Below are 57,671 nucleotides of genomic sequence, written 5' to 3'. Positions count from 1 at the left end.
AATTTGTCGATACGTCTGATGAATGGATTAAAACCCGAACCGGCATTGAATCCCGGCATATTAGCCACGTTAATACATCTGACTTAGCCAGAGTTGCTGGCGCCCGAGCCCTGGCTTCCGCTGGGCTTGAAGCCAATGAGCTGGATCTGATCATTATTGCAACCTGCTCTCCCGATACGCTGATCCCTAATATTGCCTCGAAGGTTCAACTGGAGCTAGGCGCCGACAAAGCTGCTGCTTTTGACATGAATGCGGCATGTACTGGTTTTCTATATGGCCTGGAAACAGCAACCCGTATGATTCAAGCTGGCAATTACCGACATGCTCTTGTTATCGGTGCAGAGCGGCTGTCATGGTATTTAGATTGGAGCCAGCGAGATACCGCGGTTTTGTTCGGAGATGGTGCAGGTGCCGTTGTACTTAGCCGCTCAGAGCAACAATGTGGACTGCTTGATGCGCAGCTTGGCTGCGATCCTGAAGGTCGAGATGTACTGGCAATTCCGGATTTTGGAACCAGAATGGATAGGTTCAATCCCGACTCGGGTTACTTTCGCTTTGATTTCGTAGGACGAGATATTTTCCGCCGTGCCGTACGGGGCATGGGTGCTGCAGCAAAAATGGTTCTAGATCGTGCGGAACTCAATAGCGATGAGATTGATGTCGTTATTCCGCACCAAGCCAACAAACGTATTATCGAGGCACTGTGTGCTCATGCTGATATCCCTCTGGACAAGGCCTTTATCAATATCGATAAATACGGTAATACATCGGCAGCAACCGTTCCTATTGCACTTTGTGAAGCTGTTGAACAAGGTATCATAAAACCGGGTAGCACGATCTTGTCTGCTGCGTTCGGTGCAGGACTGACTTGGGGAGCGAGTGTGATCAGGTGGGGACAACGTGTCACTCCGATAGCCCAATCAGACGCATCACTGCCTGATTGCCAGCAAACGGCCACAGAATTACTGGCAACAGCTATCGAGCATTGCATAAGCCCTAAATAATTTAAAATAAAGACTTAATACAAAGCGTCAGCACTTTGCTGGCGCTTTGTATCGCTATACCCAAACGACTTCATGACAATCACTTAAGTATAAACGTTTATATCAGGCTTCAACCCGATTTCGTCCGTATTTTTTCGCTTTATATAAAGCACTATCAGCTCTTTGTATTAATGACTCGAAACTTTCACTACCTTCAAGCTCTGCCACACCAATACTACAAGTAATAACCAAATCATCACACCAGAGATAGTTTTCTGTTATCGAACGTAGCAGTTCACCTAATCCCATCGCGCCTAGCAAAGCTGTACCAGGACAGAATATAATGAACTCTTCCCCACCCCAGCGTACAAATACATCTGATTTTCTTATTCGCTGATTAACTAGCTTCGCAAATTCTTGGAGGATCTCGTCACCTTTATGATGACCATACGAATCATTAATCAACTTAAAATGGTCGATATCGAGATAGAGCAGTGAAAATGGTTGGTTATTGTCCCTGGAATATTCGAGAATGTCATGAAGCCAACTTTCAACCGCACGGCGATTTTTGGTACCGGTTAAAGGATCTTTAAATGCCAACGCTTCAAAAGCCAAACTTTTTTTGTACAACTTTTGATTTGCCGTACGAAGTTGTTTCGTTCGTTGCTCTACTACCTTCAAGTTACAGCGTAACCTCCATCGTTCTAATCCCAAGAAAGTAATGGCGGTTATCATCCATAACAAAATATTCAAACGTAATAATGCTGATTCAGAAACCCAATCTCCGAAAAAGACCACCTTATTTAGCTTGATCGTGTAAGATCCTGATTTAACATTACTTCCTGTAGCAACCTCAATAATGGTCACATTATCAAACTGGGGGCCCGACTGCTCTATTGGCACCTTATAATCAGCAATCCACCACGAGAGTACCTGAAAGGCCTGCATTGGAATTACATGTAAACCGTTACCGCGCCCCGGTGCGAATTCAATAGCATTGAACTTCGACGACACAGGATCATTTTTGTCTGAATAGGCAGGATCATAGTTTCGAAGATAAACACGGACGCGCTCATTACTCACTGCACTATCGTAATCGATGTCAAGACCAATAGAATGATATTGACTCAAATCGATCCCTTTAATACCTTCCGTTAATTCAATCGCAACCTCGCAAAATGGCCATCTTGCCGTATTTTCAATACTACAACTTAGCGTCAGAGAGTTGTTATCATAATCAATCTTTGACTTAGTTGTTCCCCCTTGACTGGTATCGTCAATATTTTTAAAAGTAGCGTTCTGAAAAGTGATGACAAATTCTTTATTCGCCCCACCTAAGTGATACCACAGATAGGATGCAACGGTAAAAGAGATAAGAAAATAAGTAGTAATGCGAAGATACTGAGTAATCATATTCCCATCTATCACCTACTATTAATATTATCAGTAGAATTAATAACAACGAAAGTAAGACATTATCAGAACGTTTTATGTGCGACAACCACTAATTTCGCTTCGCAAATTAAAGGTAGAAAAACCGAATTTGGGTGAATTCATTATTACAATAGTCACGATGAATAACCAAAAAAACTCCATCTATCATACTAATAAAAAACGGCCAATATACCATCTGGAATATTGACCGTTTTCGGATAAATTTCTTTCAAGTTATCGCTGAATAACAAACTTATTTGCGAACATGTCGGCCACGATTTTTATGGATTTTGTGCTTCGCTTTTGCTTTACGCTTTTCAGCCGAGCGACCTCGAGGGCGATTTTCCGGAGGCTTAATTGTAGGATCCGGCTCATAACCTTCTAGCCACTGTTGCGGCAAACGCGTATCCAACAGATCTTCGATCGCTTTCAGCGCCCACTCTTCATCCAAGCTCATTAATGAAATTGCATGCCCAGTTTGCCCCGCACGTCCTGTACGGCCAATGCGATGAACATAATCTTCAGCCTTAAATGGCATATCAAAGTTAACAACATATTCTAGCTGTTCGATATCCAATCCTCGAGCAGCGACATCAGTTGCAACTAGCACTCGCACCTTGCCCTCTTTAAAGTCGTTCAGCGCACGCTGCCTCGCTCCTTGGCTTTTATCGCCATTGATCGAAACCGCTTTAATACCATCTAAGCCTAACTCTTTAGCCAGCTCGTCAGTCCCTTGTTTGGTTTTAGTAAACACTAGCACCTGCTGCCAGTTTCTCGATCCAATCAAATAAGAGAGTAATTCGCGTTTTCGATGCTTATCAACTGGGTACACCATTTGCTCAACGGTTACCGCTGTACTGTTTGAAGGGGTAACTTCAATCAATTTAGGCTCATCAAGAATGTCATAAGCCAGTTTCTTTACCTGCTTTGAGAACGTAGCAGAGAAAAACAGCGTCTGTCGTGCTGTTTTCATACGCTTCATTATCCGCTTGATATCATCGATGAAGCCCATATCCAACATCCGATCAGCTTCATCAAGCACCAAAAACTCTACGTTAGCCAGATCGACGGTCCCAACATAAGCATGATCAAGCAAACGGCCTGGCGTCGCGACTAAAATATCAGCACCCGCCCTAATCGCACTAACCTGAGCTTTCATGCTCGTACCGCCGTAGGCGACAGCGGTTTTGATTGTTGTCTGGGCACTGTACGCCGCGATACTGTCAAAGACCTGCTGTGCCAGCTCTCGAGTCGGGGTAAGCACTAGCGCACGGATCTGAGGTTTAGCATTAGCTGATTCGGCAATTGCTTTTAAATCTTTTTCGGGCGTGTCCAATAAACGCTGCAGAACCGGTAAAGCAAACGCCGCAGTTTTACCGGTGCCAGTTTGCGCACCTGCCATAATGTCATGACCTGCCAATGCTTCAGGGATTGCTTGCTGCTGAACTGGAGTTGGTGTTTGAAAGCCTAAAGCGGTAACGGTATCAACTAACTGGCTATGCAGCCCCAATGCTTGAAATGACATTCTGGTTTCCGGATCTAAACTAAAGAGCGCGGATTCTAACAAAATTTATGAAAAAATATACCCAAGTACCGACAAAGTACTAGATTCTGAGTAGGTATATACCCAAGTAACTTCAAGAGGCTTGTTCAGCGAGGAGCTCTAGGCTGCTAGGCAAGGCGCCGATTTGTAGACATAGTGGCTCTACGTTAAAAATCTGCAACGATGAATAGCTGCCTAGTGAACTCGCCCGAAGGGAGTGGCTCAACGTCTCCACTTCTACACGAAATATATTTGAAAGGGAGTAACCATTCCTTCATACATTACGCTTGAATTGAAAACGCTGAGTCACTCTGAATCCTGCACCTTGACGTAACTTGGGTATATAAAAAAGCACTGCTTGGCAGTGCTTTTCTCGAATGAGGTGTGTAATAAATTACTGCGGAATATTCAAGAATGCAGCACCACGAACGCCACCTGCATCGCCATGTTTCGCCTTAACGATTTTAGGAACACGAGCCACAGACAACAGGTGCTTAGGCAGGCGTTTTGGCAACTCGGTATACAGCAGTTCAAAGTTAGACAAGCCGCCGCCCAATACAACCACGTGCGGATCAAGGCCAGTAAACAGGTTAGCCAAACAGATCGCCAGCAACTCCATAAAGCGATCAACATGCTCTAGCGCTTTCTCGTCGCCCGCCGCATGACGCTTGATCAGCTCAACGGCTTTAACTTGCTCACCATAGTAGTGAGTATAAAGCTGCTCGAAACCACGCCCTGAAAGGTAATTATCAATACACCCTTTGTTATCACATCCGCACTGGAACAATGGTGCATTTTCACCAAGGTGGAACCATGCATCGATAGGCATACGAGTATGGCCCAACTCACCCGCAACATGGTTCATTCCTGAGAACACATGGCCGTCAAAAACCAGTCCGCCACCGAAACCTGTACCAAGGATCAAACCAAGTACTGATTTTTCGCCCTGAAGCTCTTCATCCCACGCTTCCGATAGCGCGAAACAGTTTGCGTCGTTATCGATAGTAACGCTGCGCCCTAGCTTTGCTTCAAGATCTTTACGTAACGTACGCCCCTTTGCTGCTGGAACATTTGATGTTAGTAACGAACCGTCTTCCGCATCTTCCATTCCCGGAATACCGATCCCAACATGACCTTCGCAAGAAAACTCTTGGTCAGCCTTTTTAATGATCCCAACCAGGGTATCAACCAATTTATCGTAATCATCACCCGGAGTCGGCACACGTTCAGTCGCAACGCGCTCTAGTTTCTCATTAAATGCACCAAATTCAATTTTGGTACCACCTACATCAAAGCCGTAGTACATCCTGCACTCTCCGCAAAAAATCATAAAAAAACAAAACTGAAAAAATTATCCACACATCTACACCTACAGACTGTGACAGATCACTAATTTAGTAGGTCTGGCAGCTGTGTTGGCTCGCGTTTGCCGAAAGAAACAGCAGGTCGTTACATTTTATGACAACCAGCTGTTATTAAATTACCAGTTTTTACAATGACATGTTTAGCAGTTATGCAGCAAGGTATTGTTTTAGCTGCTTCATTGCTGACTCATCCGGTAACATACGATTCATTTTACCGGTCATGTAATTCTCGCGGAACACATCAAACCAGAGATCCAGCACGTCAGCATTGCGCTGCTCACCATATAAATCAATGATTCGTGCCGCGACTTCAGCAGTACCCAGCTGGTTCTCTTTTGATGCTTCACGTACCTTATAGCGCGAAGGCTTCTCTGGATTAATTGAAAGTACCGGAAAACGATTGAGATACGGGCTCTTACGGAACATTTTCTTTGCTTCCGCCCAGCTACCATCAAGCATAATGAACAGAGGGCGCTTGCCCGTATCTACAGCCACGTTCTCGGCAACCCGTTCCGGCTCTGCATATTCAGCAGGAAAAACAACATAGGGCTGCCATTGTGGATCTTCCAGTAGCGCTAACATGGCTGGATTGGGCTCAGTGCGAGACCAAATATAGGCGAAAGTATCTTCAAACAAGTCAGCGATAAGACGTCCAGTATTGCTAGGCTTCAGGATTTCATCATCGTACATCACCAATAAAAAGGCAGCACTGGAATTAATAACAGGCTTTTCTGAACAAATACAAAGGTGTTCACGAAGCATGCAGTAACCACAGCGTTCAACCTTACAACCTCGAGCCCGAAAAGGGCGTGTAGAACGAGCCAGGCGTTCTTGATATAAATTATGTACCGCGTGGATACGCATAGCAGCTTTACCTAATACAACAAAACGCCAGCATTGTACTGGCGCATGGGTTTGTTGCAATCAAAATAGCCGAATTTATACAGACAATTGATCACTCGGAAGGAGTTCTTACGGCTTATAAACCAAATAATGATTCTGTCTGGTATGTTCATTGCCTACATTTCTCAATGGCATAAAAAAAGCAGCCGTAGCTGCTTTTAGATCAACTCATAGCTTTATCAGCCATCTTGACGGCTAATTGCACTATCAAATAGATTCTTAACTAACCCGATATAGTCTTCCAGGAATGCAATCTGCTCATTGGTCGGACAGCTACGCCAAGCTCCGGCTAGTACTTCGCACAGGTCCTCGACAACTGCATCAGCTTCTTGCATTAACTTGAAACGAAAGTCAGCTTCTAGATCAGGGTTCTGTGAAAACACTGCCATTAGATTTGTCGCTATCAGATCAGTAACAACATCCTCTACCGTTTCGTTACAGCCATCATTGCTCGAATTTTCGAACAGAGATAGGTGCTCGGTAAAATATTCAATCAGCGCATGATAGCCTTCGGATTCAACAACCATAATATTCTTTTGGATTAGCTATAATTTGCTCCAATTCTAAGAAGAATCAGCGGAATTACAATACAATCAGTAAATGTTCTTGCTCTCGATCAACATGTTAATCACAGTAGCGCCGGCTCTACGCCTCAGCCAAGCGCTTTTTCCTTGATAACATCTTGTTCAGCACATCCCTCGACAGCATACACTGTTGTTTGATTTCGACCATTTTTCTTGGATTGATACAGCGCATGATCGGAGAGTTCCAGCCATTGTTCGTAGTTTCGCATCCAAGGTGCCCATTCGCACACCCCGAGGCTAATGGTAACAGTAACACTTCTTATATCTACGGCTACAGATGATTCTTGGACTCGGCCTCGTAACCGTTCGGTAAAATAGAGCCCCAGCTCGGCCGTTGTCCCCGGCAGGATCACACCGAACTCTTCACCACCGTAACGTCCTGCAATATCACTATGCCTTTTCGCTCGGCGTAACAGACTAGAGACTTCACGAATAACACCGTCACCAACAACATGGCCAAACGTGTCATTTACTTTTTTGAAATGGTCGATGTCAAACATAACAAGTGTTGAGGGTACGTTCGTTTGTTTACATCGATCAAATTCTTCAGCCAGGCATGCTTCCCAATGGCCGCGATTGTATAACTGTGTTAGCCGATCAGTCATGCTAAGGTGAGTAAGTTGCTCATTAGACTCTCGCAAATGCGTCTTATTTTTTGCAATATCAGACACATCTGTAATGGTTAAGCAAATATGAGTCAATTCACCGTTCAATGACTTCAGCGGAGTTAGCGTCATGTTCTGATACATCAACGCCGAACCGCCCGTTACAGGACTAAAATTGGAGAAGTTAAAAATACTCGGTCGGTCTTCCCAACAGCTAAACGAACGCATCCGTAGCTTAAACGTCGAAGCAATTTTGTTCTTCAGCCACTCAACAGGTAAACCGTCTACGGCAGCAAACAGATTCTTGCCCATAATCTGCTCTGTCGTAATACCACTATAGGCCTGCATGAACGTATTCCACGCCCAGACGGTATGGTCTTTATCAATGATCACAACACCCGCATCAATATTGTCCATTACCTGCATGGTTAGATGAAAGTCAGTCAGTGTTACTTGATTCAATGTAAGGTATCCATTATTTTTTTTATTACGTGTGTTGAGCCGCTATCCATCATAAACAAAACATCACACTCCAGATCTAATGACTCGGCCTGGTATGTATATTCGACGGTAAATAGCTCAGTATTAATATGTTCGGTATCACTCCAAACCATATAATCTTCCAATACGATTGGCTGTCGTACAGAAAATGGGATATTCATCTGCTCAGAAAGAGCAACAAGGAACGACGAAACCATCAAATTTGCAATATCAATGACAATTTCACTCTTATGCTCATCCATCTGGCTAAAACCTAATCGCTCTCCGAAAACGGCTATCTCTTTTCCTCGCAAGCAAACTAATGCTTCACCATGAATACCACCACCGACAAAACGCTGAGCAATCGCAACAGACTCGCTTTGCTGCTTAATATCATTGATGGCCATCGCCAGTTCGCCAGAACACAACCGCGCGACATTTGGTAGCGGCATTTTAATAAACTCTCCGAAATGATCGGAGATAATGGCGGCCCCCCGCCCCAAGGCAACATTAGCAACTTCTTTAAATGTCAGAATATAATCATCAGCCCGCTCTCCATCTCTATTTTCTTTCAAAGCATCTGTTATCAGATGAACTCCTAGCTCGTGAAAGACGGTGATGACCTGGTCAATATTAAAAGGCTTTGGAAGAAAATAGTGAGCGCCCAACTCAACACATCGCTCCATCGCTTGCTTCTGAACATCCGCAGATAAAATGATAACTTTTGTCTCATGTGCACGAACCGGCAATAAATGTAAAACTTCGAATCCGTCCATTACCGGCATTGTTAAATCGAGGAACATAACGTCAATATCATGATTGGTAAGGCACTCAAGCCCCTCTCTACCGTTATGAGCAAAGTGAAGTGTCAGCGACTCTTGTCCGGACAAAATTCGGGACATCGCTTTATGCACCATTGGCGAGTCATCACAGATAAGGATGTTCTGATTTCGAACCACGTCGACTTTGTTCCCCAGATCGATAGAATGAACTGCCTAATGATAATCAATCCTCTCGATAATCATAACCGCTGACTATGAAAATTATTTAATAAGTGAACTGGATCGTCTTTTTCCTAGATAAATTGCATTCACTAGAACCTTCCTTATCAATATTTTCTTTTTATTCAGTATATAAGCACACTCTGTTATCCCTTCCATCAATAAGGTTATTTTGTTATCACAACATACTCGAGTGCGAGAAATTGACTTGGAATAGAAATATCCGACGGGCAGCAGCACTTTGTACATATCATTCATAATGATATGACTTTCTTTGCATACTATTTTATCAATCAAATTGTAACTTTCTAGTGAACAACCTTCTCAAGTTATAATACAATTTGGACACTAAACATAATTATAAGGACTCACCTTCAATGAAAGTAATCCGCTGGTTATTAGGTCGAATTATTCTGCTGCTTAACTTCCTTTTCTCACCTAAATCACTTAAACGTTCAGAAAACGAACAGAAGGCAATTGATGAGGCCATGGCCCAGCTCCAGCTCTATCAATTTGCTGCATGCCCTTTCTGCGTCAAAGTACGCCGGGCAGCAAAACGCCTAAGCCTTCCCCTAGAAACAAAAGATGCAAAACAGGCTCAATGGGAACAGGAACTGATAACGGGTGGCGGGCAGCGCAAAGTGCCTTGTTTGCGCATCGAAAATCATAACGGAGAGGTGGAATGGATGTATGAATCTAATGACATCATCGCGTATCTGGAAAAGCGCTTCGCCTAATCACACGCATTATGGTACTTTTGCCCCACTGGACTAGGTTAAATGAGCTGTGGGTAATTTCCACGAAAAAAACATCAACCAAACGTTCAACTGCTTTAAAACAGTGAGCCATATCAATTCACCTCGTTAAGGGCTGTGCAATTTTCAGCTTTTAGTGACACACTGCTTGGTAAATGCAAGCTAGGTACTCAAATATACAATGAAAAAAACCAAGACTATAACGACTGACGACATCCTGTTAAAACTTTGTCAGTCTATTTCTACCGTTTTGTCCAAGGCTACGGATAGTCAGATTAACTATTCAGCCATGGTACAAAAAATCAACAAAACCAGCTTAAAGCCGGATATTGGCTGTTTTGTCCTATTTGATGGCGGTTTTACCGGGTTGGTTGTAACGAACTTTTCTCAACAGGCTGCACTTGAGCTTTACCAAGAATACATGCTCAAGATGGGTATTCCACAGGACGACCTGGCCATCCATCATACGGCCGATGAGGTTGCTGACGTTCTTGGTGAGCTTATGAACCAAGTGGTGGGTGACTTTACAAGCAAAATTCGCCGCGAGTTGCGTATTTCTATCACCCAGAATCAGCCTAAAATGCTGGCGCTTAATAAGCAGGTTCTGCTTTCTGTCGATACTAACTTGGATCGTCCGCAGGCACGTCGTGTTAGTTTCACAACCGCCAATAACAACATCTTCTATCTCGAGTTGGCAATGGATAAAACTGAATTTATTCAGTTAGAAGAATTTGAGCAACAGGACGAAGTTGATCCTGATGTCATCATTGAAAATGCCAAAAAGGATCAACAGAAACAGGCGCAAAATGATCCTGCTCTGTCAAATGTTGATTACGACCTTCTTGATGAGCTTGGTATTTAAAGTTTGCTCCGGCAGCCTGATCTACATCCCTCAAAGTTCATGTGAAAATGTGGATCAGGCTGATTTACACCAGCCCAGCGATATTTATTACTTCTTAAACACCTTCCTCACGCCTCTTTGCTAGACTCTGTGTGTCAGTCACTGCCCCATGAGGTCTGATTTATGCTTATTCTGCGTGACATCTTTTTGTTTTCAGGCTTCTCTTTTGCAACCTTTGGAAGCTCTTTGACATTAGCTGAAAAAGTCACTTATGAGGAACTTAAAAACGGCGATGTCATTACAGTAAAGCTAGATCAGTTGCTTCCTACTCAGGCGCTACTTAGCTATGACAGAGAATTCTCCAACCTCTACCGTTATACCCAAGATCTGAAAAATATGTATAACGACCTTTGCAAGGTAAATGGCGGTAAAGGAGTAAAAAAGTGGAACGAGGACTCACAACCGACTGACTCAGACTCCTATACGTGTAAAGACAAGCCTGGCACTCACACTGATGCCCTCAGCACCGTCGTAGTAGGTCCTGAAGAGGGAATTCTATACCTCACACAAGGTCACCATATTCTCTCTACTTTTTGGGATATGCCTAATGGCGGTACAAGTGTGCCTGTGATGGTCAAAGTTACACATAACCTACTCGGGTCTGGTGATGACTTTTGGCCCGAAATGAACAACGATCATGAAGTATGGCTAGTCAATGAAAAAGGTAAGAAGATAGATCAGGGTGACTTACCTGAATATATCGGCATGAAGCAACTCAAGCATGATAAGTATTTATCGCTCGTTTACTTCTTAAAAGGAATTAGCTATTCATCCCCCACCAAGAAAGGAACAACGCCCCCCTATTTTGAGCTTAACTGGGCACTCGCACTTCGTAAGTACATGAAGGTATCTGATTATAACCTCAATATTCCAGATGAATACGCCGCAGCATTAGCTGAGGCCGCTACCGTGATGGTCGATATTCCTGATGATGAAATTATTGGAAAGTCAAAGCTAACCGCCAAAGAAATGGGCAAATTCAAAACGGTAGACAGCAAAGCACTAGAAGCATTAATTACTGGTGATAATACCAATCTTAACCATGCTCTTGCTTATCGTCTGGCTGTAAAAGAGAAGACCACACCAAAGCGCCTTCTCGATGAAGAGGCTATTGAAAAGAAAAAACAAATACAGAAAGAACAAAAAGCCAAGGATAATTCCGAAAAGTAAACTAATGATAAAAAAGAAGCTCCCGGCAAATACAGCGGATTAATATCAATTGGGATAACTTGCAGACATAAAAAACCTCGCACTGAAAGCGAGGTTTTGGCTATTTTTTAGCTAACACCGTTAGCCCGATTGGTAGACTTCAACGAACCATAGCTTTAAACACTAAAGTTGGCAATGGCTTTATCCAGCTCCCTAGTTTGCCCCGCAATAGCGCTGGCAGCCCGCGAATTCTCATGCACAGCATTAGAGTTATCTACGGTGATATCACGAATAGAGGTCACATTCTGGCTAATATCTGCAGCGACAATACTCTGCTGCTCAACAGCGGCAGCAATTTGGGTACTATTGTCTAATACCTGCTGCATATCATCCATAATTTGCTCAATCATCGCTTCGGCACTATTGGCGCGTTCCACACTTTGTTCACCTTGAGCGCGACACTGGCCGATTTGCTCAACAACAACCCCTGTCTGTTCTTGAACCGAACTAATGATAGATGAAATTTCTTCTGTTGATTTTTGAGTCCGAGAAGCAAGAGTGCGAACCTCATCGGCTACAACAGCAAATCCTCGACCTTGCTCGCCGGCCCGTGCCGCTTCAATTGCCGCGTTCAATGCCAGTAAGTTCGTTTGCTCTGCTATGCCCTGGATCACCTCCAACACAGTACCAATGTTTTCCGACAGCTCCGACAAGCTAAGAATTTCATCGCTTGTTTTAGCTAACTCTCCAGATAGTGAACTAATATGTTCTTTCGTTAATTTAATTTCAGTCAGCCCAGAATCTGCAGCTTGATTGCTTCTACTTGCATTCGCTGCTGCGCCTTCTGTGGTCGACGCAATCTCCTTAACGGTTTCTCCCATCTCTGTAACAGCCGTTGCCACCGAGTCTGTTTCTATCTGCTGCTGAGCCAAAGCGGACTCTGTCGCCTGGCTATTCTGTTGTAACTGTTCGGAAGCTGCACCCAACTCTGTGATCGTCGACTGCACATTACCAATCAGCTGACGGACACTCGTCAATAGGCCATTGAAATTTGACGCCATGTCAGCCAGCTCATCTTTGCCGCTCTCATCGGCAACACGCGTTAAGTCATGGCTGCGTGAAATCTCCGACATCAAATTACTTAGGCTGTTGATACTACGTTGAATACCGTTACTGATAAGCAATGACAGCACAGCTAACATGATAACCACACTCACAACAGAAACTGTAATAATGGTTGTTACACGGCTTGTAGCCTCAGCAAGTTCACCCTCAAGCTGAGTTTCCAGGTCGCTGAACATCTTCTCAACGTCATGGGAGGCAGTACGGATCATGCCTCGTAAACCTTCATTATGAGCAAAACCAATCAGTGTTTTTTGTTCAACAATCTGATTAAGCGTGTGATTAAACTTTGTAAGTTCAGATTCAAAGTTTGAATTTCGAATTCGACTCAGCCTCTTGTATAAAACCTGATATTCTTCAAAATACTTTTGGTTATTTGAAAACACAAACAGCTCTGCTTTAAGAGCAAGAGTATAAATATTTTCTTTATTTTCATCATTATAGTGAGCACGCTCAATTAGACTATCAGCATGTTCAAATAGAATTTGATACAACCCCTCAGAATGCTTCAAACCAAGAGTTTGGTAGTCTCGTATTAAATCAAGATAACTTGTTTTATAGACCTCCATCTTAGGCATTAGATCTTTCAATTGCGGGACATTAACCGACAATTCATCCAAATCGGCATTCAGGATCTCCACCTCAGCCTCAAATTCCGAGTAATTATCCAAAAATTTCTTTTGGTATTTCAGATCTAAGCGCGCCAAAAAGTCTTTTTCATTTCGACGTAAATTTAGCAGTAAAACTTCTAAAGATTGAACATCTGTAACTGTTTTCTCAATCTTTATAATGCGTTGATTTGCAAGGTTTGTTATGGCTAATACCAACAGCAAAGCAACCACTGACAAGCCTGTCAGACAAAACAATTTATTTTTTATTTTCATTCAACGCAAACCCCTAACAACACAATAAAGACAATAAAGACAATAAAGACAATAAAGACAATAAAGACAATAGCGAAATTTTCACATCACACTTAATCGCCGGAAAATATAAAATCTCAGGCATGTGCCACCATATAAATATAAACTCTGCTGCACATGTTAATAATAGTTATTAATATCATTTAATAATCTATCCATAAATTAACTTAACAACAAGTCTTACCAATCAAAAATAAACGATTACCTGTATAGACTTTGGGTGGTTAGACCATTAATTGTGTAGTTTATGCAATTATATTGCGTTCAATATATTAAGATATTAGCCTAATTGAATATATTCAATTTATATTGTATCAATTTAGTGAAGTAATTATTCTAGAATAGAAGCGGTTCAAGTGCTCACAGAATAATACATAACAATATTTACAACAAAACTTGCTATTAATTTTAAAGTGCAACTAAATCACATTGAAGCAACATAGATACGTGCAAAAATACGATCAGGTACTTATACCAATCAGCATTGCTCAGATCGCAAAGAGAAAGGTGCAAAGAGGGGATTTCAGAGGGTGAAACCAAGTTCCCCTCTGTGATTAATTAGTGCTTTTTAAAGTTTTTAGCCAGGAATGCATCAAGCTTATTGGCAAAGTTCTGACGGTCAGACTGGCTCAGTGGTGCCGGCCCACCGGTTTGTACTCCAGAGCTGCGCATAGTTTCCATAAAGTCGCGCATCTGCAGGCGTTGTTTTATCGTGTCTTTGGTGTACATCTCCCCACGGGGATTTAATGCGTGGGCACCTTTAGTGATCAACTCATCAGCCAGTGGAATATCGGCTGTTATCACCAAATCCCCCACTTCGGACTGCTGTACAATATAATTATCTGCAACATCAAACCCAGACTCGACCTGAATCGATTTAATGTGAGGCGATGGCGGTACACGAACAAAATGGTTTGCCACTAAAGTGACAGCAACGCCTACTCGGTTTGCAGCACGAAACAATATTTCCTTTACTACGTTGGGACAAGCGTCTGCATCCACCCAAATTTTCATCGAAACTCCTCTTTTTTTTCCGTTATACCAATCTGGATAAGTAAATGCTCAGATAATTGTGCAGGAAAAATCGGTAAGAACAAGGCAGAAATTGCAGTAACTAGTGGTTCTAATTATAAAATTTCTAACGCCGTTATTATCGGTTTTAACCAGCAAGAATGATCAGATACTTATGTAGGTTGGTATTATACCCAGCAATTGAAAAATACTGGGTATAAGAAAGCCGCCTAATAATGGCGGCTCTCATATATTTCTATAGAAATTTATGCTGTCAGAAATTAACCGACAAGACCTTGCTTGCGTAGGTACTCTTCGTAAGTACCGTGGAAATCTTCGACACCGTCTTTCGTGATTTCGATGATACGTGTCGCAATCGAAGATACAAACTGACGGTCGTGAGAAACAAACATCAGGGTGCCCTTGAAGTTCTCTAGCGCCAGGTTCAATGCTTCGATCGATTCCATATCCATGTGGTTAGTAGGTTCGTCCATCAATAGAATGTTTGGCTTTTGCATGATTAGCTTACCAAACAGCATACGACCTTGTTCACCACCAGAAATTACTTTTACAGACTTCTTGATGTCATTCTGCGAGAACAGCATACGACCTAGGATACCACGAACAGTCTGCTCGTCGTCGCCTTCTTTTTTCCACTGACCCATCCAGTCAAGCAGTGTCATATCTTCTTCGAAATCTGCACTATGATCCTGCGCGTAGAAACCAATGTTATTGTTTTCCGACCACTTGATCATACCTTCCATCGGCTCCATCTGGCCAGCCAATGTATTTAGGAAAGTTGACTTACCAATACCGTTTTCACCAATGATCGCAATACGCTCACCCACTTCAACCAACAGTTTTACACCATTGATTAGAATGTTCTCGCCGTAGCCCTGCTTTAGGTCTTCAACTTCTAGTGCATTACGGAACAGCTCTTTTTCCTGTTCAAAGCGGATAAATGGAGATTGGCGGCTTGACGCTTTAACTTCATCAAGCTGAATCTTATCAAGCTGCTTCTGACGAGAAGTCGCCTGTTTCGCTTTTGATGCGTTAGCAGAGAAACGGCTAACGAAAGTCTGAAGATCAGCAATTTGCGCTTTCTTCTTCGCGTTATCAGCAAGTAGACGCTCACGAGCAGCTTCAGCCGCCGTCATGTATTCATCATAGTTACCCGGGAACAGGCGTAGCTCACCGTAATCCAAATCAGCCATGTGTGTACATACGCTGTTAAGGAAATGACGGTCGTGCGAAATGATGATCATTGTACAGTTACGCTCAAGCAGAACCTGCTCAAGCCAGCTGATTGTATGGATGTCCAGGTTGTTCGTTGGTTCGTCAAGTAGCATGATGTCTGGGTCTGCGAACAGAACCTGAGCAAGAAGAACACGAACCTTAAGACCCGGGGCAACTGCGCTCATTAGGCCGAAGTGCTGATCTTCAGGAATACCAAGACCAAGTAGCAACTCACCAGCACGCGCTTCAGCAGAGTAACCGTCCATTTCAGCGAATTCAGTTTCCAGATCCGCCACACGCATGCCGTCTTCTTCAGACATTTCAGGCAGCGAGTAAATACGGTCACGCTCTTCTTTGATTTTCCACAGTTCTTTGTGACCCATAATTACGGTATCAACAACTGTGTATTCTTCGAATGCAAACTGATCCTGACCCAATTTCGCCATACGCTCATTTGGGTCTTTTGAAACAGTACCAGCCGACTGCTCAAGTTCGCCACCCAAGATTTTCATGAATGTCGACTTACCACAGCCATTCGCGCCGATAAGACCGTAACGGTTACCTTCACCGAATTTAACTGAGATATTTTCAAACAATGGCTTATCGCCAAACTGCATTGTGATGTTAGCGGTAGAAATCAATGTACTGTTCCAATAATGATTTATTTATCAAGCATTAAAAAAGCTGCCCATTTTTGGCAGCTTCAGCCCTGTGATCGCGGCGAGTATATCAGGTTTCGTGAACCACATCACTCTCTGGGGTGATGAATATCACCGATAAATTCATTAAGTCGCATGAATCAGCATCTTTACGTAGATAAATTTCGCTTTATATTCAAGTAGGTTGTCCTATTCCTACCGTTCTTAATAACATTAGGAAAGACCTGACATCGAACTAGAACCACCAGCATGATGACACTTAATACTCCTCCAGCGCATAAACTTCCCCAGTAGTTAAGATGTGGTGAAGCAATCAGGTGGGCCACATAGGCGATCACTGAAACCAGGAGAGTTCTAAACACATTTGCATAGTGATATGGAAGAGGCAGACTGGCCTGACTGAATACATATAGCAACAACAAGCGCAATAAATAAACGCCAGCTAATACCCAAACGGCAGCCCAAATACCATACTGGGGGATCAACAAAAGATAACCGGTTACAGCAGCCGCTGCGCACCCCCATTGGATCCATACGAGCTCTGAATTAGCGTCTCCGCTATAACAGCCTAAATTAAGTAGATCCCCTGCATTCTTCAGACAGCTAACAAGCAGTAGCCCCACAACCAGGGATGCAGAAAGATGATACTCATCTGGCAAAAAGATCCCAATCAATCCCGGCACGGTCAATATCATCGCCGCGGTGACATAAATCCCAAGATTGGTTCCAAGCATTGCATTATCAGCACAGCGTCGCTTTCCATCTGGCTCCTGCAATATTTGAAATCTATTCGGAAACCACCACAGTGTAAATGGCTGCATCAGTAAACTCATAATCAAGGCAAATTTAACAGCAACCGCATAAACAGCCAACGACTCTACTCCAACTTGAGCAGCCAATATCCAGCGATCCAAGCCCGTTATCGCGTATAACCCGATGGTACTGATAACAACCGGCCCGCCGTACTTCAATATCTTTGCGGACATACCTAGATGCCCCAGTGAGCCCATTTGCCGCCACTGATAACTTAATAAACAAAGCAAGAGCAAAACGCTGGAAGTGCTTGATGCAATCAAAATCGCATCGATCCCCCACCCGAGTTCAAGCATTACGATGCTTACCAATGCCTGTATAACGGCTTTAACTACACTTACTAAACAAAACCACTTTGCCAGAGCCTGCATTCGCATTAGGGTCATCGGGATTGCAATCACCCCATCTAGCAGTGCCGGGACAATAATTAACATGACTTGATACCCACGGAGCTCTACGGGCAAAGTCGCAAGTAGCCAGGGCAGCATTAGCGAAGCCAGTACAATGCCTACCCCCGCAACACACAAACTCATCGTGAAGCAATTCGAGATGAGCTGCTTTCTCTCTTTATCATCACTGCTACCGACAAAACGATGCAAGGCCTCAACAATTCCCATCCCTGCAAGAATTGCAACAAAGTCAGCCAGCAATACTAGACTCTCCAATGTCCCAAATTGGTGTGGTGACAACTGGCGGGTTATATAAGGGATCATCAATAGTGACACCCCTTTCATCATTATGATACCAACGCCATAATAAGCAGACTGTTTTAAGGCACTCATAATAATCCTTCTTTGGCCAGAGAGCTGGCTTTTGATAACAGAAAACCTTGTCGCTCAACCGCATATTTGAACTACATGTGTTTAATAAAGCCAATTAATTAAAGTGAGGCTTATTAACCGTAAGTATCTTTTTAAGATTACCGAGCGTGTTTTTAATCCGCCTCAACCGAGGGTCTATCAACAGGGAGTGTAAGTCATAGTGTAAAGCTGAGTACAAATCCCCTCTTGTTCTAAAGTAATCTGCATAACCTTCTTTAAGCCGAGCCCTCGCTAGCGAAATTGATTTTTTACTAATGGTTTTATTGTTTTGCTGATAATCATCAATAACCTTTGAAATAGAAACTAAGTGGTTGAACCGCTTTGCGTCAGTTTGGGTAATCGAGCCTTGCCGCATAAGATAACCTGTATATGTCTTCGTTAAGGCTGCGATATCAAAACACTCACATACTTTCAACCAATATTGCCAGTCTTCGCAATACGTCATTTTTTCATTGAACCCACCAAGTACCTCGAATACTTTCTTGTCTATCATGACTGTCGAGGTCCCTATTATGTTATGAGCAAAAATCTCATCTAAAGGGTTCTCAATAAAATGAACTGGACAATCAATATCATCCAGCTGATTCCAATATGAGAAACAATCAATAATCTTGTCATATCTCTGATTCAGGTGGTCATAGTTAGTAAAGCTCAAAGCAATATTTCTGTTTCGCTGGTGTATTGCCAGCTGAGCTGAAATTTTCCCCGGGTACCAATAATCATCAGCATCCAAAAAAGCAATATACCTCCCCTTAGATTGTTTTATTGCTAGGTTCCGTGCTGAAGCCGCACCAACCCCGCTAGTTGTAATAACATGAACATTACTATGTTCCGAGCTTATTCGTTTTAAATATTCTGCAGTACCATCATCACTATTATCATCAACGATTGTAATTTCAATATTTTTGTAGTCCTGAGATAAAACGCTTCCGATCGCTATTGGTAAATAAGGTAAACAATTATAGGTTGGTATCACAACAGAAACTTTATCCATAATATAATTCCTATTTATTGTATAGCATCAATATCAGCAGTTTTTATACCTAACCAGCACTACAGCGAGCTGATACCACATACCGAACTAAAACGAATAATACTGACAACATAAAAGACATACAAAACAACACCTTAAAATCACAAACCATTTGACAGCGTTACTTATATAACAATCAATAAAATCTCCCCCCGACCTTTCTTCAACACACTACGGCCACATTTTTTTATATGCATTGCAATATGCAAAGAATCCTCCCTACTGATGCTTTCTATTGTAGGCATAGTTATTGCTCTTCTAGTGTAACCAAGTATTTTTGAGAGTATGACAATGAAGAAAATTGCTTTTGTTGCTCCGACATTTCCGGTTCTAAGCGAAACGTTTATTCGAACAGAAATAGACTCAATTCAAGCTTGTGGTCATAAAGTATGTATGATGACCTTCAAAAAACATCTTTCAGCTCAAAAATTCAAATATCCTATCTATGAAATTGGCCAATTTTTTAGCTTGGCTTTCATTACTCGAATGACCCCTCGCCAGTTGATTCAGTTTATGCGTTTTATTCTGAGCCAAAAGTCGATGCCCAAACGTTCACTATTCCTCTACAGCATCAAACTCGCTTCTCAATTGGCCAAACTCAATATTGACCATGTTCATGCACACTTTGCCCAACATACAGCGTCGCATAGCATTGCAGCGGCAAAACTCATCGGCATTTCCTGCTCTTTTGTTGCCCATGGCCATGATATTTACGAGTCCCCTTTTGATGTTCGATTAAAATTGGACAGCAGTGATTTTACCGTTGCCGTGTGCAATGACATGAAACAAGATTTCATCAAGCTAAGTAACAATAATATCAAGCTGCTTCATTGTGGTGTCAAAACCACGCTATTCAAACCGCAACCAAAACTAAACCGTAACAACATACAACTTGTATTTGTAGGTCGCCTTATCGAAGCCAAGGGCGTCAGCTATTTATTACGTAGCCTGCAAGGATTATGCGGAAAATACCCAATATCAATCGATATCATTGGCGATGGCGAGCTAGCCGAAGATCTACGCCAGCAAGCATCAGAGTTGGGACTAACTCCCTATGTTCACTTTCTCGGTGCCAAGGAACCTAGTTGGTTACAAGCAAACCTTCCTCAATATGACTGTCTTGTGGCTCCTTTCTGTTCAACAGCATCAGGCTTGATTGATACTGGCCCTGTCGTTTTAAAAGAGGCCATGGCAGTTGGTCTCCCCGTTATTACTACGAATATTATGGGATGCAAGGAAATCGTCGGCCCCAATACTGGCTTGCTGGTAAACCAGAAGGACGAGCTCTTACTTGCTCAGGCGATAGAGAGGTTCGTTTCCCTGCCCGAGGAGAAACGGCTTGAAATGGGGCAATTGGCACGTAAGAACATTGAGCAGAATTTTGATGCAACCAAGCAAGCAAGAATCTTATCAGGCTGGATTGAGAACATCTCTCCCTGTTCAACAACTTAAAAAACAAAAGCGAGCCAAAATGGCTCGCTTTCTATATCTAATCTACTAGCTGGAAAGGCTTATTCCCAATCAAGAATAACTTTACCTGACATACCTGAGCGCATGACATCAAAGCCCTGCTGGAAGTCATCAATCTTGTAATGGTGAGTGATGATCGGAGTCAGATCCAGACCTGACTGGATGAGGCTCGCCATCTTATACCAAGTCTCAAACATTTCACGACCATAGATGCCCTTGATAATCAGTCCCTTGAAGATCACCTGGTTCCAGTCGATACCCATATCTGATGGTGGAATACCCAGCAGAGCAATCTTTCCGCCATGGTTCATGCCAGTTAGCATGCTATTGAAGGCTGAAGGGTTACCAGACATTTCTAGACCAACATCAAAACCTTCAGTCATGCCTAGATCTGCCATCACGTCTTCAAGCTTTTCATTGGCAACGTTCACCGCGCGGGTCACGCCCATTTCGCGAGCAAGATCCAAGCGGTACTCGTTAACGTCTGTGATTACAACATGGCGAGCACCAACGTGCTTAGCCACTGCCGCTGCCATAATACCAATCGGGCCAGCACCAGTGATCAGTACATCTTCACCAACAAGGTCAAACGACAATGCAGTGTGTACAGCATTACCAAACGGGTCGAAGATAGATGCAAGATCATCAGAAATTTCATCAGGGATCTTAAACGCATTGAACGCAGGAATTACAAGGAACTCTGCAAATGCCCCCTCACGGTTTACACCAACACCTGTGGTGTTGCGGCAAAGGTGAGTACGGCCACCACGGCAGTTACGGCAGTGACCACAAGTAATATGGCCTTCACCTGAAACACGATCGCCAATTTCAAAGCCACGAACTTCCTGGCCAATACCAACGACTTCACCCACGTACTCGTGACCAACAACCATCGGTACAGGGATCGTTTTCTGAGACCATTCATCCCAGTTATAAATATGAACGTCAGTACCACAAATGGCTGTTTTCTTGATTCGGATAAGCAGATCGTTATGGCCCAACTCAGGCTTCTCAACTTCTGTCATCCAGATGCCTTCTTCAGGCTTTAGCTTAGAAAGAGCTTTAATTTTCATGACCTTTATCTCAACAAATTCTTTATTGGATTGAAGATTTCAGGAGTGAGTTACCACTTTTTTTATTGGAGTATATTCTACTCACCCCTGACTTTTGTTTCGGCAGTTTAACGGTGAGAAACCGTTTAGATGATGCCCATCTCTTTGCCTACTTCGATAAATGCATCGATGGCTTTATCAAGTTGCTCACGGGTATGAGCAGCAGACATCTGAGTTCGAATACGCGCCTGGCCTTTTGGTACAACAGGGAAAGAGAACCCAACAACATAGATACCTTTTTCTAGTGCACGCTCTGCAAATTCAGCAGCGACTTTCGCATCACCCAGCATAATAGGAATAATTGCGTGATCAGCACCACCCATGGTGAAACCGGCAGCTTCCATACGTGCACGGAAATGAGCCGCGTTGTCCCATAGCTGATCGCGTAGCGAACCACTTTCTTCAAGTAGGTCTAGTACACGGATAGACGCTGAAACAATCGCAGGTGCTACAGAGTTAGAGAATAGGTATGGACGAGAACGCTGACGCAACCAGTCGATCACTTCTTTCTTACCAGCAGTATAACCGCCTGATGCCCCACCCATTGCTTTACCCAACGTACCTGTGATGATGTCGATACGATCGATCACATCATGGTATTCGTGAGTACCACGGCCGTTTGCGCCCATGAAGCCCACAGCGTGAGAATCATCAACCATGACCAAAGCATCATATTTGTCTGCAAGATCACAAATCGCCGGAAGGTTCGCCACTACGCCGTCCATCGAGAATACACCGTCAGTAACAATCAGCTTATGACGAGCACCCGCTTCATTAGCCGCAATTAGCTGCTCTTCCAGCTCTTGCATGTTGTTGTTGGAATAGCGGAAACGTTTAGCCTTACATAGGCGAACACCGTCGATGATCGATGCGTGGTTCAACGCATCAGAAATGATTGCATCTTCAGCGCCTAGGATAGTTTCGAAAAGTCCGGCGTTGGCATCGAAGCAAGAAGTGTAAAGAATGGTATCTTCCATTCCCAGAAAGTTAGATAGCTTGCGCTCTAGCTCTTTGTGAGAGTCCTGAGTACCACAGATAAAGCGTACAGACGCCATACCGAAGCCGTGCTGATCCATACCCGCTTTAGCCGCTTCGATAAGATCAGGGTGATTGGCAAGGCCAAGGTAGTTGTTCGCACAGAAGTTAAGAACTTCTTCACCCGACTGGATAGAAACTGCCGCTTTTTGTGCAGATGTGATTATACGTTCAGATTTGTATAAACCTTCAGCTTTTACTTGTTCTATTTGCTGATTGATTTGGTCGTAGAATGCAGCTGACATGATGTTCCTCTCAATAATGACTTAGGTGAATACAAGCCTTAACCGCATTCACCAAGCAATAATCCATATAATCAGGTTAGGTGATTTACCTGAAAAAATGTTCAATTAACAGGATGTTTGAACTCCATCCATTCTAATTCAAGCGCATTCAGACTATTATCCCCTGACCTGGAAAAGGACTATTGAACTATGGACACAAATAAACTGATTGCCCTTATGCCAGAACTGGCTGTTTTTAAAATTGTTGTTGATGAAGGCAGCTTTACCGCAGCGGCCAAAAAGCTAGGCGTCACCCCGTCGGCACTGAGTAAGCAGCTCTCGCGACTTGAGCATACGCTATCGGCCAAGCTGCTTGAGAGAACAACCCGCAAGCTAGTGATCACCGAATCCGGTAAAGGCATCTACGATCAATGTAGTGCGATCCTCGATACAACCAAACAAATTGTCGAATTCACCAGCTCAGAGCATACGACGCCTTCTGGCACGCTCTCGGTTGCAGCCCCTAAGGCCTTCTTGAGTATTGTCTTGCAACCGCTGGTCACCCCGTTTCTGACCAAGTACCCCGACATCGAGTTAAAACTCAAAGCATCTGACGGCGAGATTGACCTGGTTTCAGAAGGAATCGATGTCGTTTTCCGCCTAACCGAAAAGCCCACTGAAGGACTGGTGCTAAAGCAGCTCGGGAAAGTAAGCCTAAGCCTATGCGCGAGCCCTGATTATCTCGCGAGACGTGGCACACCTGTCGTTCCGACAGATCTCCATAAGCATGACTGTATTTACCTAGGGGAAACAGCCACCGACCATATCTGGGATTTTGTCAAAGATGATCTTTTCCATACTATACCGGTAACAGGGCGCTATGCGGTTAACCACTCGCAAATGCGCCTGAAGGGCGTTATCGATGGATTAGGTATCGGAATTTTTCCCGACTTTGTGATCAAGAAAGCACTGGAAGAAGGAACTGTTAAAGAAGTGCTTAGCGACTGGACAATTAAAGGGAACTACCAAGGCGACATTGCACTGCAATTTGCCCAGACTAAATTTATGCCAGCTCGCCTGCGCGTTTTCATTGATTACGTATCAGAGCATCTCTATCAATATACCGTTCATTAAAGCATGACTTAGCTACTTCTAGTACCTTGCCACATAAGGTACTAGCACAAATGCGTAAAATTGTGCTCTCATTCCATAGACTATACTGGTTTTAATACATTTATCGCTTGATGGTAACTGGTCACACCCGCGATGGTCCAAATCGCCAAGTATGCCGTTACTATTTGTATTGCTCCCTGACAGCACGGCGGGGAGGACTGACAGAGTCAGGAGGGCAACAATGAAAGTTATAAATTGTTGTTTGTACTCAGCACTACTTCTTTTTAGCGTTGCCAGCTTTTCTTATCCGGCAGATTCGCTTCATTGGAATCATCGCAGCATCTTATTCTTTGCTCCTGAAAAAGATCACTACGTTCAAGAGTTCATCAAACAAACCCTGATGAATGGCTGCCAACTTCAAGAAAGAGACATCAAAACCGTTATCATCACCCGCGACGGGTTTAATCAACCAGCAAATTTTTTCAGTGCTGACGATATTCGATATCTTGAGCAAAAATACAATATTGCGACAGATACCCATACCGCCATCCTGATCGGAAAAGATGGCTTGGAAAAATACCGTTGGGGGGAAGAAACTAACTGGAACTACCTCACCGAGCTCGTTGACAGCATGCCACTCCGGCAAAAAGAAATGTCCTTTCGCCAGAGTCGCTGTTCAATCTGATCTCATAGCCTATCTACGCCTCCCCGGCTACGCCGGATCTTTTGTCCTTGGGGGGGATTTATTTTTGTCTGCAAGCCAGTATCTTGTTATCAATGACACTCTACATGGCTATTAATTACAATGATGAAAACGCCCTATTTATACCACGGACAAGATGCGTTCTGGGTTGTTCCTAACCCGCACAGCATGATGCTAACTCTAGTTAGTGAATCTGACACATTAATTTCGGCTATTTTCATTCGTTGTGAGCCAGACAACGAAGAAAAGCTTGTTGATATGGAACGCGGAGAAACTCGTGGTCGATTACAGTATTGGCATGGTGAAATTCCGCTAAATAACGATAAGCCACTCACTCATTATTGTTTTAAAGTAATGCAGAACAGCCGTCAGTGGTGGCTTCACGGCAATGGTATTTCACCACGAGTACCAGGCAAAGAATCGCACTTCAAATACAACCGCCAAGACCAACCACCAGCCTGGGTGAAGCAACAAGTCTTTTACCAGATCTTTCCCGACCGATTTGCCAATGGTGATCCGTCCATCAGTGTCCGCACGGGAGAATACTGCCTTAAAGGTGATAAGCGCCCAACTCTCGCCAAAGAATGGGGCGAATCCGTCTCAGAACATGGCGTCAACGGCCCAAACGAATTTTACGGGGGCGACTTAAAGGGGATTCACGACAAATTCGATTACCTTCAGGAGCTGGGCGTTACGGCCCTGTACCTGAACCCAATTTTCACGGCGCCCAGCAACCATAAATATGACACAACCGATTACCAACAGATTGACCCGCACCTAGGAACCAATGCGCAATTTGCCGAGATGGTAGCCGATCTTCACAATCGTGATATGAAAATCATGTTGGATGCAGTATACAACCACACCTCGGTGAACCACCCTTGGTTTGATATGTACCAATGCAACAAGGGGGAGCCCGGAGCTTATAACCATCCAGAATCCAAATATCGCCACTACTACCAATTCGCGGGGAACGGCAACGATTATATCGGCTGGAATGGTATCGCTACCCTACCAAAGCTCAACTTCTCAAATCCTGAGGTACAAAACTATATCTATGCCGGAGAAAACGCGGTTATCAAGCAATGGCTTCGCCCACCTTACAATGTAGATGCGTGGCGCTTCGATGTTATCCACATGCTTGGTGAAGGCGCTGGCGCCACCAATAACGCCCATTATGTACGAGCGTTCCGTGATTCCGCCAAGTCCGTGAATCCAGATTGTTATGTGCTGGGGGAGCATTTTTTTGAAGCGAGCAACTGGCTGCAAGGTGATCAAGAAGATGGCGCAATGAATTATTATGGTTTTGCCCACCCAATTCGTGCTTTCTTCGCCCAAAAAGATATTGCCTATCACAACTGCCAGATTGAGGCAGAGGAGCTAGTCGACTGGCTAAACGAAGCGCGCAGTAAAATTCCATGGCTTAACCAGCTATCACAGCTAAACCAGCTAGACAGCCATGATACGATGCGCTTTCTGACCATGCTGGGCAACGACAGTGAAACCATGCAACTCGCATTATTGATGCTGTTCGCCTACATCGGTACCCCGTGCATTTACTACGGCACCGAGGTTGCCCTTGAAGGCGGTCAGGATCCTGATAACCGCCGTTGTTTCCCGTGGGAAAGAGCAGAACACTCCCACCCGATGTTTGAATACGTTCAAAAGCTAATTGGGATCCGGAAAGCGTCCAAATCTTTACAGGAAGGCAGCCTTCAGTGGTTGGTGGCTGAACATCAGCATCTTGCTTTTGCCCGCACACTGAACAACGAGGTGAATATCTGCCTAATCAACAATAGTTCGAATGCCAAGACTATCGAGGTACCTCTGTGGCAACTAGGCCTTGAAGACGCACTACTCAAAGATCAGCTAACGAATGACGAGTGGCAGACAAAAGATGGGATATTGTCTATTACATTAGCCGGCAAAGAAGGGTTGCTGCTGACAACCGTTTAACCAATAATGCCAATTCCATTAATTATCTAACCATTCAGCTAATTTGTGGATTTGCTACAAGTCTATTTCTGGCCAGTCGCGACTGGCCAGAATTACACAGCCTCACGACTCGAACGCCACCCCAGCCCACCACAAAAGCATCTTCGAATAACCGTTGCGGTGATATTCTCGACCATGTAGATTATTCAGTTTGGTATTAACACTTATTGAACAGTCATTTGCACATCATAGGGGCAAAGATGGGAAGAGAACGTTACATCGGGATCATGTCCGGTACCAGTATGGATGGCGTCGATACGGTATTAGTCGAGATAGAAGACAACAATATTCAGCTGCTTTGCGAACATTCCTTTCCTATGGGGGAAAACCTCAAGCAGTCACTACTCGATATTTGCTTAGGGCAGCCAACGAACCTTCAGGCAATTGGCGAACTTGATCACCGACTAGGCCACCTCTTTGCTGACGCAGTCCTCGCATTACTGGACAAAGCCCAAGTCAAAGCATCTTCGATCAAAGCCATCGGTAGCCATGGGCAGACGGTGTTTCATTCACCGGATTCAGAATACGCCTTCACCATGCAACTTGGCGATGCCAATATCATTTCAGCCAAAACAGGTATTACAACGATTGCCGATTTCAGGCGCAAAGATATGGCATATGGCGGTCAGGGAGCACCGCTCGTACCCGCATTTCATCAACAGTTGTTTAGCCAACCACACCTATCCCGTGTCATCTTAAATATCGGCGGAATAGCCAATATCACTGTTCTAAGCCCAGGAAAGCCAGTTACGGGTTATGATACAGGACCGGGAAATATGTTAATGGATGCGTGGATCAACAAGCACAAGAGCCTGCGCTATGATAAAGAAGGCAATTGGGCAAAGTCGGGGGAAGTCAACATGGCTTTGCTCCACTCACTGATAAGCGATCCGTATTTTTTACTCCAGCCTCCGAAAAGTACTGGTCGAGAATTATTTAACCTGACTTGGCTGACAGATCACCTTCAAGATTGCCAGATCAGCCCTGAGAATGTTCAACGAACCTTAGCCGAGTTTACCGCCCTAACCATCGCCAATGACGTCAACAAAGAGTCCCCTGGAGAATTGCTTGTTTGTGGCGGCGGAGCCCATAACCCGTTGATAATGGATAGATTAACCAAACTATTACCTGATTGGGAAGTAATGACGACAGCAGAACAAGGAGTTGATATTGATAACATGGAGGCAATGGCTTTTGCCTGGTTAGCATACCGTACCCTACACCAGTTACCGGGTAACTTACCCGAAGTGACAGGGGCACAACAAGTGGCTTGCCTCGGTGCCATTTATCCGTCCTAACATTAAGTAAATACTGCTGTATTGGGTGTACTGACGTTGCGAGTTTTTACAGACTTCGCCTGCTAAAATTTGAATTGCCAGTACGCCCTAACATTTTTTCCAGACTTGCGTACAATTTAACTTTTTCAATCGGCTTTGCGACATAGTCATCCATTCCGCTGTTGTAACACCGTTTTTTCTCATCATTTAGAACATTGGCGGTCAGCGCGATAATGGAGGGAGGCTGATTGGTTGATAAAGCACGAATTTTCTCCGTGGCTTCCAGGCCGCCCATATTCGGCATCTGGCAGTCCATCAGAATTACATCGACATTATTTGCCTTCATAAAATTCAATGCTTGCAAGCCATCATCAACAATTGTCACCTGTTCCAAGCCCAGACTTTTCAAAAGGGCTCTTATCAATTGCTGATTTACCCGGCTATCTTCCGCAACCAAAATATGCCTGTCAGAATACAATGAAAGATCCATCTCAACCGTTTCGTTAACCATCTTAGTGGTAGACTCTGGGCTTTTTTTCAACGTCACATCAAAAGAGAACTCTGTCCCTTTCCCAGGTTGACTCGTTACCTTCAACTTGCTTCCCATCAATTTGCACAGACGACTGGAGATAGCCAACCCAAGTCCTGTACCACCAAATTGGCGCGAAATTGACCCATCGGCCTGGGTATATGAATCAAAGATAAATGATAATTTTTCCGCTTCAATGCCGATACCAGTATCCTGTACCTTCATTGAAAAACGGCTACTTTTCTTACTATCCCCAACTAAGGTCAACTCCAGACTTACGTTACCCTTGTGGGTAAATTTCACGGCGTTACCCAGTAAATTGATTAAGACCTGACGGATCCGATGTTCATCTCCACGGTACATAGTGGCTGTTTGCCTATCTATATGATAATCAAGCAACAAACCTTTTTTTGATGCCTCATTCTGAACCGTATGAATACAACTTTTAACGAGCCTCCCTAGATCAAAATCATCGCACCTAAGTTCCACCTTACCAGTTTCAATTTTTGAATAATCCAGAATCTCATTGATAATAGAAAGCAACGAGGTCGCAGAATCTTTGAGGTAGGTAACCTGCCGCCTTGATTCATCATCCAACGGATTTCCTTCGAGGCATTGAATGAAGCCAAGTACCCCGTTCATCGGAGTTCTAATTTCATGGCTCATATTCGCCATAAATTCAGTTTTGAGCTTTAAGGCCGTATTCAGTTCTTTGGTTTTTTCAGCAAGGCGATTATTTAATGCTGCCATTTTTTCATCTCGTCGATGAATTGAACGGTCAACAGTTTGAATTTTTCTTGCCAAACACCCTACCTCCCCTTCCAATATTTTCAAACCATCAATAGCAACATTTCCTTCACCAACATTTGGTAATATTTCTATCAAAGCATTCAGAGGTTTAGTTATCTTTTTGTGCATATAATACAGAATGAATGCAAGCATAGTAATAAATGGAAATGCAAACAATGCCAACTGCTGGAACATATTATAAATAGCCTGAACTGAACAGTAATGCACAACATATTTTGCAACAGGCTTATTATTAAACATCAATGGATAGCCCAATTTATAGTTCATATTCAAAAATGACACACCGTCCTGATATGGAAGTGCATGATTAATGGCTGACGGGTCATTATTTTTAACATAAAAATGCAGTAGGTTATTATTGAAATCATAAACTGAAAGAGAACCGACCTCCTCATAGTTGCTTAGTAACCGGTTTAGCTCTATAGCTTTTTCAGTACTACCAAAAAGTGCAGCATCAATAATTAACTTACTTGATGCATTCATCAGTACTTGCACATCTTTTACAACTCTTTCTGTGCTGTTCTTGAATGTTAAAAGCAATGCAGTGGCAACAGATATAAACATAATCAGACCTATTACCATGTATATTTTCCGAGCCAAAACACCCTGAGAAATTTTTCTGGCTCTCATTCTTTCATACAATTTTGATTCAACTGATTTTGAAGTCATAAATAAATCAGGCATAATAACTATCTCGCCTATTTCTCAGTAGGAAGGTTATTCGCAGACCAATCCAGCCACGATCCATCATAATGAGCGACATCGAAACCTGAACGCTTGAGCAAATAATAACTTAATGTTGCTGCTTTTCCTCTATTACAGTACGTGATATTTTTTTTACTCTTATCAAGGGAAGAAAATAGCTCAAGCAGTTCATTTTGAGGCTTTAATATTGTTTCTCCTTCATTTGTTGAAACGAAAAAGTCCGCGATTGATAAATGACGGGCACGAGGAATATGACCATAAACATGCGTAACTGAGCGATTTCCCTTAAATTCGGATAATGTTCTGGAGTCGTAGAGTTGATAATCAAGGCTATAAGTGGCTACCTTTGCCACCATTGTACTAGCATACGTATCAGAGTTAAAAACAGGTAGATAATTGCTACGGATAGGCATGCTAACTTGCCTAGTATAACTATAATTCTTCCGCCATTGCTTAAAACCTACATCAAGAATTGCAATATTATTATGGCCGTATAATTCCATTACCCAAAACATACGAGCCGCATCTAGCAAGCGACCGTCATCATATAGCACCACCAGCTTACGCTTATTCAATCCTTTGCTTTGTAGCAGTGGCGTGATTTTATTCTTATCTTTAACATAGTAAATATCATTATTAACCATATATGTATCACTAACAGGAAAACTAATAGCTCCAGGAATATGTCCAAGAATATATTCTTCCGTTGGGCGAGTGTCATAAATGATAACATCATGACTACCAAGCTTGTTGTTTAGCCATTCGGCACTCACTGCATGCTTGGTCCCTACCGTTTGTGCCTTTGGCAAAGAGCTAAACAATAAGGAAGTAAACATTGTAATTATCCAGATTATTTGAATGTTTTGTATTCGCCTCATACTAACTCCTAAATCATAATATTTCAGGAACCAAGAAAACCGCTGAGGTTATTTTTTATGGTCATACTGCTGTACCTAAATCAAACGGAGCAAATTTCTTGCCAAGAGTAAACCCCATTAACACCCTGAAAAATATGGATTAACCCTCGTCTTACAAAGGTACGCATTGCCAAAACGCATAATGCAATGCGATTTTGAGAAAGGATAAACCCAGCCATATGGGCGACTTAAGGGGCAATAGCTAAAAGTGTGCCTCATAGACACAGCTATAAGTCACAGATGATGTTGGAGCACCACTTCACGTTCAATTACCGCTTAATCTGACTAACAACGCCCCCTTGGTCTCTTCACACCCGCTAGCAATATAGCTAACGACAAATCTCACTGTTTAGTAGTTACATTTGCTCAAATCTGGTCACTAATTGTTTGAATAAAACACCAAAAGTAAATAAATCGTTAAAAAATAAGTGCGATCACCTTGTCCTATTAACACGGGATTTTTCACCATAAATATGACAAAGATCACCCCTTTTCACCGACAAAGATCACATTTACAAGTCATTAATTTTACTAGGATAAAAACAACGCAAACGTTACACTTGCAGCCATAAAAAATACAGTTCCTAACAGGATAATCACCTGTTTTTCTTCCCCATACGTGAAAGGTTCTAAGTAAAGATGAGTCCGGAAAAATACCTTCTTGACTGGCAGTCTAGCCAAACAAATGCAGAATCCATCTCACCACTTCTTGGCCAGCTATACCGCGAAAAAGGCGTAGAAGTCCTTCTTTTCGGCCGCCAAATCGTCAATGCTTCTGTCATCGACATTATCAAAGCACACCGCGTTGCCCGTCGTTACACTGGCAGCGAGTTACCTCCATCTCAAACTCTCCCACTAATTGAAGCGTTAACTGAACTTAACCTGTCACCGTGTCGAATCGATGTCGGCCAGCTAGCTTACGATTATTGGAAAGGCCAAGAAGATGCGAGTAATCTAAGTGACTTTTTGCAGACAGCATTAGTAGAATCACTCAGCAGTTCTCAATCCGTCGAACCCCGTGATGTTGTTCTTTACGGCTTTGGTCGAATTGGCCGACTGTTAGCTCGATTGCTGATTGAAAAAAGTGGCCAGGGCTATCCCCTACGTCTTAAAGCAATTGTTGTACGTGGTGGTAAAGTCGGAGATCTGGAGAAACGTGCTAGCCTGCTGCGCCGTGACTCTGTTCATGGGCAATTTAACGGAAGCATCACCGTTGACGAAGAACGTAAAGCCATTATTGTTAATGGCAACTATATTCAGGTCATTTACGCAAATAGCCCGGCCGAGGTTGATTACACAGCCTACGGTATCGACAATGCGCTTGTTGTTGATAATACGGGGATGTGGCGCGACACTGAAGGCCTGAGCCAACACCTTGGTTGTGCAGGCGCGAAAAAAGTACTGCTGACGGCGCCTGGTAAAGGTGACATCAAAAACGTTGTATTCGGCGTCAACGAATCCGCTATTCATGATGAAGACCAAATCATCTCGGCTGCGAGTTGTACCACTAACGCCATTACGCCAATTCTGAAAGCGGTCAATGATAAATACGGGATCCTTTCAGGCCATATCGAAACTGTTCACTCATTCACCAATGACCAGAATCTGATCGACAACTTCCATAACGGAGAGCGCCGTGGTCGTTCTGCTGCGCTGAATATGGTGCTGACTTCGACTGGTGCCGCAAAAGCCGTTGCAAAAGCACTGCCTGAGCTTACCGGTAAACTAACGGGGAATGCCATTCGTGTCCCTACCCCGAATGTTTCGATGGCAATTGCCAACCTGAACCTAAATTCTGACGTAGAAGCTGAAGAACTCAATCTCTACCTACGTGAGATGGCACTTAACTCACCGTTATCAGGCCAGATTGACTATACCCAATCGACTGAAATCGTATCAACCGACATCGTTGGGTCACGCCATGCCGGTGTGGTAGATGGCGCTGCCACTATCGCTCAGGATAAGCGTTGCGTGCTCTACATTTGGTACGATAACGAGTTTGGATACAGCTGCCAGGTCGTACACTGTATGGAGCAAATGATGGGTGTTCGCTATAAGACCTACCCAGAAGTGAAGTAACAAGTGAAATAAACCTAGCTGAAAACAATAATTATATTCTCCTCTTGCTCTTTGCCGCCTAGGTTCAACTAGGCGGCATTTTTATTGTTGGTAATTGTCCCTTACTTCGACAAATTACGCTATTTTTAAGGAGTTCAGCTTAAAAAGCGCCGCGGTCATAACTGAGTACCTGCTGAGTATGGGGAGCGATCATGGAACTCTTTTTCATCCTACTCGTTCTTCTCGTTACCACGCGAAGCTTCGGTGAGATAGCAGAACGTATTGGGCAACCGGCCCTGATCGGCGAGCTGATCGCCGGTATCGTGCTCGGTACCACCGCAGCACAATACGCCGATTTTATCCCCCATATCGCCGAGCTCAACCACAGCCCCATATTTGAAACAATTACTGAACTTGGCATGTTCTTTATCATGCTGTACGCAGGCGTTGAGCTTCAGCCAAGTCGGCTCATCGAATATTCTCGGGGAGCCGTAATGGTGGCCGTTTCTGGCATGGTATTTCCTATGCTGCTCGGCATTGGCTTAGGATGGATATTTCTCCCGCAGTCGGACGCCTTCTTTGCCCAGAGCGTATTTCTTGGTACAGCACTGGCGATAACCGCGGTTCCGGCGACGATTCGCATTCTGATGGATCTCGGAAAACTCGAATCACTATCGGGCCAGATCATCGTCTCAGCAGCCGTGTTCGATGACGTCCTGAGCCTGATCCTGCTTACCTGGCTGACTGCCCTCATCGGGGCCGAACCTACCAGCAGCTATGCCATAGCACTGCTGGTGCTCAAAATGCTCGCTTTCTTTGCCATCACCATCGTCATCGGTGTGTTTGTATTTCCGTTCGGCGGTCGCTTCATGCGTGGGATCAAACAAAAAGAATTTAACTTCAGCGCACTCTTAGTCTGGGCGCTCGCCTTTTCTGTCCTCGCCGAATTGCTTGAGCTGCACTATATTATCGGGGCTTTTGTAGCTGGCTTGTTCTTTGAGCGCAAAACCATAGATGCGTCTGCTTACGAAGACGTTCGCAACAAAACCTCCGCCATGACCTATGGCTTTCTGGCACCGATCTTCTTTGCTTCGATAGGGCTGCACCTGGACTTTACAGCCATCTTTGAGGTGCCGGTGTTTGTCGCTGCTTTGTTGTTTGCCGCTTTCATTGGCAAGTTTGTCGGTGCCGGAGCTGCTGCTCGCTATGTCGGGCTCTCATGGCAGGAAGCCTCGGCCATCGGCGCAGGCATGAGTGCCCGTGGAGCCGTCGAGCTGGTTGTCGCCGATATCGCGCTCAAAGCCGGGCTGTTTGACAGCCATGCGGTAGAATCACCTGTCATCGAACATATCTTTTCCGCTGTTGTTATTATGGCGGTACTGACCACCCTCGTCACACCGATACTGCTAAAGCGTATCTATCGTAGTTGATATGTTATAGAGCATAACCCGATTTCGACCGCAGCCTTTTGCTTGGTATAAGGCTTTATCCGCTTGATCGAGCAATACTTCAAAGTTTGCTTGTTTATTTAACGTCACTATACCAGCACTTACTGTCATATGGATGGTATTGCCGTCAATATGCAATGGGTTTTCCACAAGCAAGGTTCGAATCTGATTAGCTACCTCAACAGCACTCTTAACATTGGTATCAGGCAAGACAATGGCAAATTCTTCTCCCCCAATTCTTCCGAAAATATCTGACTCTCTCAGCCCCTGTCTGCTCAGTTGGGTAAAGTGCATTAACGCTTTATCCCCGACTCTATGTCCATAATTGTCATTAATTTCCTTAAAGTGGTCGATATCGAGAACAACAACGGTGAAAAGCCTATCCAGAAGCTTGTATAAGTGGAACTCTTTGTTCCCCATTTCCATGAAGTATCTTCGATTATTAATCTTAGTAAGCGCATCTCTGGTGGCTTCGAAATAGAGTTTGTCTTCATATTTCGTTCTATTGGCTTGTTCCTTTTGCAGAATATGTCGAGTCACAAGGATAATTACCAATGAGAAGACGGCCATAACTAAGATGACAGCAGGGATAATATCTCTGCTAGGTGAGTAAGGCTTCCATGAAAAGCGACCAATCTGATTACCCATAGGGGAGCGTAACGTCATGCTATGAGGTTGATTTTTTACGATCCAGTCAAGCTTCAATTCAAACAACTGGTAGTTGGTAGCAAGCATGTTTACGTACTCGTTATCCATCCGAGTACCTAACGCCAAGTAAGAGCCAGCTCTAGGAGCCCCTGTTTCCTCATCAATAAACGGGCCTCCTGCAACCAAATAAAGACTCTCTCCTAAAAGTAAATAGCCGCTTACCGCTTTGGTATCCGAGTCTGATTTTCCTGACATACTCATCAGCTCCGCGAGGCCTTGAGCCATAATTTCATCAAAGCTAAGCCGCTGCGCATCTTCATTTTTCGTCAGGTAGGAGGCTTGATTTCCTTCTTCAACCGCGACGCTAAAGTCAAAGCCATTTTTTTCTAGAAGGTAATCTCCAGAGTTTTTTTCAATCCATTGAGCATCATGCTCTACAACAATCTTCTCATAAGCTTCATCCCAATATGAATACTCTTCAAGCAACTCTTGTCTATGCAGTCTTTCGATTTTAAGAGCCAAGTTCATTCTTTGCCTGATTTCTGTCTCGGCAAGCCTATCTAGCGAACTTAGGAAATAGTACAAACTCCCCACCACAGCGATTGCCATGGCAAGGAAAATCCAGGAGATGATAACAATGACTGACCTGGCTGAGATAAATTCTTGAATGATTAATTTCGTCATGCTTAACAGGTTCTTAGTTACTAACTATTCACAACATACTTTTGCATGTCTAATACACCTAGCTCTGTCCATTGGCACCAAAATAATCACATCAAATTCACAATATCGCTTAGCCCATCTATCTGTGTTAGTTCGATTTGATTACTTTATTAATCGCAAAAACTGATTAGCATTAATAATCTACTCAAGTATCGATAGTGAAATTATCACTCCATATGACAGACTCGGCATATTGACTAGCGATAACTTCTTCTGAAATATCGAGTACTTTACAATAGTGATTAACCTGCTCCCAATCGGCTTTCTCATAAGCTTTTACTGCACTTAGCAGATAGCCAAGTTGTCCTTTACCTTCGTTCAGTGCCAACTTTAGTTCATCACTAAGGGGTAAATGGGTTAGAAGCAGAGCCAAAGGTTGATCAAGCAAAGAGTCCAACAAAGAGAAGAGCCCCATTATAAAAGCTTGACTAGGCTCTGCTTGAAATGATCCTTTAACTACGAGCTGCTCACAAATTCGCGCTCGTTGAATGGAAAGAACATATAAAGATTGAGGTTTATGCTGGCAGGCATGAGCCGCTGTCATTAATGAGATGAATAAGAGTAACTTATCCCGCCCAAGATAATTCAGTGCATGTTTAAATGAGGTTATGCCCTTAGTAATAAAGGATGATGCATTTACATATTTAAGAAGTTTATAAGATAATGAAACATCACTGGCTATCAATTTTTCTATTGCAGCATAATCCAGTTCAGGATTCGAAACCTCTTTACATAGTTGCATAATAACCAGCAGCGATGGCTCGATCGCCCGCTGTTGTAGCATTTCTGGTCTACTAAAGAAATAACCCTGAAAATAATCAAAACCGGCTTCTTTCGCCTGCTGAAATTCTTTATAAGTTTCTACTTTCTCGGCTAAGAATTTGATCTTATAACTAAGACAACGATTAATAAAAACCTTTGCCTTTTCCAGAGGAACAACTCGAATATCAAACTTGATGATGTTGATATAAGGCAGAAAAGGCTTCCAGCGGGAATCGGGAATAAAATCATCGAGAGCCAGCATGTAGCCTTTTTGAGAGAGGGTCACTACCGCTTGTAACAGTTCATCTGTCGGTTCGCAATCTTCCAGAATCTCAATAATAAGTTTATCTTTGGGGAATAAAGTTGGTATGAGCCTAATGATACTGCTGTATGGAAAATTAACGAAAGCAAGTTTGTTCCCCGTTGCATTGCAACATGAATTCATAAACTGCTCCGACAATAGGCGACTGGTTGCACTCTCAGCTTCTATATCGGGAAACGAATTCTTCGGGCCGTCACGGAACAGCAGCTCATAGCCAATCGTTTTTTTATTTGCATTTAGAATCGGTTGCCTGGCAACGTATGAGTACATATATTGTTAGTTCCTGAAATAGTCTAAATACAACAATCAATATAGAGACTATCGCGTTGGTTAACTTCCGAGCGCTTCTCTTTCATGAGCGCTAAGATGGCAGCCTACCATGCTCAGCTTGTAATCTATGAACGAAACTAATGTCGACAGGTGAGGCAACACCTCAAACCCAGTCAATTTATGTACTAATGATGCATTCTTTATTGGAATAAGTATTAACTAAATGTGTAAAAATATGAATAGCTCTGCAGTTCACCTCTAGTCCATGAGGGGTAGGCTTTAGCGAGGTTCAATTAAGAACCATCATTCCCCTTACTCAGTGTCATGCTTAGTCTCCTGGCAGTTCCGCAATGGCATATCAGGGAGCATTCATATAATGGGGGGCATACAGAATACGTCTAGCTCCAACGCCTTCCCCCATAGTTTGAAAACTTAAATTAAGCGAAACCAAAGCGGCCTTAATGCCCATAACGAAAAAAACACCACAGAAGGTGCGTATTTTTTTTTACTCCATAAAAAGCGCGATTGTTCTTTTAAAAATTCCGCACCTAAAAATGAATCTGCAAGTTGTTCAGATTCCCGTGCGTTAGTCGTTTTTAGCTCACCCAATTGGCTTCCGGCTAGAAACTTACGTTCTTCCTCGTTGGCAACCCAACCTTGAGCAATACGTTCTGCTTCAGCCATTAATTGATCCTGTGGCACTACCTTTTGAATTAATCCAGCATCAAACGCTTCTTTAGCCGTAGGTTTCCAGCCTTCACTTCCTAACATACGCTGAGCATTCATTTCACCCATTAAGCGAGGAAAATGGATGCTTGAGCACCCTTCAGGAGTTATACCCAAGGCCGCGAAAGGTGTGGAAAAGGTCGCATTTTCTGAGGCGATTATACTATTGGCTAATGATGCTGACGTTACGCTGGCTCCTAATGCCGGGCCATTAACTGCTATTAATAGCGGTTTATTGCAATTTAGAAATAGTTCGAATAGCGCCTGATTGTTTTTGATGATTAATTTACGCAGCTTTCTAGGCGCCATCAACTTTAATGAGCCACCTAGATTGACTCCAGCAGAATAATATTTACCTGCCCCAGTTAAAATTACAGCCCTGACTGTATTGTTAGCATTAGCCTTGGAAAAGGCTTCACTTAATGCATCCATCATCTCCATCGTCCAACCGTTTAATTTTTCTGGACGATTCATGGTTATGATAAGCACACCGCCTTTAAGGCTGGTTAATAGGTGGCGAGCAGCAATACTTGTTAAATTCAGGTCATTCAAAGTTTTTCCCCTACTAAAGCAATACCGTTCAAATAAGACTACTACACCCATCCTCCTTAAACCAAATTATGTAACCTAATTAGATAATTGCCTTATGCCTGTATATTTTACAGCACATTACAGTGTGAAGTTCTGGCTCTTAACCATAACTTCCAACGTCCCAGTTGGCGCTGGTCTTTTAATCCCAATACACTTTCATCGATTTGCTCTAGCCACTTTGCCAAGGCATACCAATCATCTTCCCTTTCTATGTTACCAATCCCTTCTTGCCTTGTGCTCCTTGAAAAACCGGGGGTCAGCTGCCATTCATTTAGCTGATAGAGCGACGTACCTACAGGCCAGGCGGCACCAAAATCGATTAACTTGATAGAACCTAACTCAGGTAGATATAGGATATTCGAAGGCTTGACATCACAGTGTACCCATCCAGCTTGATGGACACAGTCAATTGCTCGCACAATCTTAGGGAGGCACGCAATAAACAAGCTGCACTGGTCGAGCGAAAATGTTATCAGGCTCTCCCCTTCCACATAGGGCAATATTAGTAATGACGATAGGATCTCAATCGGCTGGTTAATATAAGGAGAATGGCACTGCGTCATGCAAAGCCATTCTCTTTCTAATTGCTCATGCTCAGCATGTTTAACAATGACTTTACCTCCTGTACCGTTATCAATAGCCACAAAAACACCAAGGCTCAGCACCTCGATGAGGGTATAGCGTTCAAACAGCACCGTACCAAGACTCAAATCTGGGATCTTTTTCATTTGGAACATTCTCATGAAAACCCAAAAGACGGCAAACGTGCCGTCTTTAATTTATCTGGGTGTTTATCATTCCTATGTCGAATTGACTAGCGGAGACTTACTCCCCCCAACCGCTATAGCGAAGATGGCAAATGAAAGTTTGTTAATAGCCCCTTTGTCAAAGCAGCGTTACTGTCTTTTAGCGCATACCGTAATACCACCTCTTCATTCGCAAGCTTATAGACAAGATTACGAACTCTTCGGTCGCCAGTCGCACTCGATTGGCCATCAAACAGCATTCGAAATAGCGCCCACTGCCCTGAATATGATTGACTCGCGATGCGGTTTTCACCCTTATAGAAGTTCGCAGAGATATAGCCATCTTCTCCCGTTGATGGCCACGCGATGTTTTGCCATAACCTCGGGCCATGACGGTAAGCAAACACGCTTTCTGCTTCGCGAAGATCAAACTTTGTGGTAGTTGTCGTCATCGAGCTTGCTTTGAGACGTAACTGCAAGGCCAGCTCCTGCCCGGTTGGCCCAAAGAATAGCTGTCTTATCTTTTTCGCTCGTTTGATTTGCTGCAAAGTCGCTAAACGCAAGGGAAGCTTTTCCCCTTCTACTTCGGCCAATTTCAACGTGCCGTTGTCCCAGTATGCAAACGGCTGGAGCTCTGCGGTTATAAATGTATCAATTCGTCCCTGCGGTTTAAACATGGTAGCAAAATCATCAATGGCAACCTCCCCACGCCCTTGTAATGAGAAAGGGAAACGTCCTTCGATAGCCTGGCGGTAAAATCCATATACCTGCTCTTTCCACTGGGTGTTTAAATAGCCGACACCACCCTTAACAACATGTTTCCAGGCTTGTTTGTCTAACGTTTTAATCCAAGACGCAACCTGACTTGGCGACCGGCCAGAGAGACGGCGAAGCGTTACTAATGCATCCTGGCTACCAGCAGCGTGCACCTTGGCATAACCGTAAAACGCCTTGGCAGGATCACTGCTTGTCAATGCCGTATCCAAATAGGTATTTAAATTGTCAAATTCCGTGATCAACTCGTCAACCGGCGCACTCTTGCCCTGTGTTGCCATAAATGAGGCGTAGCTGCTAAATGCTTCATTCACCACATAAGATGGCTGCAGGCGAACTAACTTATCACCCGCAATACGGTTAACTTTATCGACCTTTTTCAATACCTTTGCGGCCTTCTTCAAGCCCAGTTGCTTGGCAGCCTTGGTGTTGCCCTTGGTATCAGCATTATTTTCAGAAGCTAGCGTCGTATTGTTCACAACAGCATCAAGTACATCAATTAATGGACTGGTTGCTGGCTCGCGAGCTATTTTTACGGCGTATGCAAGATCCGCCATGCTGTCGAACTCTTTCACCTCAATATTATTTATCAGCTCTTTCCACTGATAAACATAATCAGAATAATAGAGCCGCTGTACTCTCTTACTTAACTTGGTTAACTCCGCAACTGAAGCCCCCGACATATCACCCTGAATCGATTTGAATTCTTCGAGCTGCTTCTTCAGTAGCGATGATTTAACGGATAAATCAAGTTTTGAATGCCCCTTACGTGTATAAAGCTCTGGCAGCAAATAACCATGGAAGCCGGGTTTGAACTGGAACATTGAAGAGAACTTGTCACCCAGCTGACGACGAATATCCACCCTATTCCGGTATTCTGGTAATGACTTCACTCGTGCATAAATTAAACGTTCCGGAGATAAGCCTTCGAGGTTTTGAACTGCAACCGAGATCAGCTCATCATTAGATTCCAGCACACGGCTATAGTCACTACCGAACAAATCGGTCATCAGAAAACTTAGCTGATTGATGCTATCGGCAGAAATATCGCCTTGGTCATTTAGGGTATCGACCAGATAGCCAATCATTTCATTTTGATCTAAACGATTCGCATCAAACAGCATTTGATAATAGCGTAGTAACTCGAAGACTTTGCTTGGATTACCTAAATTTACGTAGACGTATAACTCACTACTCAGTAGATCGGCAATCTGCGGCAACAGAAACTGCTGTAGCTGCTGCTGATAGACATAACGGATCTGCTCTGCAGTATCTTCTTGTTTAATACTAACTTTTTGATACCACGGTAAAGGCTTATCCCCTTCTTGAACGACCGCGCGCAGCTCATTCAATACTGGGATCAGCTCCGCTAAACCGGAATGTCCCTCTTGTAGACGGTTCACATCACTACGGTATAGGCTCAGTTCTGTTATGGCTTTACTTCTGAACGCTTCGTCTTGATTCCAGTTATCACGTAACTGCAAACCGAATAACGCCACCGCAGCCACTAGGCCCATGGCAAAAGCACTTCGGGCGGCAATGTAGCTATAATGACGACGCTTATTGACACCGACAATTTCAGCTTCCGGCAAGATCACATGGCTAAAAATCCGGCTTGAGAATAAGTTTTGACGACCTTGCGGCTGCGCCTGAACGATATCAGCATTAAAGGCAGCCTTTTCCGCGACCAATTGGGTAAGCAAATCATAGCTGGTACCTTTTTGCCCTGTCGTCACCAAGTACATACCACGTAGCCAGACTGCCTGACGAACACGATTTTCTCGTCCTAGGTTGGTCAGCAGTTCATTGGCTCGCTCGAAGAAAACACGTAGCTGATACGGTAAAGCAATAACTGAATCGGCCTCGTCTCTGCGCGCTTCACGCAGTAGCTGAAATTGCTGCTGAGATAAGTTTTTCAATATATCTTGGCAGGATCTTTCCAGCTGACGGGGTTCAAAGTGATTTTTGTCGTCTATTGAGAACGTCACGCCAAATGGATTTTCAACATCGCAGCCAGAATAGCTGGCAAAGAAGTTCACAAAGTCCGAGATCGTGTCTGCCTTGGTAAATACCGGATATACCGGCAGCGAAAGCCCCGTATGCTCCCCCAGCTGTAAGATAGCTTCCTGAAGGTTTGAGCTAAGGATCTGGCGGGCTTTCTTATCGCATTGTAAAAACTGATCACAGCCGATAGCCGTAATGACCCCATTGACTGCTTGGCGAGGGCGGTATTTCAACAATTGCTTCGCAAGCACGCGCCATAGAGCGTCATCAATACCTTCACTATCAAATAGACGATGACCAACCTCAATGACTACTGCGTTGTCATTGCTCCAAAAACGAACATATTGATCAGTATCACTTTCGTCAATGGAGCGATGCAATACCGGCTCTAAGTTATTTTGTTGCAGTAAACTACTTTTGGCGTCATTTTCACCGCCAATTAGTACATACCATGGCAGTTCATAGAGGCTTTTTAGTTTGTTGCCACGAGCGCCACGGAGTTGTTTAACCGCCGCTTTAAACAGCTGGCGGATAACCATGACATCTTGCTTGAACAATATGGACTGATCATGCTGTTGATCGTTACCCTTCGAACGGTTCAACCAATAGGCAAAAAATAGTGTCAGGATTGTACCAAGCAACAAACTGATCATAATTATCGGTTTAAGCAGTGAATCTGATTCGGGATCGGTTGGTATCCATAGCCACGCTGCTCCAAAGCAAGCAAACAGAACTATCGACAGCAAAAGTAATGGTTTATTTAGTTTCATGTTATTCATTATTGTTGTTGTCTATTTCGGCGAACGGATGCATTAAGGCCAAAGCGAACGTTAAGCTCATTTTTCAGCAATTTTGCTTTTGTAATATCTGCTTGATTAGGCACAATTAGCTCGGTGCCACCAGCAACATCATTCAGCTCTACGGTGTATCCGGCAGCCTTCAGATCTTTAGCCAGTCGCTCACCATCAGCACGCTCAGAGAATTCGGCCAATAACACCTGCCATCCAATCGTAGAAGGCGTGGCAGTATCGACTACCTGCTGTTCTTCTTTTGCCTTATCGATCAGTCCTAGATCTTCATCTGTGCTGATGTAGACCAAATCTTCATTCTGGGTGGTATGAATGAATCCATCCATCTTCAGAGAGCTAAAGGCAAGCAATGTCGGTTCGCTGCGGTTTCCATACCAATACTCTGAGAACAAGTACGATCCTAATATCACCGATAAGCTAATTAGCAGTAACTTCGACGTACTCAGAAAACACCAAGGTTTTTGAATATCCGGTAATTCTGGGGTTTTTGGCACTAACAGCGCTGACTCTTCACGGTAATAGCGAACGATAGTATAAAGTTCAGATTGCAGCTCATTGATTTTATGACGCTCTGAATGGCGGTACTTGCCGAGGAACCCCAACATAATGAGCACATACTGCAACTCTAAAAAATCGACCAACTTTGATGGCTGACGACGGGCCTGATCAAGCAGGTGAAAAAAGACTTCACCACCATTTCGCTGGTTAAACACCTTGCTAAGCAAAGAGTTGTTTTCCCAGCGCGACTTAACTCCCCAGCCCGTATACAAAATAGTTTCATCAAAAGCCGCACACAGCACAAAGCAACTTTTTTCTACCACGCTGGGGTGATAGTCCAAAAACAGGCCACGTCGCTTGAAATCAGCAATACCATCTAAGAGCTGCTGGCGAAAACCATCAATATCAAGCGGTGATCCCTGCCGCGGTAAACTCACTAACAACGCTAATAGCTCGCTTGCTGCATTCAGCAAAGGATTGCCATAAATCGCCAGGTTTTCGATTAACTTTTCTGTCCCGCTCAAATCAAGCGACACAGCCGGCTCTTCATTCGGCACTCGTCTTGTTGATTCAGTACGACGAATCGAAATCGTTTCTTGCTCATTGAATAATGAAGTCATGCACTGGGTCCTAGCGAATCACAAAAAATTCAACATCAACATCACCGATACGACTATCGACATGCAGTGCAATTGGTTCATCTTTTTGAATGAGTTCTCGCCATAAGGCCGACTGAGTATCAATTTCAAAATAGGCGGCATCACTGCGTGCTTTTAATTCAGAAGGAGGAACAGGGAGTGCACGTAGCGGGACGCCAGAAAGTGCATTACGAACAAGATCCGCAATCGTGCTATTACCTGCCAGTTTACTGGCCTGTGGGAACTGTTCGCTGAGTTTGACCGAGCCTAACGAAGACGAAACAACTAAAACAAAACGTCCTGCATTAAACAGTCCACGGTCTTGTACCAAGGTGCGTAATAATCGACGCTTTTCAAACAAGCTAGTGTCCCACACAAGCGTTGTTAAGCTGTCTAGCTGTACTTCTCGCAGCAAAACACGAATATCAGAAAACAAACCAGAGAAGAGAGAGTAAAGCCGGCTGTGTTCCCAGCGGTCGTATTCCTGCGGCATTTTCCCTTCTAGCCCTTGCATCTCACCGACGATTTTCAGGCATTCATGGTAAATATCATGCGGGGCCACCGTGCCGACATCCAGCCAAGACTTGACACTTGGCAACCATCTACCCAACGCCTGCAGCCATAAATAGTCACGAATTAATGCCTGATGGCTTTTGCTTGCCGACTCAACCTGTAAGCGTTGCGAGATGCTTCGAGCCCGATACTGCATCTGGGCGTAAATGTCATTCACATTATCCTGAAGGTAATCAGAAACAGTAAAATAGAGGCAAACCGGGATGAATGCTTTATTCAGTACCACTTCACCATCTGACTTATGCTCTGTGACGTGTGCAATCGGGATGATGGTGTAATCCTGGAGATCATCACCTTCCAGTTTTAGCTCGATGTTCAATTCTGCCAGCTCCAGCTGGAGCGCTTCGCTGTGGTCACGGCTGGTGTCAAAGACATTGTGATCTAGTCGACGATACCGACGGTGCTTATCTTGCTGGGTGCCAATATCAACGACACCTGAACGATAAATTGGCAGCGCAAGATAGACAAGCTTATCATTGGTACCAGGTGGTACTTCCAGCGCAAGTCCATTTTGAATATCAAACGGCGTACCGTCGGGAAATAAGCCTTTTGCTCTTTTGATCCCGACCTTACCGATATTGTTCAATGAACTATCAAGCTCTAATTCCGCCAGCCCATAGCGATTCGGGTTCATCAGCTCACGATAGTCTTTAACAAAACCTTCCAGGTAGCGTTCTTGCTGCTGGAAATGTTGCGGGCTAAGGAACATACCTTCAGACCAAACTACTTTTTTCTTATCCATTATTGGTTAGTCCTCTTGACCGGTAATACTTACGTTGACGCCGTCAAATTTGGCATCAATAACAACTGGCTGTCCCGCCATAATTTGTACAAATGCTTTATTTTTTGCCTCTCGATAGTCAGCAAATGCCGCCACCACGCCGACGTATTTCGTCTCGGCGATCAAAGGCAGTACAACCTGGCGCTTTTCATTCGGCAGGACACTGTCGAGATTGCGCTTGGACAGCAAACCGGCCTTTAATACTCCTTGGTCATCACTATACAGGTCAATAAAACTTGCCTGGCTAAATGCCTCGCTGTCCTGTAACTGATAGATACGTACTTCCAGTGGTGACGCTAAACCATCAATATTTGGGTTGATGTTGTTGGCAGCGTCAATATTGACAACGACTTGCAACGGAGAAGCATCCTGCCAAAACGCTAACCCACTGCAGCCGCTAAGCGCTAGCATGGCCAGAGCCATAATTAACTTTATTGTCATATCACTTTTCTCCGAGTGACTGCTTGATACGTAAACTTTCACTAAAATACGCTTTGAACTTCAATTGCCATTCCTGGTTATCTTGCTGGCGTTGGAAGTAACGCTTATACATTTCCCAGTAATCGGGTTTGCGACTAAAGAAACCGGGCTGTATTAAATCGTTGAACATCCCTTCAAGATGACTCGGTGCCATTTCGTCCATTAATCGACCAAACGCCATTTCAACAGCCTGTGTCATTAATTCTTGCTGCTTGGCTTGCATCGTGATGATCTGCTGCGCATCAATACCAGTAGCTACGCCAGAGGAGATGCTAATAGGTTCTGCAATATCACGTTGGAGCGGTACTGGCTGAAGACGGTTTGAGACAAGCTCAGCGGCAAAAGAGTCCGACGCCTCGGTGGCAAATGGATCATCATCAAAACTGCCCTCGTTAAAGCTGTCACCATTAAAACGATCGACATGAACAGATTCCAATTGCGGCAGCACTTCAGGTTCTAAATCGCCGAAAGGGTCAAGGTCGACAACACCGCCAGACATGGCTGGTTCTGAAATAGCGGAGAACGACAGTTCATCTGCGTGAGTCTGACGAACAACTTCAGGTTCGGCATGCTTATCCAATACAGGCAGCTCACCACCAAAAGGATCGTCAGCCCATTCTCCCAATGATGCGGATTGTGCCGGAAATGACGGCTTAATTGTCGCTCGCTCGGGAACAAAACAAGACACCATTAATCGATAATGACCCAGATCAAGCACATCACCATCATTCAGGCTCGAACTGTTGTTTTTCCCCAACGGTTGGTGATTACCGTTGATAAATAGCCCGTTGGTACTGACATCCATCACCTGGTAGCCACGGCTACCTCGATTGATAATCGCGTGGGTACCCGAGATGGCCCTTGATGCATCAGACAATTGCATCGTTGTTCCGTAAGAGCGTCCAATACTACCGCCCTCTTCCGGGAAGTTCTTGGTCCACTCAGAGATAGGTTCTCCATCAGGAGAGCTTATAATTCTTAATGATAACGGCATATTACCTCTCCTCACACTGCGCAATTGCTTGATTAAACTCACTCACAAACAGTGGGTACTGCTTGGTAAATTTCTTTGAAAAGTAGACACCTAAAGGTTTTTCTTTTACGACACTTCGCGTAATTGCCCGGTGGCTGATCCCCAGACTTTGGATGGCATCTTTCATGACGAAATCGTTCGCCAGCACAGCTCCGACTTCACCTGCCAGCAGCAGTTCAATCAGCGTTGTTGGCTGACGTGGTTTTTTCTCAACACGATAACCTGACTTATGCAGCCAAAACCACTTATTCGAACCAAAGATTGCCGTAACTGCCACCTCTTCTTTGAACATTGCGCTTTGGGTATCAATCGAATCAGACAAGCTAAACCAGCTCCACACCTGGTTCATCACCGGCAATGAATAATCAGCATACTTATCGCGTATCGCATTTTGTGATGCCAGGAAGAAACCATGCTGCTCACCCACTTCTACGAGGATCTGCGCCCGATCCCAATCTGTCATCGTGATCTGATACGGCTGCTGCATGACTTTCATAGTGCATTTCAGCTTTTCAATACCCGGGCCTTTCATATCGCCTTCTTCCTGGTATTGATACGGTCGCCACTCTTGGGTGACGAGTAATAATCGCTCAGGACGAACTTCGCTATAAGCATTAAAAGTCACACCAAAAGCCAATAAAAACGCGGTGGTATACTGGAACCAGTGAGCTTTAAATAACATCGCTAAACTCATTGCTGCTCCTGCATTGATTTACCTTTCGAGCGAATAACACTGCCATTCGTACCGTATACATCGCTTGCCATCTCCATTAATACAAAGGGTATTTGTTGTTCTATTCGTCGTGCCTGCTCAAAGCTAATCGCAATATCTGGTGGTGATATATGACCTACCGGCAAATCACCTGGTTTGACTTCTCCCCTCAATATCTGCAGACCATATAATCCGGCCTGATGCGCATTGTTTACGAAACTCACACCAAACGACATCAGTGCGCTGTCTGGTCCGCTTTTAACCACATCAGGCACCGCAGAGATCACGGCCAAACCTGTCGCATAGTGATTGATCTCAGCCATTCTAGAGAGCAGGCTTGAACTGCCCGTTAGCCATAAAAGGCTGTTCTCCAGCGTAGGATCATCACGTTGCATTTCCTGTATTGCTTTGGGCATTGCCACAGCCAGCCTAAGTGAGGTTTCTTCCTCATCCACCATGACAGGAACGATTTTTACCCCGCTCTTCTCTGCCAGTTGCTTCAGTGGCAAATATTGCGTTGAATACGCACTTCTATTTTTCCGGGCATATAGAACACCTATTTGCTTTAGCGACGGCTTGAAGCGCTTTATAAAGCTCAGCGTTACATCTGCAGGCAAATTCAGTGACGTAAAGGCGAAGTTATCACCGGAGCCTTTATCGCTGTCGATAAGTCCCAATCGCACCGGATCTTTTGCATTAACCGATACGACGGCAACCTTGCCGCCTTTATAAACATTACGAACAGCGACAGTGGCTTTCGAACCAACGGTATATATCAGGCTGGTTTTGTCTTCGGCATCTAACAGCATTTCCGTTAGCAACTGTTTTGCATCGCTACCATTTTCAGCTACTGGTAGTTTCCTGATTAAAATATGAGCCTGAGGTAACTCTCGTCCATAGATGCCAAGCAGTGTCTGAATCGCAACGTCGTAAGATTTTGCCTGACGTGAAACAATCATCAATATTCTCGGAACCGATTTTGCCGGCAAGTATTCAACACCATCCTGGCTGGCTTTTACCTTCCAGTGGCTCTTACCAGCAGGCTGTAGCTCTTCACCAAGCCACATTGGCCATTGGGAAGCTGCCCATAAGCCCGAGCTCCACACCAAGACGATTAGAGATAAATATCGGATCATGATACAACCGCCTTAATCGCACGCTTGTCAAAGAATACAAACAAAACACACGCTGCGATAAAGAAGCCAGCAAGAACGAGCATTGCCTGTTCGGCACCAAGCCACACCAACATCTGGCCAACGATTACTGAACCGGATATATGGCCAAATCTTTCTAGAAAACGGTACGTTGCTGCGATAACTGAATCAGACTCTTGGCTATCAGCCATATTCACCACTACATGTGTCACCACCGGCGCATTGATCAGGCCATGCGAAAATCCCATCATCATCATCGATAACGTCATCACGACAACGATCTGCCAGTTTTGCGGCATAACCATAGCAATGGCAAGCAGCGTCAACGCTCCGCCAGCAATAAAGTTCCCTAGACAAAGCGCCTTCTTGCTATTGCCCCATTTATCAACCCAAGGGCCAACTTTATGACTGACCAGCAGCACTATCGCAGCATATGACATCAACACCTGACCAATACTTTCTTTGCTGACACCCCGCTCGGCCAATAACAGCGGTACGGCAAATGAAACAATACCGGTTAACGCGGCTTTCGTCGGGATCCCCACCAGCAGCATGGTCCGGATAAACGTTGGAATTTTAATGAGACGCCAAGAGTCAGCCATCATTGCCGACACGTTATCCATGATTGATCCTTGTAGCTTCTGACGCGCTTTCATCGACGGAAGTAACAAGCTAAACAGACTCATGATCCCGCCAATACTGGCGGCTAGTGTGAAGGTACCCTGATCACCAAGATAGTCTGCGAGTAGCGCACCAATCGCAGCACCGGCAATAAACCCGGCGTTGAAGCAAAACACAATGATGCCTGCAGCCTGGGTCTTATTCCCTTTATTACTAAATCTCAATATATACCCTTGGACAGAAATAAAGATCAGTGCCTGACCAATACCCGAGAGCAGACGTGCCGATAAGATGGCAGCTAGCCCCGGGTCTATACTCAACAACCCGCAACCAAGGCTCGACAGAAAAATACCGAATACCAGCACCCGCCGAATATCATACATTTCGATTAGCCTTGCCGCAGGCAATAACGTCAGGGCAAATCCAAGAAAGTAAAGCGTAAAAAAGATCGAGGATGCACTGGCACCCAACCCCGCCGATTCGGCGACAGAGGTCATATACTGCGGCATAATAGGGGCCATTAATGACTCCATCAATACCGCCCCCAGAAATAATGGTTTTATACGCTCCAAAACCACATCATTCCGACTTTGATTAGCTTCTCCGCTTAGTAGACGAATAAATGCAAAACACACTAACCCGCAAGCGAAAAATAGCACGGCAAAGTTCTTTAATGTCCGAGCTAGTTGCGCAATAACAATTTGCGCCTTGTAAGTCAGGTGAACTTCACCCGATAAAGAAGTACCGATGGCGTAATCAAGCATACCGGTATCGGAGATCACTTCTGTCATTGCTCCACCTTGCTGGCTAGTTGCCACAAGCTGGGTATTTTTGAACACCGCGATCTTCGATAATTCGGGATTTGTCCGGCGAAAGTTATCAAGCATCGATTCAATGCCTACCACTAATGTCTGATCGACATTATGGATCAAGATAGGCGACAGACGCTGGCTGACCACCTCAGCCAGTGATACGGCCTTGCTTTGTAGACCATCACGATACAGGCTGCCGACCAATATCATGACACTGACAGACATTGCCAGAAACACCATGGTAAAGCTGGTCAGGTAAACCGTTCGGTGCGTGCTGTTAAGCACGCTGCCAATAAACACTGCCAGCAGGACAACAATCAGCCAGATAAATGGCTGAAAACTCTTTGTGACCGTCGACTCGACAATCTGATCACTCAATACGACCTGTAGCGTACCCGCCTGAGTAAATTTGTTGTTTAGCGGTATAGAAATACTATTGTCATACTCTTGGGTTTCGCCAAAACGGTAGAGCTGCTTCTGACCTGAGAGCAGGCGCAATCCCGTTACGGAAACATCTGACTCGACAATGGGCTGTAAGACCTGACTTAAACCGGCAATATCCTCTAGGGAAACGCCCGAGTTAAGCACTTGCTCAATGCCCAGCCGTGCTGCTTCCGTTTGAGCCATTACCGTATCGGTGGTTAGCTGGCGATAACTTTTAAGTGCCTGGCCGTAACCCACAACAAAAACCAACAGCAGTGACAGTGTCACCACTGTTAACCCTAGTATGAGCCTAATTCTATCTTTTACAGGTCTCACAGCGGCTCCTAGGCAGTGGCTAAACTAAAGAACTCATCAGTAAAGCAGTGAGCCAGAGTCGTTGAACGGTGCCGATGAAGGTAAGCAAGTCGATTGAAGACCAGTGACTGGATCAAATCGTGATAGCTCATCCCCTCACCCGCAAGATCATGACAGACAATACTTAACTTGCTGCCTTCTGGGCGCTTCAGATCAGGCTTTGGATTTGCCTCAAGCACAAACAGCTTGCCGCGTGAGTCCATTCTCAAATCAACACGAACAAGGGTATGTAAGCCCATCTGATTGAAGATTTTAGAGCCGATATCAGCCAGCGCGCTGCGTAGTTCCGGTTCTTCTACTTTCAATAACCGATCGCTGGTGATCGGTTTGACATCCATTGAGGTGAATATCGCCTCATCATCTGCAAGGACACGTTCTGTAATGGAAAATGAGAAGGGTTGATCGCGCTCGATCAATACGCCGTCCTTAAACACTGTCGGCCCGGCAACAGCAACGACGAACTCTCTACCAGACAGGAAAGGTTCGACCATCACCGTATTGCTCGTCGCTTTCTGCACCTGTTCAACTATCTCGGCTAAATCGGCACGGTTAAATACCGGATGAACATGAATCGAGGCACGTCCTGAAACCGGCTTAACGATAAATGCTTCCCCGAACTCCTGCTCGATAAGATCAAGCATGACTCGCTTGGCATCATCATTAACGCTTTCACCATGACCTATGGTCACGAATGGGGCCGTCGGGATCCCGGCAGCGTTAATTTCATGCTTAAACAGGTGCTTATTGTCCAACACACCGGCTGTCATTGGCGAGTGGCCGACATATGGAACACCCAGCATTTCCAGCATTGACGGCAAGTGGCACATCGAGTCAAACCCTTGCAGACCGCCGCTGTTAGTAACAACGAGATCAATACCAAGTGCTTTCAATTTCATCGGCAAATTTAGGTTTTCAGGCAATACCTCTACATGCTTAAAGCCGGATTCCCTCAGCGCAACGGCAATATCACAGGCCACCGGCTGATAGGTTTTCGTTGAGCGCGGGCTCAAGTTTTCATAAATATAACTATCCGATTGTGCCTTTTCCCCTCCGTGCACAACCGCAATTTTAAGTGAACTTCGAATCCATTGAAGTTGCTCTGTAGTAAATGGACTATTCTTCACCGTCGTATCCTAATAACTAGTTAGCAAATTTCTTTTGCTTTTAAGCGAGCTTTAAACTCGATGTTTAAATAAATTGCTTTTCCCGCAAAATATTTAGCCATGACTATATTGTCATTCAGCTTCTTTCTACTCTGTTACGCCCCTTGATTTACCAACAAACAAACTTGCTTTGTTAATCAAGGGGCGATATCAATATCGTTTATTTATAAAGCGCATCTGCATTGGCTCTAATAGCCAACTCTGTTTGTACTAATAGTTCATCAAGAAACACCATGTGCGCGCGGGTCTCAAAAGCCGTCTCTTCCATGACTTCACACATAGAGGTTATTTTTTCAATATAGTGTTTTGTTTCATGAAAACTCATCGCTAAATCCATATTGCATTTACTTAGCTGCGCTAGCGCTGCAGCAGCTTCAGGGCCTCCAGGGACAGCTTGAGCACGAGCATATTGTGCGTTCATCTGTGCTTCGCGGCTTTCCAGCAATGCAACTGACTGCTTCAGCTTATACAAATTTCTCTGCAATTTCGGGCCAAGCTCGGCAATATCTTTGGCTTTCCATTTCGCAATCTTGCGCTGCGCTTCCCGCGAGCCCATCTGCTGCTCAAGCACTGCTTTATTACCTGACGAATAACCTTTTTTCTTACGCGCTTTACGTGTCTCAAGCCCTTTATTTCCAAGGTACTGAATACCACTCACAACTTTTTTGGTAATGCCACCATCTGGAATAAGTCCCAGTGGAATCATTAGGATTTTAACTGGGTTTTTCTTGGCTACGCGAAATTTATCATGGAGTTTTCGTCTAATTCTATGACCACGATTAGCCTGATGCCTGTCAAAATCGGCTTTACTCTGATCCATAAATTCCTGATCAGAATGCACATTCATTAAATAACCAACACTATCTGCCGTTGATGCTTTTACCATACTTGAAGCGTGCATCTTCTGAGCAACAACGCGGCTGATCTTACTGGAAAACTTCTCTTTAACATTCTGAGCAATCTTGGTGCGCTCAAGCCTAGCCATACCGTGCTCATCAAGTAACGCCATCGGCTTTTTCAGAATCTCGCCCAGCGGCGTTGAGTCAACGATATTCGTTGTTAGATCAATAACATTACCCGCCAGATCAACACCATCTTTTAATTCACGTTTACTTGGGTCTTTCCCTGCAAAATCTGCTATGCCTTTGCCTAAGTCATAACCTTTACTAATATTTTCATGCATACAAACAACATCCTCAAATTCGGGAAATACAGCTCTAACTGTTTTTAGCTCTCGTTAAAAACAGCTAGAAAATACCAATTTATTTTTATAATAATTACTTATTCTACGACTCGTTATAAAAGTCAGAATCAAATAAGATTTAACTTATCGACAATAACTAACCAGCCAGCAGGTTCACGCATCAGTTTATCTGCACGGTAATGTTCACCACCGACTTTCAACTTATGCCCTTTCACATTAACCAGAACTCTTTCTTTTTCGATTTGCGCAATCTGGGCAAAAAGTTCTCGAACCATATCGAGAGCGGGAGTCTCGGCAGCATACTCATTGGTAGCCTGCTCACCAAATAAGCCAGCAATACCGTAATCATCATCCATCTCATAAAATGCGCGGTAATGCAGTATCTTTGCGGCCTTCTCGATATCAGCTTCCATTCTCGACAAGCGGTAGGCCAGAGTTTGCCCGTGAATAAAGCCCGCAGCGGCAGTAACACTGCTGGTAATAACATTGCCCGGAATACAATCTGCCGCCAATGCCGCCGACTGTGATTCTATTTTAAGCTTTTTACAGTCAATAATTAGCTTGCAGAGCTTATATTCAAGTGCCAGTCCTTTACTTTTATATTGCTTGAGCTGTTCCTTCAGCCGAACCAGGTGTGCAATTGTTTTAGCATCAGAACGTCCATGACGGGCCGCTCCCAACGCATTCACATGGGTTGCACTGCTCAGCACACCGCCGGTAAACGAAACGGCATCACCGGCAATCTTCTTAACCATTCTCTTCTTAAAATATGCAGCAGTCTTGGTGTTTTCATATAACGCAGCATCTATCGGTGTAAGCAGCGGATTAACCGGTAGCTCTTTAGGTTTTCTCTTACCAGCCCATTCAACAATATTACAAATAGCATCATGGCCTAGCTTCACCGCACCGATAATATTGCCACTAGTGAATTCAAGCCCGCCGCCGGCGGTATACATCCCGCCACCTGAAGATAAGCTAGCCAGATCCTTGGTGGCATCTACCACATCCCCGACATAGCCGGCTATATCACTACGCATATCCATGGTTACCTGACCCAGTAACTTAGCATCGTCTAATGCTTGTTGCTTTGTATAACCAACCTGCTTAGGAAGTTTCTTCTGGCGAGGTTTTAATTTTGCTCCACTAGCGCTGCCTTTTGGTGTGTATATACCTTGAGTACCTACACCGGCAATTCCCGCATTAGCCAATATGCTGTTTCTGTCTCTTGCTTTTTCTAAGTCGTAACTTTTTTTTCTACCAAACATAACTTTAATCCCCTATATCTTTACCTGAGCCTAATTTCTAATCACACGCTGAAGCTCTATCGCAAATACTTAAATCACATTTATCTGACTAGAGACTTCATCGGAACCCGAGGTATCGTGAAAGCAATTCATCAATTTTCCTTGCTCGGAATACATCGAAAGAAACATAATTAAGTCATGAATAGAAATAGCTCGCACACCTAAATCAATCACGCAACCAGCATGATGTTTATTAAATTCAGATCCCACACGAACAATTAGCTTATCTGGGAACAAACGTGTTTTCGCCTTATGGATTAATCGGCGTACGATATTAAGTCTCTTTTTTTGATCTCGAAATTTAGGCGTTTGTACTGGCATACCAACAAACGTAATATCGCTATCTTTTTTACTGCATATGGCAGCCTTTGCATTTACCGCGATCCCCAACGCATTACCGGCAATACCATTAACCGTTGATTTTCCCTTTGCTACGGGAGACGTCGCCCCATTACCTAATCTGACACCAAAATCCAGCCCCTTAGAAACTAACTTTGCTTTATCAGCCAATTTAGGTGTTAATGCGCCTTGAATCACAGGTAATGCGACTGAGGTAAACCCAGCAATCCCCACTTGATACCCCACTCCTACGGCATTATTGATAACCGCATTAGCGAATGGACAAGCTACTGCTGCATTTAATTCTTTACTACTCCGATTAATCCAAATTTTGACGCTGCTATATCGGTTAGTAACAAAAATATTCCGGCAATTTAAACGCTCTAAAATATCCAGCTCTTCAATGATGGATTCCAAAACACCCGACATATAAATGTCTTTCACTGATACGTCATAGTTAGTTAAGCGTATTTTACGAAGCGGCAGTGAGCCCCGTACTGCGATACCTAACCTTGGATCGGGCCCGTTGCCTGTTATTTCGTAGCAGACATTAGCATCTTGTTTTCCAAATATTGACATACTTATCTTCCGTACTTAGCAGCGAAGCAATTGCCAGGATAAATCAGACTGATCGCCGCTAATTGCAGCGACCTGTACTAACCTAGACGATATCGAAACTCACTTCTCCGGCTTGACAACCGATGCTTACCGCATTGATCGACTGTCCTTCGCTCAGTCGAACAATGCATTGAGTCGCCAGCTCTGGCATCAAACTACGATTGATAATCTGTTCAATAGCTCGCGCACCGGTTTCTGGCGAGTGATTTTGAGAAATCAGGTGAGAGATCAAATCATCACTGTACGTAAACGTAGCGCCATAGTGCTCTTTAACTCGCTTCTCTATACGACGAAGCGACAAGCGGGCAATTTTCGCCATTTCGTCATCATTGAGCGGGAAATAAGGCACAACGGTTGATCGCCCGATAAAGGCAGGCTTAAAGTACTGCTGCAACGCCGGGAAAATCGTTTGGGTCAACGCCGGGATACTCGGTCTTTCATGCGCGCAGGCATCCACCACCGCACTGTCGGCCGCATTCGACGTCATAATGATAATAGTGTTTCTAAAATCAATATCGCGCCCCTCACTATCGGAAATAGCGCCTTTATCAAAGATTTGATAGAAAAGATCATGAACACCCGGGTGGGCTTTTTCCATCTCATCAAGCAGCAAAACAGAATACGGGTTCTTGCGCACGGCTTCAGTCAATACACCACCTTTGCCGTAGCCCACATACCCAGCAGGCGATCCCAGCAACATTGAGATCTTGTGCTCTTCTTTAAACTCCGTCATGTTGATTGTCGTGATGTTCTTCTCACCGCCATAAAGCAAGTCAGTAAGCGCCAATGCAGTTTCTGTTTTACCAACCCCACTCGGGCCACACATCAAGAAAACCCCAATCGGTTTGCGTGGATCGGTCAGTCCTGCGCGCGACATACGAATAGCTTGCGAAATCTCCGCTATCGGTGCTGTCTGACCAATCACCCGCTCTCCAATCCGTTGCTCAAGCTGCAACAAACGCTCTACTTCATCCTTGACCATGTTGCCTACAGGGATCCCGGTCCAAAGGGAGATAACCTGTGCAATGGTCTGGGTATCCACCTGTGGTATTACCAGGGGGGATTCACCCTGCAGCTCATACAATGCATCGAGCTTATGAGACAGTTGCTGCTGCTCGGCAAGATCAACCACATCATCACCGGCGAGATATCTCTCATCAATAAGGTTCTGCAACTCGGTGATCTCGGTTACCAGCACCTTCTCCGCTTCCCATCGCTGATTCAGTTGCACGTATTCAGCCTCAAGCTGGGCAAGTTTTTCCTGCACAGCCACAAGCTTGTCTGCACCGTTTGCCAGCATGGCATGCTCACGCTCTACCGCTGAGAATTCATTTTTTGCATAACGGATCTGTTCTGCCAAGCCATCAAGCTGCTGCGGCAACGCACTTTGACTCAGTCCAATACGAGAACAAGCGGTATCAAGCAAACTGATGGCCTTATCAGGCAGCTGACGCTCGGGAAGGAAACGGACCGACAGCCGAACCGCCGATTCAATCGCTTCTTCCAGTACTTTGACACGGTGGTGCTTTTCCAAACCGCGAGTCACACCACGCAGCATTTGAATCGCATCTTCTTCACTCGGCTCGCCTACAGCGACCAGTTGGAAACGGCGAGTCAGCGCAGCATCCGTTTCGAAATACTGCTTATATTCAGCCCATGTTGTCGCCGCAATCGTACGAAACTCACCGCGAGCCAAAGCCGGTTTCAAGAGGTTAGCAGCATCATTTTGTCCGGCAGCCCCTCCTGCACCTATCAAGGTGTGTGCTTCATCAATAAAGACAATAATTGGATGAGGTGACTGCTTAACTTCTGTCAGCACATCTTTCAAACGATTTTCAAACTCACCCTTGAT

44 protein-coding genes (2 of these 44 only partly in view) are annotated in these 57,671 nt (G+C 44.3%); 11 read left to right on the top strand and 33 right to left on the bottom strand.

Going from position 1 to position 57,671, the window contains the following annotated elements:
* Window positions 1-1,004, top strand: partial view of a ketoacyl-ACP synthase III gene (locus MD588_RS03760; protein ID WP_265695524.1) — the 3' portion only. Its footprint begins 73 nt before the window's first position; the window shows 1,004 of its 1,077 coding nt (coding positions 74-1,077); the start codon falls outside the window, past its left edge; the stop codon is at window positions 1,002-1,004.
* A 102-nt stretch (window positions 1,005-1,106) separates the two neighbouring features.
* Here the strand turns inward: MD588_RS03760 and MD588_RS03755 are convergent, their stop codons facing one another.
* From MD588_RS03755 to MD588_RS03725, 7 genes are all read right to left on the bottom strand, one after another.
* Window positions 1,107-2,396 carry a GGDEF domain-containing protein gene (locus tag MD588_RS03755; RefSeq protein WP_265695523.1) on the bottom strand — a complete coding sequence of 430 codons (1,290 nt, stop codon included), beginning with the start codon at window positions 2,394-2,396 and terminating at the stop codon, window positions 1,107-1,109.
* Window positions 2,397-2,670: 274 nt separating this feature from the next.
* Complete coding sequence (locus tag MD588_RS03750; protein ID WP_265695522.1) at window positions 2,671-3,942, bottom strand: DEAD/DEAH box helicase; 1,272 nt, start codon at window positions 3,940-3,942, stop codon at window positions 2,671-2,673.
* Window positions 3,943-4,354: 412 nt separating this feature from the next.
* Window positions 4,355-5,266 (bottom strand): N-acetylglucosamine kinase, encoded by a 912-nt coding sequence (gene nagK / locus MD588_RS03745; RefSeq protein ID WP_265695521.1) that lies wholly within the window; start codon window positions 5,264-5,266, stop codon window positions 4,355-4,357.
* 205 nt (window positions 5,267-5,471) lie between these two features.
* Window positions 5,472-6,188 (bottom strand): tRNA-uridine aminocarboxypropyltransferase, encoded by a 717-nt coding sequence (locus MD588_RS03740; RefSeq protein ID WP_265695520.1) that lies wholly within the window; start codon window positions 6,186-6,188, stop codon window positions 5,472-5,474.
* 218 nt (window positions 6,189-6,406) lie between these two features.
* A complete protein-coding gene (locus MD588_RS03735; protein ID WP_265695519.1) occupies window positions 6,407-6,754 on the bottom strand; it encodes a DUF3802 family protein in 348 nt (115 codons plus the stop codon).
* Between the two features lie 125 nt (window positions 6,755-6,879).
* A complete protein-coding gene (locus MD588_RS03730; RefSeq protein ID WP_265695518.1) occupies window positions 6,880-7,878 on the bottom strand; it encodes a sensor domain-containing diguanylate cyclase in 999 nt (332 codons plus the stop codon).
* Window positions 7,875-8,855: a response regulator gene (locus tag MD588_RS03725; RefSeq protein WP_265695517.1), complete on the bottom strand. Its 981-nt coding sequence runs from the start codon at window positions 8,853-8,855 to the stop codon at window positions 7,875-7,877. The genes MD588_RS03730 and MD588_RS03725 overlap by 4 nt, the downstream gene beginning before the upstream one ends.
* Window positions 8,856-9,274: 419 nt before the next feature.
* Between MD588_RS03725 and MD588_RS03720 the strand changes: the two genes are divergently transcribed.
* From MD588_RS03720 to MD588_RS03710, 3 genes are all read left to right on the top strand, one after another.
* Window positions 9,275-9,634 (top strand): glutaredoxin family protein, encoded by a 360-nt coding sequence (locus tag MD588_RS03720; RefSeq protein ID WP_265695516.1) that lies wholly within the window; start codon window positions 9,275-9,277, stop codon window positions 9,632-9,634.
* Window positions 9,635-9,833: 199 nt separating this feature from the next.
* Complete coding sequence (locus tag MD588_RS03715; protein ID WP_265695514.1) at window positions 9,834-10,514, top strand: DUF3334 family protein; 681 nt, start codon at window positions 9,834-9,836, stop codon at window positions 10,512-10,514.
* Window positions 10,515-10,676: 162 nt separating this feature from the next.
* On the top strand, window positions 10,677-11,723 hold the full coding sequence (locus MD588_RS03710; RefSeq protein ID WP_265695513.1) for a ParB/Srx family N-terminal domain-containing protein: 1,047 nt from the start codon (window positions 10,677-10,679) through the stop codon (window positions 11,721-11,723).
* Between the two features lie 155 nt (window positions 11,724-11,878).
* Here the strand turns inward: MD588_RS03710 and MD588_RS03705 are convergent, their stop codons facing one another.
* The 5 genes from MD588_RS03705 to MD588_RS03685 all read right to left on the bottom strand — a co-directional run bounded on the left by MD588_RS03705 (window position 11,879) and on the right by MD588_RS03685 (window position 19,281).
* Window positions 11,879-13,708 (bottom strand): methyl-accepting chemotaxis protein, encoded by a 1,830-nt coding sequence (locus MD588_RS03705; protein ID WP_265695512.1) that lies wholly within the window; start codon window positions 13,706-13,708, stop codon window positions 11,879-11,881.
* Between the two features lie 597 nt (window positions 13,709-14,305).
* On the bottom strand, window positions 14,306-14,761 hold the full coding sequence (locus MD588_RS03700; protein ID WP_265695510.1) for a YaiI/YqxD family protein: 456 nt from the start codon (window positions 14,759-14,761) through the stop codon (window positions 14,306-14,308).
* A gap of 278 nt (window positions 14,762-15,039) precedes the next feature.
* Window positions 15,040-16,635 (bottom strand): ABC-F family ATPase, encoded by a 1,596-nt coding sequence (locus MD588_RS03695; RefSeq protein WP_265695509.1) that lies wholly within the window; start codon window positions 16,633-16,635, stop codon window positions 15,040-15,042.
* 167 nt (window positions 16,636-16,802) lie between these two features.
* Window positions 16,803-18,248 (bottom strand): lipopolysaccharide biosynthesis protein, encoded by a 1,446-nt coding sequence (locus MD588_RS03690; protein WP_265695508.1) that lies wholly within the window; start codon window positions 18,246-18,248, stop codon window positions 16,803-16,805.
* Between the two features lie 94 nt (window positions 18,249-18,342).
* Window positions 18,343-19,281 carry a glycosyltransferase family 2 protein gene (locus MD588_RS03685; protein ID WP_265695507.1) on the bottom strand — a complete coding sequence of 313 codons (939 nt, stop codon included), beginning with the start codon at window positions 19,279-19,281 and terminating at the stop codon, window positions 18,343-18,345.
* Between the two features lie 330 nt (window positions 19,282-19,611).
* Between MD588_RS03685 and MD588_RS03680 the strand changes: the two genes are divergently transcribed.
* A complete protein-coding gene (locus tag MD588_RS03680) occupies window positions 19,612-20,772 on the top strand; it encodes a glycosyltransferase (protein ID WP_265695506.1) in 1,161 nt (386 codons plus the stop codon).
* 59 nt (window positions 20,773-20,831) lie between these two features.
* Here the strand turns inward: MD588_RS03680 and tdh are convergent, their stop codons facing one another.
* The gene (tdh, locus tag MD588_RS03675; RefSeq protein ID WP_265695505.1) at window positions 20,832-21,863 is read right to left on the bottom strand and encodes an L-threonine 3-dehydrogenase; all 1,032 of its coding nucleotides are present in this window, start codon (window positions 21,861-21,863) and stop codon (window positions 20,832-20,834) included.
* 125 nt (window positions 21,864-21,988) lie between these two features.
* Window positions 21,989-23,182, bottom strand: a complete 1,194-nt coding sequence (locus MD588_RS03670; protein ID WP_265695504.1) for a glycine C-acetyltransferase — start codon at window positions 23,180-23,182, stop codon at window positions 21,989-21,991.
* A gap of 189 nt (window positions 23,183-23,371) precedes the next feature.
* Between MD588_RS03670 and MD588_RS03665 the strand changes: the two genes are divergently transcribed.
* From MD588_RS03665 to MD588_RS03650, 4 genes are all read left to right on the top strand, one after another.
* Window positions 23,372-24,295 carry a LysR family transcriptional regulator gene (locus MD588_RS03665; RefSeq protein WP_265695503.1) on the top strand — a complete coding sequence of 308 codons (924 nt, stop codon included), beginning with the start codon at window positions 23,372-23,374 and terminating at the stop codon, window positions 24,293-24,295.
* A 220-nt stretch (window positions 24,296-24,515) separates the two neighbouring features.
* Entirely contained in the window at window positions 24,516-24,959 is a 444-nt protein-coding gene (locus MD588_RS03660; protein ID WP_265695502.1) for a DUF4174 domain-containing protein, read from the top strand.
* A 123-nt stretch (window positions 24,960-25,082) separates the two neighbouring features.
* Window positions 25,083-26,933 (top strand): maltodextrin glucosidase, encoded by a 1,851-nt coding sequence (gene malZ / locus MD588_RS03655; protein WP_407676538.1) that lies wholly within the window; start codon window positions 25,083-25,085, stop codon window positions 26,931-26,933.
* A gap of 239 nt (window positions 26,934-27,172) precedes the next feature.
* Complete coding sequence (locus tag MD588_RS03650) at window positions 27,173-28,270, top strand: anhydro-N-acetylmuramic acid kinase (RefSeq protein WP_265695500.1); 1,098 nt, start codon at window positions 27,173-27,175, stop codon at window positions 28,268-28,270.
* 46 nt (window positions 28,271-28,316) lie between these two features.
* Here the strand turns inward: MD588_RS03650 and MD588_RS03645 are convergent, their stop codons facing one another.
* Window positions 28,317-30,272: an ATP-binding protein gene (locus tag MD588_RS03645; protein ID WP_265695493.1), complete on the bottom strand. Its 1,956-nt coding sequence runs from the start codon at window positions 30,270-30,272 to the stop codon at window positions 28,317-28,319.
* Between the two features lie 14 nt (window positions 30,273-30,286).
* The gene (locus tag MD588_RS03640; RefSeq protein ID WP_265695491.1) at window positions 30,287-31,129 is read right to left on the bottom strand and encodes a sulfurtransferase; all 843 of its coding nucleotides are present in this window, start codon (window positions 31,127-31,129) and stop codon (window positions 30,287-30,289) included.
* Between the two features lie 720 nt (window positions 31,130-31,849).
* Here MD588_RS03640 and MD588_RS03635 point away from each other — a divergent pair.
* On the top strand, window positions 31,850-33,289 hold the full coding sequence (locus MD588_RS03635) for a glyceraldehyde-3-phosphate dehydrogenase (RefSeq protein WP_265695489.1): 1,440 nt from the start codon (window positions 31,850-31,852) through the stop codon (window positions 33,287-33,289).
* 191 nt (window positions 33,290-33,480) lie between these two features.
* The gene (locus MD588_RS03630; protein WP_265695488.1) at window positions 33,481-34,698 is read left to right on the top strand and encodes a cation:proton antiporter; all 1,218 of its coding nucleotides are present in this window, start codon (window positions 33,481-33,483) and stop codon (window positions 34,696-34,698) included.
* On the opposite strand, the gene MD588_RS03625 is transcribed toward MD588_RS03630, so the two are convergent.
* The 17 genes from MD588_RS03625 to tssH all read right to left on the bottom strand — a co-directional run.
* Window positions 34,675-36,048 carry a sensor domain-containing diguanylate cyclase gene (locus MD588_RS03625; RefSeq protein ID WP_265695487.1) on the bottom strand — a complete coding sequence of 458 codons (1,374 nt, stop codon included), beginning with the start codon at window positions 36,046-36,048 and terminating at the stop codon, window positions 34,675-34,677. The genes MD588_RS03630 and MD588_RS03625 overlap by 24 nt on opposite strands.
* Window positions 36,049-36,232: 184 nt before the next feature.
* Window positions 36,233-37,441, bottom strand: coding sequence for an EAL and HDOD domain-containing protein (locus MD588_RS03620; RefSeq protein WP_265695485.1), 1,209 nt, complete (start codon window positions 37,439-37,441; stop codon window positions 36,233-36,235).
* Window positions 37,442-37,873: 432 nt separating this feature from the next.
* Window positions 37,874-38,719 (bottom strand): enoyl-CoA hydratase/isomerase family protein, encoded by an 846-nt coding sequence (locus MD588_RS03615; protein WP_265695484.1) that lies wholly within the window; start codon window positions 38,717-38,719, stop codon window positions 37,874-37,876.
* Window positions 38,720-38,826: 107 nt separating this feature from the next.
* On the bottom strand, window positions 38,827-39,486 hold the full coding sequence (locus tag MD588_RS03610; RefSeq protein WP_265695483.1) for a protein kinase domain-containing protein: 660 nt from the start codon (window positions 39,484-39,486) through the stop codon (window positions 38,827-38,829).
* Between the two features lie 113 nt (window positions 39,487-39,599).
* Window positions 39,600-43,052, bottom strand: coding sequence for a type VI secretion system membrane subunit TssM (tssM, locus tag MD588_RS03605; RefSeq protein ID WP_265695482.1), 3,453 nt, complete (start codon window positions 43,050-43,052; stop codon window positions 39,600-39,602).
* 8 nt (window positions 43,053-43,060) lie between these two features.
* Window positions 43,061-44,209, bottom strand: a complete 1,149-nt coding sequence (gene icmH, locus MD588_RS03600) for a type IVB secretion system protein IcmH/DotU (RefSeq protein ID WP_265695481.1) — start codon at window positions 44,207-44,209, stop codon at window positions 43,061-43,063.
* A 10-nt stretch (window positions 44,210-44,219) separates the two neighbouring features.
* Window positions 44,220-45,542 carry a type VI secretion system baseplate subunit TssK gene (gene tssK / locus MD588_RS03595; RefSeq protein ID WP_265695480.1) on the bottom strand — a complete coding sequence of 441 codons (1,323 nt, stop codon included), beginning with the start codon at window positions 45,540-45,542 and terminating at the stop codon, window positions 44,220-44,222.
* Between the two features lie 6 nt (window positions 45,543-45,548).
* A complete protein-coding gene (tssJ, locus tag MD588_RS03590; protein ID WP_265695479.1) occupies window positions 45,549-46,022 on the bottom strand; it encodes a type VI secretion system lipoprotein TssJ in 474 nt (157 codons plus the stop codon).
* A 1-nt stretch (window position 46,023) separates the two neighbouring features.
* Entirely contained in the window at window positions 46,024-47,055 is a 1,032-nt protein-coding gene (locus MD588_RS03585; protein WP_265695478.1) for a type VI secretion system-associated FHA domain protein, read from the bottom strand.
* A gap of 1 nt (window position 47,056) precedes the next feature.
* Window positions 47,057-47,788: a type 2 periplasmic-binding domain-containing protein gene (locus tag MD588_RS03580; RefSeq protein ID WP_265695477.1), complete on the bottom strand. Its 732-nt coding sequence runs from the start codon at window positions 47,786-47,788 to the stop codon at window positions 47,057-47,059.
* Window positions 47,785-48,942, bottom strand: coding sequence for an ABC transporter substrate-binding protein (locus tag MD588_RS03575; RefSeq protein WP_265695476.1), 1,158 nt, complete (start codon window positions 48,940-48,942; stop codon window positions 47,785-47,787). Before MD588_RS03575 ends, MD588_RS03580 begins: the two co-directional genes overlap by 4 nt.
* Window positions 48,939-51,152: an MFS transporter gene (locus tag MD588_RS03570; protein WP_265695475.1), complete on the bottom strand. Its 2,214-nt coding sequence runs from the start codon at window positions 51,150-51,152 to the stop codon at window positions 48,939-48,941. Before MD588_RS03570 ends, MD588_RS03575 begins: the two co-directional genes overlap by 4 nt.
* A gap of 8 nt (window positions 51,153-51,160) precedes the next feature.
* Window positions 51,161-52,315: a D-alanine--D-alanine ligase family protein gene (locus tag MD588_RS03565; RefSeq protein WP_265695474.1), complete on the bottom strand. Its 1,155-nt coding sequence runs from the start codon at window positions 52,313-52,315 to the stop codon at window positions 51,161-51,163.
* A 199-nt stretch (window positions 52,316-52,514) separates the two neighbouring features.
* Window positions 52,515-53,537: a hypothetical protein gene (locus tag MD588_RS03560; protein ID WP_265695473.1), complete on the bottom strand. Its 1,023-nt coding sequence runs from the start codon at window positions 53,535-53,537 to the stop codon at window positions 52,515-52,517.
* Between the two features lie 128 nt (window positions 53,538-53,665).
* The gene (locus MD588_RS03555) at window positions 53,666-54,823 is read right to left on the bottom strand and encodes a hypothetical protein (RefSeq protein ID WP_265695472.1); all 1,158 of its coding nucleotides are present in this window, start codon (window positions 54,821-54,823) and stop codon (window positions 53,666-53,668) included.
* Window positions 54,824-54,892: 69 nt separating this feature from the next.
* Window positions 54,893-55,780, bottom strand: a complete 888-nt coding sequence (locus tag MD588_RS03550) for a hypothetical protein (protein ID WP_265695471.1) — start codon at window positions 55,778-55,780, stop codon at window positions 54,893-54,895.
* Window positions 55,781-55,862: 82 nt separating this feature from the next.
* Window positions 55,863-57,671: the 3' portion of a type VI secretion system ATPase TssH gene (tssH, locus tag MD588_RS03545; protein ID WP_265695470.1), read on the bottom strand. The gene runs 804 nt beyond the window's last position; the window shows 1,809 of its 2,613 coding nt (coding positions 805-2,613); its start codon lies beyond the right edge, outside the window — the gene reads right to left on this strand; its stop codon occupies window positions 55,863-55,865.

The organism is Photobacterium obscurum, from assembly GCF_026191635.1.
GTDB classification, from domain to species: Bacteria; Pseudomonadota; Gammaproteobacteria; order Enterobacterales; family Vibrionaceae; genus Photobacterium; species Photobacterium obscurum.
The sequence above is the reverse complement of the archived record's forward strand: the minus strand, read 5'-3'. Positions and strand labels throughout refer to the sequence as shown.

What these genes read in the sequence shown, in the direction of transcription:
- MD588_RS03755 (WP_265695523.1), bottom strand. Translation starts at nt 2,396, where the DNA reads ATGATTACTCAGTATCTTCGCATTACTACTTATTTTCTTATCTCTTTT.
- MD588_RS03750 (WP_265695522.1), bottom strand. Translation starts at nt 3,942, where the DNA reads ATGTCATTTCAAGCATTGGGGCTGCATAGCCAGTTAGTTGATACCGTT.
- nagK (WP_265695521.1), bottom strand. Translation starts at nt 5,266, where the DNA reads ATGTACTACGGCTTTGATGTAGGTGGTACCAAAATTGAATTTGGTGCA.
- MD588_RS03740 (WP_265695520.1), bottom strand. Translation starts at nt 6,188, where the DNA reads ATGCGTATCCACGCGGTACATAATTTATATCAAGAACGCCTGGCTCGT.
- MD588_RS03735 (WP_265695519.1), bottom strand. Translation starts at nt 6,754, where the DNA reads ATGGTTGTTGAATCCGAAGGCTATCATGCGCTGATTGAATATTTTACC.
- MD588_RS03720 (WP_265695516.1), top strand. Translation starts at nt 9,275, where the DNA reads ATGAAAGTAATCCGCTGGTTATTAGGTCGAATTATTCTGCTGCTTAAC.
- MD588_RS03715 (WP_265695514.1), top strand. Translation starts at nt 9,834, where the DNA reads ATGAAAAAAACCAAGACTATAACGACTGACGACATCCTGTTAAAACTT.
- MD588_RS03710 (WP_265695513.1), top strand. Translation starts at nt 10,677, where the DNA reads ATGCTTATTCTGCGTGACATCTTTTTGTTTTCAGGCTTCTCTTTTGCA.
- MD588_RS03705 (WP_265695512.1), bottom strand. Translation starts at nt 13,708, where the DNA reads ATGAAAATAAAAAATAAATTGTTTTGTCTGACAGGCTTGTCAGTGGTT.
- MD588_RS03700 (WP_265695510.1), bottom strand. Translation starts at nt 14,761, where the DNA reads ATGAAAATTTGGGTGGATGCAGACGCTTGTCCCAACGTAGTAAAGGAA.
- MD588_RS03690 (WP_265695508.1), bottom strand. Translation starts at nt 18,248, where the DNA reads ATGAGTGCCTTAAAACAGTCTGCTTATTATGGCGTTGGTATCATAATG.
- MD588_RS03685 (WP_265695507.1), bottom strand. Translation starts at nt 19,281, where the DNA reads ATGGATAAAGTTTCTGTTGTGATACCAACCTATAATTGTTTACCTTAT.
- MD588_RS03680 (WP_265695506.1), top strand. Translation starts at nt 19,612, where the DNA reads ATGAAGAAAATTGCTTTTGTTGCTCCGACATTTCCGGTTCTAAGCGAA.
- tdh (WP_265695505.1), bottom strand. Translation starts at nt 21,863, where the DNA reads ATGAAAATTAAAGCTCTTTCTAAGCTAAAGCCTGAAGAAGGCATCTGG.
- MD588_RS03670 (WP_265695504.1), bottom strand. Translation starts at nt 23,182, where the DNA reads ATGTCAGCTGCATTCTACGACCAAATCAATCAGCAAATAGAACAAGTA.
- MD588_RS03665 (WP_265695503.1), top strand. Translation starts at nt 23,372, where the DNA reads ATGGACACAAATAAACTGATTGCCCTTATGCCAGAACTGGCTGTTTTT.
- MD588_RS03660 (WP_265695502.1), top strand. Translation starts at nt 24,516, where the DNA reads ATGAAAGTTATAAATTGTTGTTTGTACTCAGCACTACTTCTTTTTAGC.
- malZ (WP_407676538.1), top strand. Translation starts at nt 25,083, where the DNA reads ATGAAAACGCCCTATTTATACCACGGACAAGATGCGTTCTGGGTTGTT.
- MD588_RS03650 (WP_265695500.1), top strand. Translation starts at nt 27,173, where the DNA reads ATGGGAAGAGAACGTTACATCGGGATCATGTCCGGTACCAGTATGGAT.
- MD588_RS03645 (WP_265695493.1), bottom strand. Translation starts at nt 30,272, where the DNA reads ATGCCTGATTTATTTATGACTTCAAAATCAGTTGAATCAAAATTGTAT.
- MD588_RS03640 (WP_265695491.1), bottom strand. Translation starts at nt 31,129, where the DNA reads ATGTTTACTTCCTTATTGTTTAGCTCTTTGCCAAAGGCACAAACGGTA.
- MD588_RS03635 (WP_265695489.1), top strand. Translation starts at nt 31,850, where the DNA reads ATGAGTCCGGAAAAATACCTTCTTGACTGGCAGTCTAGCCAAACAAAT.
- MD588_RS03630 (WP_265695488.1), top strand. Translation starts at nt 33,481, where the DNA reads ATGGAACTCTTTTTCATCCTACTCGTTCTTCTCGTTACCACGCGAAGC.
- MD588_RS03625 (WP_265695487.1), bottom strand. Translation starts at nt 36,048, where the DNA reads ATGACGAAATTAATCATTCAAGAATTTATCTCAGCCAGGTCAGTCATT.
- MD588_RS03620 (WP_265695485.1), bottom strand. Translation starts at nt 37,441, where the DNA reads ATGTACTCATACGTTGCCAGGCAACCGATTCTAAATGCAAATAAAAAA.
- MD588_RS03610 (WP_265695483.1), bottom strand. Translation starts at nt 39,486, where the DNA reads ATGAAAAAGATCCCAGATTTGAGTCTTGGTACGGTGCTGTTTGAACGC.
- tssM (WP_265695482.1), bottom strand. Translation starts at nt 43,052, where the DNA reads ATGAAACTAAATAAACCATTACTTTTGCTGTCGATAGTTCTGTTTGCT.
- icmH (WP_265695481.1), bottom strand. Translation starts at nt 44,209, where the DNA reads ATGACTTCATTATTCAATGAGCAAGAAACGATTTCGATTCGTCGTACT.
- tssK (WP_265695480.1), bottom strand. Translation starts at nt 45,542, where the DNA reads ATGGATAAGAAAAAAGTAGTTTGGTCTGAAGGTATGTTCCTTAGCCCG.
- tssJ (WP_265695479.1), bottom strand. Translation starts at nt 46,022, where the DNA reads ATGACAATAAAGTTAATTATGGCTCTGGCCATGCTAGCGCTTAGCGGC.
- MD588_RS03585 (WP_265695478.1), bottom strand. Translation starts at nt 47,055, where the DNA reads ATGCCGTTATCATTAAGAATTATAAGCTCTCCTGATGGAGAACCTATC.
- MD588_RS03580 (WP_265695477.1), bottom strand. Translation starts at nt 47,788, where the DNA reads ATGAGTTTAGCGATGTTATTTAAAGCTCACTGGTTCCAGTATACCACC.
- MD588_RS03575 (WP_265695476.1), bottom strand. Translation starts at nt 48,942, where the DNA reads ATGATCCGATATTTATCTCTAATCGTCTTGGTGTGGAGCTCGGGCTTA.
- MD588_RS03560 (WP_265695473.1), bottom strand. Translation starts at nt 53,537, where the DNA reads ATGCATGAAAATATTAGTAAAGGTTATGACTTAGGCAAAGGCATAGCA.
- MD588_RS03555 (WP_265695472.1), bottom strand. Translation starts at nt 54,823, where the DNA reads ATGTTTGGTAGAAAAAAAAGTTACGACTTAGAAAAAGCAAGAGACAGA.
- MD588_RS03550 (WP_265695471.1), bottom strand. Translation starts at nt 55,780, where the DNA reads ATGTCAATATTTGGAAAACAAGATGCTAATGTCTGCTACGAAATAACA.